Annotated in this window: 54 protein-coding genes, 1 pseudogene and 1 riboswitch (1 of these 56 running past the window's edge); of the genes and pseudogenes, 42 read left to right on the top strand and 13 right to left on the bottom strand. The window is 45.1% G+C overall.

What is annotated here, in order from left to right; all coding sequences use genetic code 11:
- From KQI39_RS09715 to KQI39_RS09705, 3 genes are all read left to right on the top strand, one after another.
- A protein-coding gene (locus KQI39_RS09715) for a Cna B-type domain-containing protein (RefSeq protein ID WP_216418090.1) crosses the window boundary here: on the top strand, positions 1 to 74 show its end. Its footprint begins 7,033 nt before the window's first position; only the last 74 of its 7,107 coding nucleotides appear in the window; its start codon lies off the left edge, out of view; the stop codon is at positions 72 to 74.
- A 64-nt stretch (positions 75 to 138) separates the two neighbouring features.
- Positions 139 to 1,893 carry a hypothetical protein gene (locus tag KQI39_RS09710; protein ID WP_216418088.1) on the top strand — a complete coding sequence of 585 codons (1,755 nt, stop codon included), beginning with the start codon at positions 139 to 141 and terminating at the stop codon, positions 1,891 to 1,893.
- Positions 1,894 to 1,993: 100 nt separating this feature from the next.
- Entirely contained in the window at positions 1,994 to 2,977 is a 984-nt protein-coding gene (locus KQI39_RS09705; protein WP_173761843.1) for an AraC family transcriptional regulator, read from the top strand.
- 17 nt (positions 2,978 to 2,994) lie between these two features.
- Here the strand turns inward: KQI39_RS09705 and KQI39_RS09700 are convergent, their stop codons facing one another.
- Positions 2,995 to 3,672 carry a GTP pyrophosphokinase gene (locus tag KQI39_RS09700; protein WP_215707570.1) on the bottom strand — a complete coding sequence of 226 codons (678 nt, stop codon included), beginning with the start codon at positions 3,670 to 3,672 and terminating at the stop codon, positions 2,995 to 2,997.
- 562 nt (positions 3,673 to 4,234) lie between these two features.
- Here KQI39_RS09700 and trpE point away from each other — a divergent pair.
- From trpE to KQI39_RS09660, 8 genes are all read left to right on the top strand, one after another.
- Positions 4,235 to 5,722: an anthranilate synthase component I gene (gene trpE, locus KQI39_RS09695; RefSeq protein ID WP_216418086.1), complete on the top strand. Its 1,488-nt coding sequence runs from the start codon at positions 4,235 to 4,237 to the stop codon at positions 5,720 to 5,722.
- Entirely contained in the window at positions 5,719 to 6,297 is a 579-nt protein-coding gene (locus KQI39_RS09690; RefSeq protein WP_173761846.1) for an anthranilate synthase component II, read from the top strand. Before trpE ends, KQI39_RS09690 begins: the two co-directional genes overlap by 4 nt.
- Before the next feature lie 13 nt (positions 6,298 to 6,310).
- Positions 6,311 to 7,324 (top strand): anthranilate phosphoribosyltransferase, encoded by a 1,014-nt coding sequence (gene trpD / locus KQI39_RS09685; protein ID WP_174095564.1) that lies wholly within the window; start codon positions 6,311 to 6,313, stop codon positions 7,322 to 7,324.
- Positions 7,321 to 8,115 (top strand): indole-3-glycerol phosphate synthase TrpC, encoded by a 795-nt coding sequence (trpC, locus tag KQI39_RS09680; RefSeq protein ID WP_216418084.1) that lies wholly within the window; start codon positions 7,321 to 7,323, stop codon positions 8,113 to 8,115. Before trpD ends, trpC begins: the two co-directional genes overlap by 4 nt.
- A complete protein-coding gene (locus KQI39_RS09675) occupies positions 8,112 to 8,804 on the top strand; it encodes a phosphoribosylanthranilate isomerase (RefSeq protein WP_216418082.1) in 693 nt (230 codons plus the stop codon). Before trpC ends, KQI39_RS09675 begins: the two co-directional genes overlap by 4 nt.
- Position 8,805: 1 nt before the next feature.
- Positions 8,806 to 9,990 carry a tryptophan synthase subunit beta gene (gene trpB, locus KQI39_RS09670; RefSeq protein WP_148444925.1) on the top strand — a complete coding sequence of 395 codons (1,185 nt, stop codon included), beginning with the start codon at positions 8,806 to 8,808 and terminating at the stop codon, positions 9,988 to 9,990.
- On the top strand, positions 9,983 to 10,753 hold the full coding sequence (trpA, locus tag KQI39_RS09665) for a tryptophan synthase subunit alpha (RefSeq protein ID WP_216418080.1): 771 nt from the start codon (positions 9,983 to 9,985) through the stop codon (positions 10,751 to 10,753). Before trpB ends, trpA begins: the two co-directional genes overlap by 8 nt.
- Before the next feature lie 199 nt (positions 10,754 to 10,952).
- Complete coding sequence (locus tag KQI39_RS09660) at positions 10,953 to 13,040, top strand: hypothetical protein (RefSeq protein WP_216418078.1); 2,088 nt, start codon at positions 10,953 to 10,955, stop codon at positions 13,038 to 13,040.
- A 94-nt stretch (positions 13,041 to 13,134) separates the two neighbouring features.
- Here KQI39_RS09660 and KQI39_RS09655 read toward each other — a convergent pair whose 3' ends face one another.
- On the bottom strand, positions 13,135 to 13,980 hold the full coding sequence (locus tag KQI39_RS09655) for a hypothetical protein (RefSeq protein ID WP_216418076.1): 846 nt from the start codon (positions 13,978 to 13,980) through the stop codon (positions 13,135 to 13,137).
- A gap of 226 nt (positions 13,981 to 14,206) precedes the next feature.
- Between KQI39_RS09655 and KQI39_RS09650 the strand changes: the two genes are divergently transcribed.
- Genes KQI39_RS09650 through KQI39_RS09640 form a run of 3 tightly spaced genes read left to right on the top strand, consistent with a single transcriptional unit; the run spans position 14,207 to position 16,300 of the window.
- A complete protein-coding gene (locus KQI39_RS09650) occupies positions 14,207 to 15,064 on the top strand; it encodes a hypothetical protein (RefSeq protein WP_216418074.1) in 858 nt (285 codons plus the stop codon).
- Positions 15,065 to 15,110: 46 nt separating this feature from the next.
- Entirely contained in the window at positions 15,111 to 15,515 is a 405-nt protein-coding gene (locus KQI39_RS09645; RefSeq protein ID WP_216418072.1) for a hypothetical protein, read from the top strand.
- Positions 15,516 to 15,559: 44 nt separating this feature from the next.
- Entirely contained in the window at positions 15,560 to 16,300 is a 741-nt protein-coding gene (locus tag KQI39_RS09640; protein WP_216418071.1) for a hypothetical protein, read from the top strand.
- Positions 16,301 to 16,416: 116 nt separating this feature from the next.
- Here KQI39_RS09640 and KQI39_RS09635 read toward each other — a convergent pair whose 3' ends face one another.
- Positions 16,417 to 17,796: an aldehyde dehydrogenase gene (locus KQI39_RS09635; protein ID WP_216418069.1), complete on the bottom strand. Its 1,380-nt coding sequence runs from the start codon at positions 17,794 to 17,796 to the stop codon at positions 16,417 to 16,419.
- 37 nt (positions 17,797 to 17,833) lie between these two features.
- Positions 17,834 to 19,048, bottom strand: coding sequence for an iron-containing alcohol dehydrogenase (locus KQI39_RS09630; protein ID WP_216418067.1), 1,215 nt, complete (start codon positions 19,046 to 19,048; stop codon positions 17,834 to 17,836).
- 205 nt (positions 19,049 to 19,253) lie between these two features.
- Here KQI39_RS09630 and KQI39_RS09625 point away from each other — a divergent pair, with 205 nt between their 5' ends.
- Together KQI39_RS09625 and glgP are read left to right on the top strand one after the other, a co-directional pair.
- Complete coding sequence (locus tag KQI39_RS09625) at positions 19,254 to 20,174, top strand: AraC family transcriptional regulator (RefSeq protein ID WP_216418065.1); 921 nt, start codon at positions 19,254 to 19,256, stop codon at positions 20,172 to 20,174.
- Positions 20,175 to 20,312: 138 nt separating this feature from the next.
- On the top strand, positions 20,313 to 22,580 hold the full coding sequence (gene glgP / locus KQI39_RS09620; protein ID WP_216418063.1) for a glycogen/starch/alpha-glucan family phosphorylase: 2,268 nt from the start codon (positions 20,313 to 20,315) through the stop codon (positions 22,578 to 22,580).
- 118 nt (positions 22,581 to 22,698) lie between these two features.
- On the opposite strand, the gene nudC is transcribed toward glgP, so the two are convergent.
- A complete protein-coding gene (gene nudC / locus KQI39_RS09615) occupies positions 22,699 to 23,535 on the bottom strand; it encodes an NAD(+) diphosphatase (RefSeq protein ID WP_173761860.1) in 837 nt (278 codons plus the stop codon).
- A 237-nt stretch (positions 23,536 to 23,772) separates the two neighbouring features.
- On the opposite strand from nudC, the gene KQI39_RS09610 reads away from it, so the two are divergent.
- The 5 genes from KQI39_RS09610 (at position 23,773) to KQI39_RS09590 (ending at position 28,233) form a co-directional block, all read left to right on the top strand.
- A complete protein-coding gene (locus tag KQI39_RS09610) occupies positions 23,773 to 24,498 on the top strand; it encodes a TraX family protein (RefSeq protein ID WP_253293138.1) in 726 nt (241 codons plus the stop codon).
- Between the two features lie 234 nt (positions 24,499 to 24,732).
- Positions 24,733 to 25,971 (top strand): ammonium transporter, encoded by a 1,239-nt coding sequence (locus tag KQI39_RS09605; RefSeq protein WP_216418062.1) that lies wholly within the window; start codon positions 24,733 to 24,735, stop codon positions 25,969 to 25,971.
- 54 nt (positions 25,972 to 26,025) lie between these two features.
- Positions 26,026 to 26,385 (top strand): P-II family nitrogen regulator, encoded by a 360-nt coding sequence (locus KQI39_RS09600; protein WP_015527276.1) that lies wholly within the window; start codon positions 26,026 to 26,028, stop codon positions 26,383 to 26,385.
- Positions 26,386 to 26,590: 205 nt separating this feature from the next.
- Entirely contained in the window at positions 26,591 to 27,403 is an 813-nt protein-coding gene (locus tag KQI39_RS09595) for a GTP pyrophosphokinase (RefSeq protein WP_244092719.1), read from the top strand.
- A 47-nt stretch (positions 27,404 to 27,450) separates the two neighbouring features.
- A complete protein-coding gene (locus tag KQI39_RS09590) occupies positions 27,451 to 28,233 on the top strand; it encodes an HAD-IIA family hydrolase (protein ID WP_216418060.1) in 783 nt (260 codons plus the stop codon).
- A 131-nt stretch (positions 28,234 to 28,364) separates the two neighbouring features.
- On the opposite strand, the gene sdaAA is transcribed toward KQI39_RS09590, so the two are convergent.
- Genes sdaAA through KQI39_RS09575 form a run of 3 tightly spaced genes read right to left on the bottom strand, consistent with a single transcriptional unit; the run spans position 28,365 to position 31,149 of the window.
- Entirely contained in the window at positions 28,365 to 29,234 is an 870-nt protein-coding gene (gene sdaAA / locus KQI39_RS09585; RefSeq protein ID WP_216418058.1) for an L-serine ammonia-lyase, iron-sulfur-dependent, subunit alpha, read from the bottom strand.
- A 20-nt stretch (positions 29,235 to 29,254) separates the two neighbouring features.
- Positions 29,255 to 29,923, bottom strand: a complete 669-nt coding sequence (gene sdaAB, locus KQI39_RS09580) for an L-serine ammonia-lyase, iron-sulfur-dependent subunit beta (protein WP_173761863.1) — start codon at positions 29,921 to 29,923, stop codon at positions 29,255 to 29,257.
- Positions 29,924 to 29,928: 5 nt separating this feature from the next.
- Positions 29,929 to 31,149, bottom strand: a complete 1,221-nt coding sequence (locus KQI39_RS09575) for a dicarboxylate/amino acid:cation symporter (RefSeq protein ID WP_216418056.1) — start codon at positions 31,147 to 31,149, stop codon at positions 29,929 to 29,931.
- Positions 31,150 to 31,336: 187 nt separating this feature from the next.
- On the opposite strand from KQI39_RS09575, the gene KQI39_RS09570 reads away from it, so the two are divergent.
- From KQI39_RS09570 to KQI39_RS09560, 3 genes are all read left to right on the top strand, one after another.
- A complete protein-coding gene (locus tag KQI39_RS09570; RefSeq protein WP_173761865.1) occupies positions 31,337 to 32,209 on the top strand; it encodes a LysR family transcriptional regulator in 873 nt (290 codons plus the stop codon).
- A gap of 66 nt (positions 32,210 to 32,275) precedes the next feature.
- Positions 32,276 to 32,743 (top strand): DUF2284 domain-containing protein, encoded by a 468-nt coding sequence (locus tag KQI39_RS09565; RefSeq protein ID WP_216418054.1) that lies wholly within the window; start codon positions 32,276 to 32,278, stop codon positions 32,741 to 32,743.
- 99 nt (positions 32,744 to 32,842) lie between these two features.
- Positions 32,843 to 33,967 (top strand): DUF362 domain-containing protein, encoded by a 1,125-nt coding sequence (locus KQI39_RS09560; protein WP_216418052.1) that lies wholly within the window; start codon positions 32,843 to 32,845, stop codon positions 33,965 to 33,967.
- 73 nt (positions 33,968 to 34,040) lie between these two features.
- On the opposite strand, the gene pdxT is transcribed toward KQI39_RS09560, so the two are convergent.
- Positions 34,041 to 34,616: a pyridoxal 5'-phosphate synthase glutaminase subunit PdxT gene (gene pdxT / locus KQI39_RS09555; RefSeq protein ID WP_216418050.1), complete on the bottom strand. Its 576-nt coding sequence runs from the start codon at positions 34,614 to 34,616 to the stop codon at positions 34,041 to 34,043.
- Positions 34,616 to 35,497, bottom strand: a complete 882-nt coding sequence (pdxS, locus tag KQI39_RS09550) for a pyridoxal 5'-phosphate synthase lyase subunit PdxS (protein WP_216418048.1) — start codon at positions 35,495 to 35,497, stop codon at positions 34,616 to 34,618. Before pdxS ends, pdxT begins: the two co-directional genes overlap by 1 nt.
- Positions 35,498 to 35,975: 478 nt before the next feature.
- On the opposite strand from pdxS, the gene KQI39_RS09545 reads away from it, so the two are divergent.
- The 8 genes from KQI39_RS09545 to KQI39_RS09510 all read left to right on the top strand — a co-directional run bounded on the left by KQI39_RS09545 (position 35,976) and on the right by KQI39_RS09510 (position 44,342).
- On the top strand, positions 35,976 to 37,250 hold the full coding sequence (locus KQI39_RS09545; protein ID WP_216418046.1) for an MFS transporter: 1,275 nt from the start codon (positions 35,976 to 35,978) through the stop codon (positions 37,248 to 37,250).
- 172 nt (positions 37,251 to 37,422) lie between these two features.
- Positions 37,423 to 38,619 (top strand): PucR family transcriptional regulator, encoded by a 1,197-nt coding sequence (locus KQI39_RS09540; RefSeq protein ID WP_148444900.1) that lies wholly within the window; start codon positions 37,423 to 37,425, stop codon positions 38,617 to 38,619.
- 242 nt (positions 38,620 to 38,861) lie between these two features.
- Positions 38,862 to 39,734 (top strand): transporter substrate-binding domain-containing protein, encoded by an 873-nt coding sequence (locus KQI39_RS09535; RefSeq protein WP_253293137.1) that lies wholly within the window; start codon positions 38,862 to 38,864, stop codon positions 39,732 to 39,734.
- 18 nt (positions 39,735 to 39,752) lie between these two features.
- A complete protein-coding gene (locus KQI39_RS09530; protein WP_253293136.1) occupies positions 39,753 to 40,517 on the top strand; it encodes an amino acid ABC transporter permease in 765 nt (254 codons plus the stop codon).
- A 10-nt stretch (positions 40,518 to 40,527) separates the two neighbouring features.
- On the top strand, positions 40,528 to 41,271 hold the full coding sequence (locus KQI39_RS09525) for an amino acid ABC transporter ATP-binding protein (RefSeq protein WP_276530704.1): 744 nt from the start codon (positions 40,528 to 40,530) through the stop codon (positions 41,269 to 41,271).
- A gap of 13 nt (positions 41,272 to 41,284) precedes the next feature.
- Positions 41,285 to 41,965: a cytidylate kinase-like family protein gene (locus tag KQI39_RS09520; protein ID WP_173761871.1), complete on the top strand. Its 681-nt coding sequence runs from the start codon at positions 41,285 to 41,287 to the stop codon at positions 41,963 to 41,965.
- Positions 41,962 to 43,179 carry an aspartate aminotransferase family protein gene (locus KQI39_RS09515; protein ID WP_216418042.1) on the top strand — a complete coding sequence of 406 codons (1,218 nt, stop codon included), beginning with the start codon at positions 41,962 to 41,964 and terminating at the stop codon, positions 43,177 to 43,179. Before KQI39_RS09520 ends, KQI39_RS09515 begins: the two co-directional genes overlap by 4 nt.
- Before the next feature lie 14 nt (positions 43,180 to 43,193).
- Positions 43,194 to 44,342, top strand: a complete 1,149-nt coding sequence (locus tag KQI39_RS09510) for an iron-containing alcohol dehydrogenase (RefSeq protein ID WP_216418040.1) — start codon at positions 43,194 to 43,196, stop codon at positions 44,340 to 44,342.
- 50 nt (positions 44,343 to 44,392) lie between these two features.
- Here KQI39_RS09510 and KQI39_RS09505 read toward each other — a convergent pair whose 3' ends face one another.
- Positions 44,393 to 45,235, bottom strand: coding sequence for a MerR family transcriptional regulator (locus KQI39_RS09505; RefSeq protein WP_216418038.1), 843 nt, complete (start codon positions 45,233 to 45,235; stop codon positions 44,393 to 44,395).
- A gap of 157 nt (positions 45,236 to 45,392) precedes the next feature.
- On the opposite strand from KQI39_RS09505, the gene KQI39_RS09500 reads away from it, so the two are divergent.
- From KQI39_RS09500 to KQI39_RS09480, 5 genes are all read left to right on the top strand, one after another.
- Positions 45,393 to 46,571 carry a pyridoxal phosphate-dependent aminotransferase gene (locus KQI39_RS09500; RefSeq protein ID WP_216418036.1) on the top strand — a complete coding sequence of 393 codons (1,179 nt, stop codon included), beginning with the start codon at positions 45,393 to 45,395 and terminating at the stop codon, positions 46,569 to 46,571.
- Positions 46,568 to 47,101 carry an iron-containing alcohol dehydrogenase gene (locus tag KQI39_RS09495; RefSeq protein ID WP_216418033.1) on the top strand — a complete coding sequence of 178 codons (534 nt, stop codon included), beginning with the start codon at positions 46,568 to 46,570 and terminating at the stop codon, positions 47,099 to 47,101. The genes KQI39_RS09500 and KQI39_RS09495 overlap by 4 nt, the downstream gene beginning before the upstream one ends.
- A gap of 8 nt (positions 47,102 to 47,109) precedes the next feature.
- On the top strand, positions 47,110 to 47,505 hold the full coding sequence (locus tag KQI39_RS09490) for a hypothetical protein (protein WP_216418031.1): 396 nt from the start codon (positions 47,110 to 47,112) through the stop codon (positions 47,503 to 47,505).
- Positions 47,506 to 47,609: 104 nt separating this feature from the next.
- Positions 47,610 to 49,199, top strand: a complete 1,590-nt coding sequence (locus tag KQI39_RS09485) for an AAA family ATPase (protein ID WP_216418029.1) — start codon at positions 47,610 to 47,612, stop codon at positions 49,197 to 49,199.
- 329 nt (positions 49,200 to 49,528) lie between these two features.
- Positions 49,529 to 50,047 carry a kinase gene (locus KQI39_RS09480; protein ID WP_173763003.1) on the top strand — a complete coding sequence of 173 codons (519 nt, stop codon included), beginning with the start codon at positions 49,529 to 49,531 and terminating at the stop codon, positions 50,045 to 50,047.
- Between the two features lie 22 nt (positions 50,048 to 50,069).
- On the opposite strand, the gene KQI39_RS09475 is transcribed toward KQI39_RS09480, so the two are convergent.
- Both KQI39_RS09475 and KQI39_RS09470 read right to left on the bottom strand, forming a co-directional pair.
- Entirely contained in the window at positions 50,070 to 51,236 is a 1,167-nt protein-coding gene (locus tag KQI39_RS09475) for a sensor histidine kinase (protein WP_216418027.1), read from the bottom strand.
- Positions 51,233 to 51,910: a response regulator transcription factor gene (locus KQI39_RS09470; protein ID WP_114002175.1), complete on the bottom strand. Its 678-nt coding sequence runs from the start codon at positions 51,908 to 51,910 to the stop codon at positions 51,233 to 51,235. Before KQI39_RS09470 ends, KQI39_RS09475 begins: the two co-directional genes overlap by 4 nt.
- A gap of 205 nt (positions 51,911 to 52,115) precedes the next feature.
- On the opposite strand from KQI39_RS09470, the gene KQI39_RS09465 reads away from it, so the two are divergent.
- The 5 genes and pseudogenes from KQI39_RS09465 to KQI39_RS09445 form a co-directional block, all read left to right on the top strand.
- Positions 52,116 to 53,264: a TlpA family protein disulfide reductase gene (locus KQI39_RS09465; RefSeq protein WP_216418025.1), complete on the top strand. Its 1,149-nt coding sequence runs from the start codon at positions 52,116 to 52,118 to the stop codon at positions 53,262 to 53,264.
- 27 nt (positions 53,265 to 53,291) lie between these two features.
- A complete protein-coding gene (locus tag KQI39_RS09460; RefSeq protein WP_173722408.1) occupies positions 53,292 to 53,444 on the top strand; it encodes a CD1871A family CXXC motif-containing protein in 153 nt (50 codons plus the stop codon).
- A gap of 7 nt (positions 53,445 to 53,451) precedes the next feature.
- Positions 53,452 to 54,306 carry a 4Fe-4S binding protein gene (locus tag KQI39_RS09455; RefSeq protein ID WP_216418023.1) on the top strand — a complete coding sequence of 285 codons (855 nt, stop codon included), beginning with the start codon at positions 53,452 to 53,454 and terminating at the stop codon, positions 54,304 to 54,306.
- A 178-nt stretch (positions 54,307 to 54,484) separates the two neighbouring features.
- A riboswitch (ZMP/ZTP riboswitch) is annotated at positions 54,485 to 54,566 on the top strand.
- A 74-nt stretch (positions 54,567 to 54,640) separates the two neighbouring features.
- Positions 54,641 to 56,326, top strand: a complete 1,686-nt coding sequence (locus KQI39_RS09450) for a formate--tetrahydrofolate ligase (RefSeq protein WP_216418021.1) — start codon at positions 54,641 to 54,643, stop codon at positions 56,324 to 56,326.
- Positions 56,327 to 56,485: 159 nt separating this feature from the next.
- A pseudogene (locus KQI39_RS09445) lies at positions 56,486 to 57,559 on the top strand (Y-family DNA polymerase); the annotation flags it as partial.
- Between the last annotated feature and the right edge of the window lie 112 nt (positions 57,560 to 57,671).

Genomic DNA, 57,671 nt, shown 5'->3' with positions numbered 1-57,671 from the left:
GCTACAAAACGACATCTGATGGCAAGACAGTATATTCCGCATGGAGTAAGAGCACTAAAACAAAAATTAAATAAGTAATTATTTATTTTAGCGGATGGAGCGCAAGCGCCATCCGCTAAAGCAAGGAGAGGAGGAGCAATGTTTAAGAAATGGGCTGGCTGGAAGAAAGTTGCTGCCTGCCTGATGGGCGCTGCACTGCTTATGCAGGGCGGAAGCGTTGCCATGGGTGCGACAGAAACAGCTAAATATTCTTCCACAAAAGCAGAAAAGAGCAGTGTAAAGAAAGCCGCTGCGAAAGATGAAAAAGAAGAAGATTCTACAGATGAGGAAGATTCTGCAGAGGATGAGGATTCCACAGAGGATACAGATTCCGCAGATACAGAAGATTCCGCGGACGCAGAAGATTCCACAGAGGATACAGATTCCGCAGATGCAGAAGATTCTACAGAGGATGAAGATTCCACAGATGCAGAGGATTCTACAGAGGATGAAGATTCCACAGATGCAGAGGACTCTACAGAGGATGAAGATTCCACAGATGAGGATCAGAAAGCAGACAGAGTAGAGGATAATGATGCAGATGCACAGGATGCAGAAGGTAAAGAAGCAGATCCGCAGTCTTTAGGTTTAAGCACAACTGGAAGTGTAGATCATATCGATATCGGAGCACTTACATCTGCAACACTGAAAGTTGGTGATAAGACTATCACACAGCCGGTAATTTTGACATTTGAGGATATTGCAAATGCATCCATTTCCGGTGATGCAGGCTTTTCAGCAGACCAGTCTTCCCTCAGCGGAAGTGTTGGTGTCAGCGGAATGGCACAGATCCGTGTTCCTGGAAATTATCCGGTTGGAACTAAGGAAGCACCAGCTGTTTATAGTGTAAGTGTAACTAAGGATGTTACATTTGTTGACCCGGATACAGGCGCAACTTATGTAAGAACTATTACATTCTCTACATCCTTTACATACTGGGATTGGACAAATGACTGTCCGAACCTTGGATTCAGAGTTAACTGGGCAGCAGGATATGTAATTCCTTGCTCAGGTATGGATATTGTACTGGGATGTGGATATGATGAGATTCCGGCTCCGGAGCCAAGTGTGAGCCCAGAGCCAAGCGTAAGTCCTGAGCCAAGTGTGAGTCCAGATCCAAGCGTAAGCCCAGACCCGAGTGTAAGTCCGGATCCAAGCGTAAGCCCAGACCCAAGTGTGAGCCCGGATCCAAGCGTAAGCCCAGACCCGAGTGTAAGCCCGGATCCAAGCGTAAGCCCAGACCCGAGTGTAAGCCCGGATCCAAGCGTAAGCCCAGACCCAAGTGTGAGCCCGGATCCAAGTGTAAGCCCAGACCCAAGTGTAAGCCCGGATCCAAGCGTAAGCCCAGACCCGAGTGTGAGCCCGGATCCAAGTGTAAGCCCAGACCCAAGTGTAAGCCCGGATCCAAGCGTAAGCCCAGACCCGAGTGTGAGCCCGGATCCAAGTGTGAGCCCAGACCCGAGTGTGAGCCCGGACCCAAGTGTGAGCCCGGACCCGAGTGTAAGTCCGGACCCATCTGTAGAGCCGACAGACACACCAGAGCCAACAGATACACCGGTACCAATGAACCCAACAGGAACAGCAACACCAACTCCAACAGGAACAGCAACACCGGTACCTGGAACAACCAATAACGGATCCAATGGCGGTAATGGAACTACCACAAATGGAACAACCAATAACGGAACAACTACAAACACAACTTCCAATAACACAACATCCACATCATCTTCAGATGCGGTAAAGACAGCAGATAATTCTCATATCGCTGGTTATGGAATGCTGGTTGTATTTGCACTGTTAGATGCTGCATTAGCATTCTTTGCACTGCGTTTAAGACGTCGTGACGACTAATTCACAGGCAGGAAGCATATAAGAACTGAATTACAGACAGGAGATTGCATTTTGTGATCTCCTGTTTTGCTATAGAGAAAAGCAGCGATGGAGGTGCGTTATGCAGCAGGCATTACTGGATCAGCTGAGAAAAATAACCGAAGAAGAGCGAAAAATCCTGGATGGGGAAGCGGAGGTAGATAAAGATCTCTATACATCCGGAAGAGATTTTACCGTAGACAGTGGGAAGATGCTGAAAGAAGGCAGACTGATTGCGGTGCGTACCCATACCCGTTTTGTGCATTTCCCGGCGCACAGGCATAATTTTGTGGAAGTGCTGTATGTGTGCGAGGGATCGCTGACCAATATCATCGATGGAAAAAAAGTTGTGGTGAATAAAGGGGAGCTGCTTTTTCTCAACCAGTTTACGAAACATGAGATCCTGAAAGCGGGACAGAATGATATTGCCATCAATTTTATGGTGTTGCCGGAGTTTTTTGATGTGGCCTATTCCATGACAGGGAATGACAACATGCTGGCAGATTTTCTGGTGAATGTATTGCGCCAGGATGAAGAGCGGGGTGAATATCTCCACTTTAAGGTCGCGGAAGTCATGCAGATCCAGAACCTTCTGGAAAATATCATCTATTCTCTTGTAAATGGCGAAGAAAACCGGGAACGGATCAACCAGACCACCATGGGCCTGATCTTTATGTATCTGGTGGAATCCGTACAGTATGTGGAGATGCGCCTTCCCAATCAGTACGAAAATATGATCTCCATGACAACACTGGACTATATTGAGCAGAAGTACCGGACAGCTACCCTTACGGAGCTGTGCACCAGGCTTCATCTGCCTATGCATGTGCTCAGCAAGATGATCAAAAAGACCACAGGATTTAATTTCAAGGAACTTCTTCAGAGAAAACGCCTGAATAAGGCAGTAGAGCTGATGTGTGAGACGGACCTTCCCATCAGTGATATTATTGCAGCTGTAGGGTATGAGAATAACAGTTATTTTCACAGAGTGTTTAAAGAACATTATCATATGACACCGCGGGCGTTCCGGGTAAAGAACAGTGAAAAAGAGCAGGTAAGATTATAATCTTACCTGCTTTAACTTTAGATATCATGGAACCGTCCGATTTTATCTTTGATTCGCTGCATTTCATTATCCATATCAATGACAGCGCGGGCACAGTTCAGAAGCTCGCTGCTGACTTCCTCGTAACCATCCATTTCTTCAATATCCTGTTTATATCGGAGCTGATGTTCCAGTGTAGCCCAGAAATCCATTCCATTGGTACGGATCTGGATCTCCGCGCGCATGGGCGTTTTTCCTTTTGAGAAGAATACCGGGATCTCTACGATCATGTGATAGCTACGGTAACCGTTTGGTTTGGGATTTTTGATGTAGTCTTTTACTTTGATGACGGTGATATCGTCCTGCTTGGCAATAAGGTCTGCAATGGTGTAGATATCATCAATAAAAGCACAGACAACACGGATACCGGCTACGTCATTGAGCTGATCCTGGATATTCTCGGCAGTAAAATCATATCCCAGTTTCTTCAGCTTCTTGTAGATGCTTTCCGGTTTTTTGATCCTGGTCTTGATAAAAGAAATCGGGTTACGCTTATATTCTACGGAGAACTCATCATTGAGAACTTCCAGTTTGGTACGGACCTCACGGACAGTACAGCGGTACATCATCATCAGATCATTAAATTTTGCAGAATTTTTGATAAAAACCTGTGGATCTGGGGTATCCAGCCAGGCGTTTGCATTTTTTTCAGTCATGGTATTTCTTGTAAAACTCCCTTCTTAGGTAGGTTTTGTGATAATCACACTGTCATAATTATAGAATAAAATGACATTTTTTTCAACTTTTGTATTGACATATTAAAAATCCTGTGCTATTTTATATAAAAAATTTAATCGAGTAAACCACTAAACCGTTGAAGCGGAGATAAAGGTATTCATGCGCGCACAGAGAGTCCGGGAGGGTGAGAGCCGGGCCGAGAAGCAGTTTACCAAATGGACCGCAGAGGTCACAGGGAAAGGTGTTATGGATACCGAGTATTCTGTGACGTGAGGGCATACGTCAGTTGCCGGGAATATGCAGGTATTCCGCTAAGTGCACGGATCGAACCGTGAATCAGGGTGGCACCGCGGGTGATTTTGAATTTGACGCTCGTCCCTGGCAGAACCAGATTCTGCCGGAGACGGGCGTTTTTTGAATTCCAATTTTTTCAAAACTGGAATGCATGAACAAGTAGTGAATGTGGATCGCGAATTTTCCGTATCGTACCGTTCCAACGTCTCCGGCACAGGAATGAAAAAAACTCAGGAGGGCCTGTATATGTATCCAACATTAGAAAAACTCAAAAGTATCGCACAGTCAGGCGAATACCGGCGTATCCCCGTATGCCACGAGCTGTATTCCGACCGCTATACACCCGTAGAAGTCATGAGAACCTTACGCACAGCCAGCAGACATTGCTATCTTCTGGAAAGTGCCAGTCAGACAGAGGTTTGGGGACGTTATTCCTTCCTGGGATATGAACCATCCATGGAGATCACCTGTACGGACGGAAAGCTCCAGATAAGAAGAATCCATGAAGACGGAACCGAGGAAAAAACCGTGCAGCAGGTAAAACATCCGGGAGATGCTATCCGGGAGATCCTGAAAGAGTACAAAAGCCCGGTACTGGAAAATATGCCAACATTCACCGGCGGTCTGGTAGGATATTTTTCCTATGATTACATCAAGTACAGTGAGCCGAAGCTGAAGCTTGCCGATGAGACCGTACAGGATTTCCGGGATATGGACCTGATGCTTTTTAACCAGGTAATCGCTTTTGATCATTACAGACAGAAGGTACTTCTGATCACCGGTGTGATGACGGATGACCTGGAAAATTCCTACCGGAAAGCCGAAGAGAAGTTAAAAGAGATGGCAGATCTGATCCGAAACGGAAAACAGGATGAGTTTCCGTCCCTGAAACTGAAATCTTCCATTGAGCCACAGTTCCCAAAAGAAAAATACTGTGAGATGGTAGAAACCGCAAGACATTACATCCGCGAGGGAGATATTTTCCAGGTGGTTCTTTCCAACCCCATGCGGGCAAAAGTTGAAGGAAGCCTGTTTGATACTTATCGCGTTCTCAGAGCTACAAATCCTTCTCCGTATATGTTTTATTTTTCCAGCGATGATATTGAGATCGCAGGAGCATCCCCGGAAACACTGGCCAAGCTTACCGGAACGGAATTGAGCACCTTCCCGTTAGCCGGAACTAGACCAAGAGGCAAGACAAAAGAAGAAGACCTGACATTGGAAAAAGGCCTTCTCTCTGATGAAAAAGAACGTGCCGAGCACAACATGCTTGTAGATCTTGGAAGAAATGATATCGGAAAGATCAGCAAGATCGGAACTGTAAAAGTAGAAAAATATATGTGCATCGAGCGTTTTTCCCATGTTATGCATATCGGTTCCACAGTTACCGGACAGATCCGGGATGACAAAGATGCGGTGGATGCAGTAGATGCCATCCTTCCGGCAGGAACCCTTTCCGGAGCACCGAAGTTCCGTGCCTGCCAGATCATCCAGGAACTGGAACAGAGCAAACGAGGTATTTACGGCGGCGCCATCGGATATCTGGATTTCGCCGGAAACCTGGACACCTGCATTGCCATCCGCCTGGTTTATAAAAAGAACGGCGAGATCTGCATCCGGTCCGGAGCCGGAATCGTGGCAGACAGTGTTCCGGAAAACGAATTCCAGGAATGCTGCAACAAGGCAAGAGCCGTTGTACAGGCAATCGAAACTGCACAGGAGGGACTGGAATGATAGTACTGATCGATAATTATGATAGCTTTTCCTATAATGTTTACCAGCTGATCGGTTCTGTGGAACCGGATATCAAGGTCGTAAGAAATGATGAAGTGACCATCGAAGAGCTGGAGGCCATGAAGCCGGAAGCCCTGATCCTTTCCCCGGGCCCGGGACGTCCGGAAGATGCAGGGATCTGCATTGAATCCATAAAATATTTCAAAGACAAACTGCCGATCCTGGGCATCTGCCTTGGACATCAGTCCATCTGTGAAGCATTTGGAGGAACCGTCTCCTATGCAAAAGAGTTGATGCACGGCAAGCAGAAGGAAATCCATAAAGTTGGTGAGAGTCAGATGTTTGAGGGCCTGCCGGAAACTTTCCTGGCAGCAAGATATCACTCACTGGCAGCAATCCGGGATACATTACCGGAAGAACTGGTTGTCACCGCAGAGTCTGAGGACGGCGAGGTGATGGCACTGGAACATAAAAAATATCCGATTTTCGGATTACAGTTTCATCCGGAATCGGTTATGACACCAGATGGAAAAACGATGATCGAGAATTTTATAAAAGTTGTCAGAGAGAAATAAGGAGGAAACCACAATGATCAAAGAAGCAATCATTAAACTTTCAAAAAAACAGGACCTTACATATGATGAAGCAGAAGCCGTAATGAATGAGATCATGGACGGAGCGGCAACACCGGTACAGATGGCATCCTACCTTACCGCACTTTCCATGAAAGGCGAAACCATTGATGAGATCACAGCATCCGCAGCAGGTATGCGTGCACACTGCATCAAACTTCTCCACGACATGGATGTTCTGGAAATCGTGGGAACCGGCGGTGACGGAGCAAACTCCTTCAATATTTCCACAACTTCTTCTCTTGTAATCGCGGCAGGCGGCGTGCCGGTTGCAAAACACGGAAACCGTGCAGCATCCTCCAAGAGCGGAGCCGCAGATGTTCTGGAAGCCCTTGGCGTAAAGATCACCATCCCACCGGAAAAAAGCGCTGAGATCCTGAAAAAGATCAACATCTGCTTCCTGTTCGCACAGAATTATCACATTGCCATGAAATATGTGGCACCGATCCGAAAAGAGCTGGGAATCCGTACAGTATTCAATATCCTCGGACCATTAAGCAACCCGGCAGGCGCAAACATGGAGCTGATGGGAGTATTCGATCAGTCTCTGGTAGAGCCGCTGGCGCAGGTTATGATGAAACTTGGCGTGAACCGTGGAATGGTTGTTTTTGGACAGGACAGTCTGGATGAGATTTCCATGAGCGCCCCGACTTCCGTATGCGAGATCAAGGACGGATGGTTCCAGTCCTACGAGATCACACCGGAGCAGTTCGGTTACACACGCTGCAGCAAAGAGGAACTTGCAGGTGGCACACCGGAAGAAAACGCAGAGATCACAAAAGCCATTGTAAACGGAACCGAAAAAGGACCGAAGCGTCAGGCTGTATGCATGAATGCAGGTGCCGCACTTTATATCGCAGGAAAAGCAGAGAGCCTGGAAGCCGGCGTGAAGATGGCCGAAAATCTGATCGACAGCGGAGCTGCAGCAGCCAAACTTCGGGAATTTGTGGAGGAGACAAACAAAGAATGAGTGAAAAAAACATTCTGGAAGAAATCGCAGAAAAGACAAGAGAACGTATCCGGAAGGAAAAACTTCAGCTTCCTCTGGAACAGCTGAAAGCTCTGGCAGAAAAAGCACCGCAGCAGCCCTCTTTTCTGGAAGCTCTGAAAAAGCCGGGCATGTCCTACATCTGCGAAGTAAAAAAAGCGTCCCCTTCCAAGGGACTGATCGCACCGGATTTTCCATATGTGGAAATTGCGAAAGAATACGAGGCAGCAGGCGCATCCGCAATCTCCTGTCTTACAGAACCTTTTTATTTCATGGGAAGGGATACTTATCTTCGTGAGATCACAGAAACGGTGGATATCCCGGTTCTCAGAAAGGACTTTACGGTGGATAAGTACATGATCTATCAGGCAAAAGCCTTTGGTGCATCGGCAGTGCTTCTGATCTGTGCCATTCTGGATGATCAGGAACTCCTGGAATACCGGGAGCTGGCAGAATCTCTGGGAATGGATGCACTGGTGGAAGCTCACGATGAGGAAGAAGTGGCAAGAGCACTGAAAGCCGGAGCGAAGATCGTCGGTGTAAATAACCGTGATCTGAAAACCTTTAAAGTTGATATGAATAACAGCATCCGTCTTCGAAACCTGGCACCGGACAATGTGGTATTTGTTTCTGAAAGTGGCATCAAAAATGCCGGAGACATTGCCATCCTGGAAAGAAACCGGGTAGGCGCCGTTCTGATCGGTGAAACCCTGATGCGAAGCCCGGATAAAAAAGCAGCGCTGGAAGAGTTAAATGGCGGAGCACTGAGATGAAGACAGAAGAGAACAATACCATACGACAGGGAAGAGGCTGCGCTGATCGGAAACAGCAGGAGAAACCGGTCAGAACCAGGATCAAGATCTGCGGCCTTACCCGCCTGGAGGACATTCAGGCAGTTAATGAAGCGAAACCAGACTTCTGTGGATTCATTGTAGAATTTCCAAAAAGCAGAAGAAACGTCACAGCAGCTCAGTTACGAACTCTCCGGGAAAAGCTGGATGAGAGTATTTTGCCGGTAGGCGTATTCGTCAATGCACCGGTGGAACTTCCCGCACAGCTTTTAAATGAAGGAACCATTGCCCTGGCACAGCTTCACGGACAGGAAGACGAAGCGTATATCAGACAGCTTAAGACTATGACAGACCAGCTTCTGATAAAAGCTTTTTCCATAAAAACAGAAGAAGATGTAAAGAGTGCGATCCGCTCGGAAGCAGATTACATTCTTCTGGATCAGGGAGCCGGAGGCACCGGAGAGACCTTTGACTGGAATCTGGTACCGGCCATAAAGCGTCCCTGGTTTCTGGCCGGAGGCCTGGGATGTGACAATCTGGAAACAGCTATAAAAATGCTTCATCCCTGGGCAGCAGACTTAAGCAGCAGCGTAGAAACCGACGGTCACAAAGACCCGGATAAAATAGCAAAAGCGGTACAGACCGTGAGGAACATAAAGGAGGATTTTTAATATGTCAAAAGGAAGATTCGGCATCCACGGCGGACAGTACATCCCGGAAACACTGATGAACGCCGTTTTGGAGCTTGAGGAAGCATACAACCATTACAAAAACGATCCGGAATTTAACCGGGAGCTCACAGAGCTTCTCAATGAATATGCAGGAAGACCGTCTCGTCTTTACTATGCGGCACACATGACCGAGGATCTTGGCGGAGCCAAAATCTATCTGAAACGTGAGGATCTGAACCACACAGGCGCACACAAGATCAACAATGTATTAGGTCAGGTGCTTCTGGCAAAAAAAATGGGCAAGACCCGTGTCATTGCAGAGACCGGCGCAGGTCAGCACGGCGTGGCAACTGCAACCGCAGCAGCACTGATGGGCATGGAGTGTGAGGTTTTCATGGGAAAAGAAGACACCGAGCGTCAGGCCCTGAATGTATACAAAATGCGTCTCCTCGGTGCAAAAGTCCATGCAGTTACAAGCGGAACCGCAACTTTAAAAGACGCCGTTTCCGAGACCATGCGTGAGTGGACAAACCGTATTGCAGATACCCACTATGTACTGGGATCTGTTATGGGACCACACCCGTTCCCAACTATCGTCCGTGATTTCCAGGCAGTCATTTCCAAGGAGATCAAAGAACAGATGCTGGAAAAAGAAGGCAGGCTTCCGGATGTTGTCCTGGCCTGCGTAGGCGGCGGCTCCAACGCCATCGGAACTTTCTACAATTTCATTGAGGACAAAGATGTCCGCCTGATCGGCTGTGAGGCCGCAGGCCGTGGTGTCAATACCGCAGAGACTGCAGCAACCATCGCAACCGGCCGTCTTGGAATTTTCCATGGCATGAAATCCTATTTCTGCCAGGATGAATACGGACAGATCGCACCGGTATACTCCATCTCCGCAGGTCTGGATTACCCGGGGGTAGGACCGGAGCATGCACACCTTTACGATATCGGAAGAGCAGAATATGTGCCGGTAACTGATGACGAGGCAGTAGATGCATTTGAGTATCTTTCCAGAACAGAAGGAATTATTCCGGCAATTGAAAGTGCTCATGCAGTAGCCTATGCGAAAAAGATCGCACCAACACTTGGAAAAGACAAGATCATGGTAGTTACCATTTCAGGACGTGGAGATAAAGACTGTGCGGCAATCGCCCGTTACAGAGGGGAGGATATTCATGAGTAGAATCACAGAAGCATTTGCAAACGGAAAGGCATTCATTCCTTTTTTAACCTGCGGAGATCCGTCACTGGAGGTTACCGAGCAGCTGGTATACGCAATGGAAGAAGCAGGGGCAGACCTGATCGAACTTGGAATCCCGTTTTCAGATCCTACTGCAGAGGGACCGGTGATTCAGGCAGCCAACATCCGGGCACTGTCCGGTGGCGTTACCACAGATAAAGTTTTTGCAATGGTAGAAAAAATACGTAAAAACACAACAATTCCAATGGTATTTATGACCTATGCCAACGTAGTATTTTCCTACGGAACCGAGCGCTTTATCAAAAAAGCAGCAGAAGTTGGAATGGACGGATTGATTCTTCCGGACGTTCCCTTCGAGGAAAAAGAAGAGTTCGACGTTGTCTGCAAACAGTACGGCCTGGATCTGATTTCCCTGATTGCACCGACTTCCCATGAGCGGATCGCCATGATCGCAAAAGAGGCAGAAGGGTTTGTATACTGCGTATCATCCATGGGTGTTACCGGAATGCGTACCAACATCACAACGGATATCGGAGCCATGGTAAAACTGGTAAAATCCCAGAAAGATATTCCATGTGCGGTAGGATTCGGAATCTCTACCCCGGAGCAGGCAAAAAAAATGGCCGATCAGTCTGACGGAGCCATTGTTGGTTCGGCCATCGTAAAACTCTGCGGAACATACGGCAAAGATTGTGTGCCGAAGGTAAAGGCGTATGTGAAAGAGATGAAGGATGCATTAAGATAATTTATCTGTTACGGACACATATATAGTTGAAGAAAAAATCTGTTTTACTGAGAGATCATGTAGAACAGATTTTTTTGTATTCAGGATTGTAGAGGAAAATTATAAGATATCTTGCTGAGTGCACAAAGAATCTTGTGAATATTTGACAATGATGGTATAATTTGCACAAGACATATCTGAAAAAAGGAGGATTTTGCGAATGAAGAAGAAAAGATTAAAACAGTTTGCTTCTGTAGTGCTGACACTTACGCTTGCTGTTCAGCCTGTTATTGCCGGCGCGCAGGAGCTGGATGTTCCGGCAGAAAATTTCGACAGTGCGGAAGTTTTTGCAGATGCGAAAGAGGAAGAAACAGAACCGGCTGCTACAGAAACGGAAAACGACAGCGAAGAGGAAAATTTGGAAATTGTGGGAGAACAGCCAGATCTGGAAAATCCGGAGAGTGAAGTGGAAGAGATAGACATTACCGATGATTTTTCAGATTCGGAAACGGATGAGATGCAGCGGGAATCTTCACAGCAGATTGAACTGGAAGAGCAGGAATTTACAACGGATGCGGCAGGAACCAGTATATCCGGGAATAACACGACAGCAGATACAGCATCGGTTATCAGTGTGAATGCAACCTATACAGATTATATAAAAAGTTATGATGATGTCAGCTGGTATAAATTCCGGATATCGAATCCAGGATATATTTCATTTAAATTTACCCATGATTATGTGGATTCTTCAGGAAATTACTGGGAGGCATATCTTTATGACATGGATAAATCCTGTTTAAACAGTTATGATTACCGTGGCACAGAGACATCGGTCACAGGAGGAAACATCGGCGTTCCGGCAGGTACTTATTATATAAAAGTAAAAAAAGGCGGAAGTGGATATAAAGACGTTAATTATAACATAAAAGTAAATTATACTTCATCCAGTATCTGGGAAAAAGAGTTCAACGATACCTATTCTTCACCAAATGTTATGACTCTGGATACCAATAAAACATATTACGGAAGCATAATGAAATATTCGGATGTAGACTGGTATAAATTTAAAATATCAAGTCCGGGATATATTTCACTGAAATTTGGCCATGATTATGTGGAAGAATCGGGAAATTACTGGGAAGCATACTTGTATAACCCGGAAATGAACTGTCTGAATTACTATTATTATCAGGGAAATAACACTTCAGCTACCGGGGAAAATATTGGTGTTCCGGCAGGTACTTATTATATAAAAGTACAAAAAGGTGGAAGTGGGTATAAAGAAGTAAACTATAATGTGAAAATAAACTATACTGCATCAGGTGTCTGGGAAAAAGAGTTTAATGATGACTACAATTCCGCAAATACGATCAGCATCAATAAAACATATTATGGAAGCATAATGAAATATTCGGATGTGGACTGGTATAAATTTAAAGTATCAAAAACAGATTCTGTTTCATTAAAATTTACTCATAAATATATGGAATCAAATGGATACTACTGGTGTGTCGATCTGTACAATTCAAGTTTTTCGAAGCTGAAGACTTATGATTTGAGAGGAACTGATTCCTCGAAAACCATGCCAAAGATCCGTCTTTCATCAGGAACCTATTATCTGAAGGTAGCGAAAGACGGAAGTGGTTATTCTAGTGTAGATTACACAATTAAAATAAATCCGTCTCATACGCATGCTTATAAAAATGTTATTACAAAAGCAACTCCGAAAGCCAACGGAAAGATCGTAAAGACTTGTTCCTGCGGCGCCACTAACGGAACGACAGTTCTTTATGCGGCGAACAAAATTTCACTGTCTCCGTCAAGTTGTACATACAATGGAAAAGTACGAAAACCATCTGTAGTTGTAAAGGGAAGCAATGGTGCGGCAATCAATTCCTCTTATTACACGGTAAGTTACCCATCCGGCAGAAAAAATGTCGGAAGTTATGGGATAAAAGTAACTTTTAAAGGCAGCTACTATCAGGGATCTGTTACCAAAACGTTTGTAATTAAACCGGCTGCAACATCCATTGCAGCAATTGCATTTGTATCAAAAGGATTTCGGGTAAGATGGAAAGAACAGTCTGTACAAACAACAGGATATCAGATTCAGTATTCAAGAAATTCCAATTTTTCCAATGGAACAACTGTATCTGTCAAAAATAACAAGAAGACAGTAGAAACTTGTAAGCGGCTGACTGGCAGCAAAAAGTATTACGTCCGGGTCAGAACATATAAGGAACTTAATGGAAAAACATACTATTCTGCATGGTCTGCGGCTAAGACTGTTACGACTAAGAAGTAGAAGGGAACATTATTTATAAATGAAAAGAATGCTGTTCTATCATCAAATGAAATGATGGGACGGCATTCTTTTTGTTTTCTCATATACTCATATATTATTTGTTTTCCAAATTCCGGATCATAAGGTTAATGATCGCAACAGATTCTTCCGGTGTGTAATAAACATCCGGGTCCATATTTGTCAGGAAATCCTGAAAAATCTGAAGGATAAACGGTTCAGTGATCGCAAAGCATATATGCTCTCCGGCATTTGTCTGATAGGTAAGAGAACACGTATTTCCACAAAGAGCCATTCGAAGATTTTCAGACAGATGATTCAGAGGTTTTTTCAGGATCCGATAAATACCATTCTGACAACACTGCGCTATTTCATGAAGAATACGGATACGTTGTTTCACAGTCAGAGGATGGTAAAACGTGGAGGGGATTTCTTCGAATAATCCATCCTGCAGAAAGCGTGTTATACCATATTCTGTAAAGTATATGATAAATTTTTCATCTTTGATCCGTTGCATATTATCGATAAATAAAGTATCCGCCATAGAGATAACAGCATCTGCTCCGGGAATATTGTAATTAAAGATCTCTTCCAGCAGATCTCTTCGCAGAAATGGTAAAATACATGCCTCAGGTTGAATGAAAATTGATACATCGGCAGAAGCCCTTGTGTTTGCAACAAACTGGAAAAGGGACGGAAGATCATCTGCAACGATGGGAAAAGTCTGGGATACAGGCTGGCAGAGATCCTGATGGGAGTGGAAAAGATTCCACAATGCCTGTAAAATTTCCGAATCCTGATATAAAATGCCCATCTGATAATCGGAAGAACACGTAATTGCATATTCCGAAGTCAGAATCATATAAGGCAGGGAAGAGAGGTTTTTGAAATGCGAAATCTCGTTTGTGTAAAAGCAATGGATACGGTAATCCAGTTTATTCATAGAATGAAAAACTTTGTTTCAGGTGTATTTACATGTCTCTCAAAAAAAGCGGCACTGCTGCTTTGCGTAGTCCGTGTTACGGTGGTACTTGTCAGTGCGATCATTTTTGTAACCGCAAAAACAGCATTCGCTTATAAAAAAAAGTAAAACCCGGCTCTTCCGCCCCATCTGTTAAGCTATAGACACTTCAAAAAACACCAACACGATTAAGAGAGGGAGGAAACAAATGAACAGAAAAGCACTTTTATTATATTTAAGGGATTTAAGGGATTTGGAATTCGCAAGAAGAAAAATTGCGGCGATATATGAAAAAGAAGAATACAAAACAAAAAGAACTCTGGAACAGCTGGGAACCGCGAACCTCAGAGGCGGTGAAAAAACGGATGTGGGATCTTTTGTTAAAGTCCTGATTGCAGCGGGAGTACTTGGAGTTGGAGCTTATTTTTTTCAGTGGTGCGGAAGAATAGACGATAATTTCTTTCTGAATATGGTGTCAAAATTATTATGGGGTATATGTATTTTTTCAGTGGCGGTAGGGATTATCGCATTTATAAAAGATATATCCGCTACAAGTGCAATAAAAAACAGTAACAATGCAGAGAGAAGGAGAGTAAATAATAATCAGGGAACAATCCAGAATATTCAGAAAAACTGGAAATTAAGACAGATATATCTGCAAAAAGAATATGACAAAGTATTAAAACTCCAGAAAGAATATTACAATATGAATATTCTTGCAATGCAGTACAGAAATTTACCGGCGCTGATTTACATATATCAGTACATGTCAACTTCAAAAGCTAGCCTGGAAGTTGTGTTACTGCACACTCATATGGAAGATGGAATTCGCCGGATTGAAAGTAAACTGAACGAAATAATCGCACAGAACGAACAGATCATTTTCGCACAGCATATTGCAGAGTCACAGAATGAAAAGATAATCGCACAGAATGAAAATATGCTAAATTCACTGAGTGAGATAGAAAAAAATACCGGCGATGCCGCATACTATTCCAGAATGGCAGAAAATTATGGAAGAACAGTTGCATATTTTGAAACTGCAAGGTATCTGGAAGGCAGATAGAAAATGGATGTTTTGTGAAAATACTTATAATCAGGAGAAGAGAGATATGAAGAAAACACAGATTTTTGCGGGAATTTTATGTTTGGGTATTACAGCGACACTGATGACAGGATGTGGAAAAAGCGAGACTGTTGTTTCGGATAAGGAAGATGACTGCATAGTTGTTGAACTTCCAGATGATTATGGAGTCAGAGATATTTTTAACATCGTATCCAGTACGGAGATTTCTGTGAGTGCGATCGGTGATCCGACAGTGGCACAGTTTTATATGATTGGAAAACTGGAAGATGGGGGTAGTGTAGTATGGAGGTCTAAGGAAGAACAGACTTTCGTGTACACGGAAAAAGAAGTGAAAGGTGTGGAAGTCAGCCATTATGGCAATGAGCTGAGAGATAAAACTCCGATATCTCTGGAGGAATTTGATGAGATATGTGAGAGTAAAGAAGGATGAAGATCAAAAAACACTAACATGATTAGGAAAGGGAGGAAACACAAATGTTTATTATAGTGGATTTGGGAGCACTTATAATATTTCTGGCAATATTGGGAATTGGCTTGGGGTATACGATCATCAGTAATATAGGACCTATATTATTTATGATTACGGCCATAATCGCATTTTTTGGTGGAGGCTACATATTTTTTTCCGGATTTACGAAGAAAACAATATCACACAAAATAGCAACCTGTGTAAAAGGTTTAATGATCATGACCATTTTTATGTATGTATTACTTATGATTGATTCTGCGGCCTGGGGAGATAATCTCTCAAAAGGAAGTTATATAGTAATAGGACATTTTGATTTTCTGATGAAAAATATATTTTTTACATCATTAATTGTTGGTCTTGTTTTGATTGAGGTTGCGTTAATACCTGGACAGATAAAAGTACTAGCAGATATTACAAGCAAAAAGGGAGAAGCAATTTTGAATATCATTTCAATTTTTCTGGTAATTGCAATCTATGTTGCTACATTTCAGATTACCGTAAAAGACAATTTTAATAACAACATAGGATTTTTTGCGGAGTTAAATAATCCAAAATACGAAGTAATGCAGAATGTTGATATAAGAAATGATGATCTTCTCTTTGTAAAAACAGGAAGTTTTAAAGTCGGCACAAAATTATATAGTCATGGTAGCAGCATGGAGTACAAAGATACTGAATATGTAGAAGTTACAGATGGAAAACAATTGGGTTATGTACGGGCCGAGGCTTTGAAAACGTTATATTAAAAAAGTAAAAGCCGGTTCATTTCTCTCAGCGGGTAATCTGTAGTTACTTCAGAAAATACTAAAAGGCGGGAGGAAAAAAAGAGGACGATGCAGATATCATCGTCCTCTGTCTGTATCTACCGCATAAACATCCTCACCATCTTCTCATAAACCTTCCGATACTTCTGATACCGCATGGGAAGATCAATCCAGGTTTTCTTGTCCACAATACTCTTATAATGCGAAAATGTCCGGAAGCCGTCGATGCCGTGGTAGGAGCCCATGCCGCTTTCGCCGAAGCCGCCGAAGCCCATATTGCTGGTGGCCAGATGGATGAGGACATCGTTGATGCAGCCTCCGCCGAAACCGCACCGGGAAGTTACTTCCCGGGCGGTTTTTTCGTCGCTGGTGAAGAGGTAGAGGGCCAGTGGATGAGCCATGGAGTTGATCTTTGCTACGGCACTTCCGAGAGAGTCGTAGGTGAGGATCGGAAGTACCGGGCCGAAGATCTCCTGCTGCATGACCGGATCGTCGAAGGTTACGTTATCAAGAACCGTGGGTTCGATCTGAAGTGTTTCACGGCTGGAACCGCCGCCACAGACGGTTTTGGCAGGATCGATCAGGCTGTTGATACGGTCGAAATGTTTTTCGTTGATGATTTTTCCGTAATCCCGGTTTTTCAGAGGTTCTTTGCCATACTGGCGGCTGATCTGGCGGCGGAGTTCTGCTACCAGGGCGTCTTTGATCTCAGGGTCGCAGTAAATATAGTCCGGAGCCACGCAGGTCTGTCCGCAGTTTAAGAATTTACCGAATACGATACGTTTGGCTGCAAGACGGAGATTGGCGGTTTTATCCACGATGCAGGGGCTTTTTCCTCCAAGCTCCAGTGTGACCGGGGTGAGGTATTCCGATGCTTTCCGCATGACTTCCTTTCCTACAGCCTGGCTTCCGGTGAAAAAGATGTAATCGAAGTGCAGACTGAGAAGATGGGTATTTTCCGCGCGGCCGCCGGTAACAACCGATACATATTTAGGGTCAAAACACTCATGGATCAGAAGGCGGATCACTTCGCTGGTTGCTGGAGAGTAAGCGCTTGGTTTCAGGATGGCGGTGTTTCCGGCTGCAATGGCATCCACCAGTGGTTCTATGGTGAGAAGGAACGGATAGTTCCATGGACTCATGATGAGAACCACTCCGTATGGAGATGGCTTGCGGAAACTGCGGGAATGGAACTGTGCCAGCGGAGTGGGAACAGTTTCTTCTTTTGTGTAGGAGCGGATATGTTTCAGCATATGTGTGATCTCGGAGAGCACCAGTCCAGTCTCGCACATATAGCTCTCGAAATTGCTTTTTCCCAGGTCTTTTCGGAGAGCCGCATGGATTTGTGCTTCGTGTTTCTGGATGGAGGCATGGAGGCGTTTCAGGGCGCTGATACGAAAATCGAGATTTAAAGTTGCACCGGAATAGAAGTACTGGCGCTGTTTTTCCAGAAGCTGGGTGATCTGTTCTTTTTCCATGGAATGATAGTCCTTTCTTATAAAATAGGATGCATGATCAGCGGTTACCAGCCGGCGGCATCAGTCTGTAATACAAAGTTTCCAGTTCGCTGGCATCCATCAGCACAGGAACAGGGTACAGAGGATTGGCCTCTTTGTCTGCATAATGGGAAAGCTCCGGGATATCGGTTTCCTGGATTTCCGGAATATAATCTCCAATGCCGAAACGCTTTTTCATGTCTTTTACCGCGTCAATGAACATCCGGGCAGCAGTTTTATCATCCTCCTGTTTGTCGCAGAGCCCTGCGGCCAGAGAAAGGTTACGGAGTTTATGGGTGATGCTGTCACCGTAGGTTTCCAGAACCATAGGCAGGATCACGGCATTGGCAAGTCCATGAGGAACGTTATATTTTCCACCGAGGGAATGGGCAACTGCGTGGACATATCCCACATAGGATTTTGTGAAAGCGCAGCCTGCAAAATAGGAAGCGCGGAGCATATTTCGTCTTGCCTCAATATTATTGCCGTCTGTGTAGGCGGTATCCAGATTTTCAAAGATCAGCTGGACTGCATCCAGGGCGTTTTTCCGTGTGCCTGGTGTGGTGGAATTTCCAATGTAGGCTTCCACTGCATGGGTTAAGGCGTCCATTCCGGTAGTGGCGGTGATAAACGGCGGAAGGCTTAAGGTAACCTTCGGATCAAGAACTGCATACCGTGGGATCAGCGGAAAATCGTTGATGGCGTATTTATGGCGTGTTTTTGCATCGGTGATCACTGCTGCAAGTGTGGTCTCACTTCCGGTTCCTGCAGTTGTGGGGATGGCGATGAGAAGAGGAAGCTTTTTGTGGACCTTCAGGATTCCCTTCATCTGTGCCAGAGACTGGTGCGGTTTGGCAATGCGGGCTGCGGTAGCTTTTGCACAGTCCATGCTGGAACCGCCGCCGAAACCGATAATTGCCTGGCAGTCATTGTCCAGATACATATGAAGGGCTTCGTCTACATTGACGGTTGTGGGATTGGCTACGGTTTTGTCGTAGATCTGGTAGGAAATGCAGTTTCGTCTCAGAGTCTGCTCCAGGCGTTCGGTAAGGCCAAGACTTCGGATGCCTGCGTCTGTGATAATAAGCACGTTGTTATAACCTCTTTTTTCCAGAACTTCCGGGATACCTCTGACGCTTCCGATGATCTTCGGATTGCGGTAAGGCAGCAGAGGAAGGGCGAATTTAAAGACATTCTGAAAAATACGGCAGTAAGCTTTTTTTAATGGATTCATGGTGTTTATCGTTCCTTTTATAATCAAATTATTTTATTCTAAATATTATATATAGCAGTTGGGAGGGGAAAAGTCAAGATTGAGGTTGATAGCTGCCGCTTTTGTCAGTCATAAAAAGGAAAAGGAGAAAATATAATATTGTCATGGCTGGAAATATCCGTTAGACTAAGAGCAGTCGAACAAAACTTGACTCACGGAGGAAACCATGCCAGGAACAGATATATCCGAAAAAAATCCTCTTCACGTATCCGAAGTGGATGATAATTTAAAAGAATTAAGCCCCCACGGCTCCTTTGAGCTGCCGGTGGAGACGTACACGGGGGACTGTGAGATCTTCCATGCGCTGTATGACCACTGGCACAGTGAGATGGAGATCATGTATATTGAGAAAGGCAGCGGTTTTGCCAGACTGAACCGGGAGAGTATCCGGTTGAAAAAGGGAGATATCCTGATCGTAAACTGCGGGGTTCTTCACAGTATGCGGACAGATTTAAACAATCCTCTCTATTATAAAAGTGTGGTGTTTGGCCTGGGATTTTTGGCCGGGCAGCCGGGAGATATCTGCCAGGAATGTGTGGTCTCCCCTCTGATGGAAAACAGGGCAGAATTCTGTCATCATATAGAAGAAGGCGATTCCGGGTATGAGAAGCTTAAAGAGATTTTTATGGAGATCCATACCTGCCATACAGAGAAGAAACCGTACTTTTATGTGAAGCTCAAAATGCTGTTCTTTGATTTCTTTTATGAGATGCTGACAAAGCACTATATCATTCCGGTAAGCACAGAGCAGAATAAAAGCCTTGCGGCAGTGAAGGAAGTTCTGGATCATATCAGCCTTCATTACCAGGAAAACCTTACAGTTTCGGAACTTTCCGGGCTGTCCAATTACAGTGAATATTATTTTATGAAGCTTTTCCGCCAGTATACGGGAAAAACTCTGGTGGAATATATCAATGATTTCCGTATGGAGAAGGCGAAATATCTTCTTACCCATTCGGACGCACCGGTGACGGAGATCGCCATGAACGTGGGATTTAACAGTACAAGCTATTTTATCAAGAAATTTCAGCAGGCCAATGAGGTTTCTCCACATAGGTACAGAAAGAGCATGCGGCAGTCAGTCTGACAAATATTTTGTATATCATGACAGGATTGTTATATTTTTGCATTGCATCACATGATATCCTAATATCATCAAAAACAAAGCAAACAACCTTGTAAAAACACATTTCATCCCATAAAGATCCATGAAAGGAGATCAAAAATGGAAACATTAAGCAAAGTATTCGAAGACAAATATAACAAAAATGTAAAAGACTGTACAAACGAGGAAATCTATCACGGACTTCTCTCCTGGACAAAGGAGCAGCTGAAAGGCCGCGGATATCAGGAAGGAAAAAAGAAGATTTATTATATTTCCGCAGAGTTCCTTATTGGTAAACTTCTCTCCAACAACCTGATCAATCTCGGTGTTTATGACGAAGTTTCCAAATATCTCAAAGAAAACGGAAAAGAGCTTTCCATGATCGAGGAGATCGAGCCGGAGCCATCTCTTGGAAACGGCGGCCTTGGCCGTCTGGCAGCCTGCTTCCTGGATTCCATCGCAACTCTGGGACTTCCGGGAGAGGGAATTGGACTTAATTATCACCTTGGACTTTTCAAACAGGAGTTCAAAGATCATCTTCAGTTTGAGACACCGAACCCTTGGATCCAGCCGGAGAGTTGGCTTACAGATGCAGGCGTTTCCTATTACGTGCCGTTTAAGGGCTTTATGCTGAAATCCACACTGTATGATATTGATGTTGCAGGCTATGAGAACAAAGCGATCAAGCTTCGCCTTTTTGATATTGATATTGCAGATGAGAGCATTGTAGGCGAGGGAATCTCTTTTAATAAGAAGGATCTGCTCCACAACCTGACACTGTTCCTTTATCCGGATGACAGCGATGATGCAGGAAGAAAGCTTCGTATCTATCAGCAGTACTTCATGGTAAGCAATGCGGCACAGCTGATCCTGGATGAGGCAACAGCAAAAGGCTGCAATCTTCATGACCTTGCCGATTACGCAGTGATCCAGATCAACGATACACATCCGAGTATGGTAATTCCGGAGCTTATCCGTCTCCTCACAGAGCGTGGAATCGAGTTCGAGGAGGCATGCGAGATCGTATCTCATGTATGCGCTTATACCAACCATACCATCCTTGCAGAGGCACTTGAGAAATGGCCAATCTCCTATCTTGAGGAGGTTGTTCCGCATCTGATGCCGATCATCCGCAAACTGGACGAGCGTATCAAAGCAAAATATCCGCAGGAAAATCTTGCCATCATCGACAAGAACGACCTGGTCCACATGGCACATATGGACATCCACTACGGATTTTCCATCAACGGTGTTGCATCCCTTCATACCGATATCCTGAAGGAGACAGAGCTTCATCAGTTCTATGAGATCTATCCGGAGAAATTCAATAACAAGACAAACGGAATCACCTTCCGCAGATGGCTCCTTCACTGCAACCATCCGCTGACAGAGTACATCACCTCCATGATCGGTGACGGCTTCCGCAAGGATTCCTTTGAGCTTGACAAGATGCTTGGCTTCAAGGGAAATCAGGACGTTCTTGCAAATATCCTTAAGATCAAGCAGGATGCAAAGAAGAGATGTGCGGAGTTTATCAAAGCTAATACAGGTGAGGAGATCAACACACACAGTGTTTATGATATCCAGATCAAACGTCTTCATGAGTACAAACGTCAGCAGCTGAACGCACTTTATATCATCGACCGTTACCTGAAGATCAAGGCAGGTGAGAAGCCGCAGCGCCCGGTAACCTTTATCTTTGGTGCAAAGGCAGCTCCTGCATACGTTATCGCAAAGGATATTATCCACCTGCTCCTCTGCTTACAGGAGCTTATCAACAATGATCCGGAGGTTTCCCCGTACATGAAGGTTGTTATGGTGGAAAACTACAACGTAAGTGCAGCAGAGAAGCTGATCCCTGCCTGCGATATCTCCGAGCAGATATCTCTTGCTTCCAAAGAGGCCAGCGGAACAGGAAATATGAAGTTCATGCTCAATGGTGCTGTAACACTGGGAACCATGGATGGTGCAAATGTGGAGATCAGCCAGCTGGTAGGTAAGGATAACATCTATATCTTTGGTGAGTCCAGTGAGCAGGTTATCGAACACTATGAAAAGGCTGACTACTGCTCCAGAGATTTCTATGAGAAAGACGAGCGCATTCGTCGTGCAGTAGACTTTATCGTAGGAAACGAGCTTCTTTCCATTGGAAGTGAGGAGCATTTAAGAAGATTGCATCATGAGATCGTAAGCAAAGACTGGTTCATGACTCTTCTTGACTTCGAGGATTATGCGAAGGTGAAAGATCAGGCATTGTCCGATTATGAGGACAGAACCGCATGGGCAGAAAAAATGCTTGTAAACATCGGAAAAGCAGGATACTTCTCTTCAGACAGAACGATTGAGGAGTACAACAGAGATATCTGGCATCTGACAGCTGAGAAATAAAACGGTCTCAGCCAGGGTGTTCCGGCGTGTATGTGAAATAGAAAAATAGAGAAACACCGGCATTCAGCGTAAGTTGCTGAATGACCGGTGTTTTTTATGAAAGCAGATAAGGGCTGCTTCAGGCTTTTCCATGCTTAAACGCCATCATCATTTCCTTGGTAAGGCTGATATTGTCGCCCTCATCAGGAATATCTTCCCGGTTAAACCAGGAGGCCATGGAAAGTTCGTTGTGGTCTACAGTGAGAGTATCGTCACCGTCCAGATCGCAGTAGAAGCCGAACAGAAGAGTTCCGGAGAAGGACCATGGCTGGCTCTTGTAGTAACGGAGATTTTTGACTTTTACGCCGATTTCTTCCATAACTTCACGGTGAACGGTCTCCTCGATGGTCTCACCAATCTCTGCAAAGCCTGCGATCATGGCGTAGCGGGTGTGGTTGCGGCCTTCATATTTGGAAAGGATTAGCTTGTCACCATTGGTAACACCCACGATTACAGCCGGGGAAAGTACCGGATATTCTCCGTTTCCGCAGGCTGGGCAGATCATCTTACGCTCTGCCTTATCATGTACCATCGGTTTGCCGCAACAGCCGCAGAAACGGCGTTTGCTGTACCACTGGAAAAGCTGGTATCCGGTGATTCCCGCAAATGCCAGATACTGTGGTTCAGCTGTACGGAGTACGCGGGTGATCTCAAACTGATAATCCGGCAGAAGACTGGTATCCAGATCCGGGATCAGGTAAAAATGTTCCTCGTCAACAGAGAAGAGATAGATATAATTTTCATACAGATTCCCGACTTTTCCCTCCAGCTCACCAAAGCTTGGAAGAGTCATGGTCTCGCCGTCTTTTTTCATAAGGATCTTACCCTCTTCATAGGCGAGGATGTGGCTTGATTTATCCGGAGCCACAGGTTTGTATTCGTTGTGATAGGTATGCGGTGCGATATCCTGGATCATGATCGATAATTCCTTTCCGAAGTTATTGTTTTTCAGTGTTTTCTGATAAGTTTTGCCGTATAAAATACAGCACGCTTTCTACAGTATAAGCTTACCGATGAAAAAAGGCAACCTTCCTTTTCTTAAGAGAAAAATCTGATAAAGTTTATGAAAATTGTGTAAATCCCATTGCCTGAGATCAAGAGAGAAGTGTAAGATAAGAGTATTACATAACGCACAGAAGGAGAACCTAACATTATGCCAACAACAGAAAAGCCGGGCCTGACCCGGGATGCCATTAAGTATCTGGCGATTTTTACCATGCTTTTGAACCATATTGCCAAAGTACTTCTGCCGGAAAAAACAATTCTCTGGGAAGTACTGGTGGATATTGGTTATTTTACAGCCATCACCATGTGTTATTTCCTTGTGGAAGGTTTCTATTATACCCATTCCAGAAGAAAATATGGCGAAAGACTTCTGATCTTTGCCGGAATCTCTCAGGTTCCCTATATGATGGCTTTCGGATTTTCCCAGCTGAATATGATTTTTACATTGTTTATCTGTTTTATGATCCTGGTGATTCAGGAAAAAATGATGGCAAGTCCATGGAGAGTTCCGCTATTGATCCTGCTTCTTTTACTGTCCGTTTTTTCGGACTGGGCGATTCTGGCGCCGGTTTTTACCATCTGGTTTTACGCAGGCTGGGGGAACCGGAAAAAGATGATAACCGCTTATGGAGTCGGTGCGATTCTTTTTGTGCTGTTTAATTACGGCTCCTATGCAGAAAAAATGGCGTCTGGCCCGGCGATGGTCCATGCATTGCTGTCTGCAGTTGGAATTGTAGTGTCGGGAATTATTATCCTGAACTTCTATAATGGAAAAAAATCCGAGAAAGCACCGAAGTTTTCCAAGTGGTTTTTCTATATTTTTTATCCGGCCCATCTGCTGATCTTAAGTATAGTCCGGATTATGGTACAGTAAGAAATAAGATAAAATTTTCTCAACATTTATAACCGGATAGATTGCCGAAAATAAACGCCATATCCACATAAAACATAGTAATTCTGTAAGAAAACAGAAAAATAACGGAAAAACTCTTGAAAACCGAAAAATTATCTGCTATGCTAACTGACATGACAAAGGCGTCTGGAAATTAAGTTTCCAGGCGCTTTTTGCGTTGCAGAAATAAGTGAGGGAATCGAGGAGGAAAGGATTATGAATGCAGGAGATACTGGCTTTATGCTGATCTGTACAGCCTTTGTGTTCTTTATGACACCTGGGCTTGCGTTTTTCTACGGAGGACTGGTCCGCAGAAAAAATGTGGTAAATACCATGATGGCCTGTGGGGCGATCATGGGACTGTCTGTTGTTATGTGGACATTGTTTGGATATTCGCTGGCATTTGGTGGAAACCATGGCGGGATCATCGGAGATCTGAGATGGTTTGCGCTGAACGGTGTAGGCTGGGAGCCGGGACCTTATGCGGATACGATCCCACATCTGGTATTTGTGGCGTTCCAGATGATGTTTGCCATGATCACACCGGCGCTGATCACCGGTGCCGTAGTTGGAAGAATGCGTTTTAAGGCACTGTTTTTCTTTGTTGCGATCTGGTCTTTGATTGTGTATTATCCGATGGCACATATGGTCTGGGGAGACGGCGGATTTTTGGCAGCCATCGGTTCTGTGGATTTTGCAGGTGGAAACGTGGTACATATCAGTTCTGGTGTCAGTGCGCTGGTTCTTGCCATTTATCTGGGACAGAGACGTGGCTATGCAAAAGCAACCTATCGTACACACAACATTCCATTTGTATTTCTCGGAGCAGCCATGTTGTGGTTTGGCTGGTTTGGATTTAATGCAGGAAGTGCCCTGAAAGCAGACGGTCTTGCAGCGCATGCTTTTATGACCAGCAGTATTTCTTCTGCCTGTGCACTTCTGACCTGGATGCTGATTGAGGTGATCCGTGAGGGAAAACCGACGCTGGTGGGTGCCTCCACAGGTCTTGTAATTGGTCTGGTAGCGATCACACCGGGGGCTGGTTTTGGACCGGTGTGGGCATCCTTTATCATTGGAATCCTGGTAAGCCCGATCTGTTACTTTACGGTGATCCTTCTGAAACAGAAACTGAAGATTGACGATGCGCTGGATGCTTTTGGCTGCCATGGTATCGGTGGTATCTGGGGCGGAATCGCCACAGGACTTTTCGGAAAATCTTCTGTTAATTCCGTTGCAAAATGGGATGGCCTGGTGTTTGGCGATTACCGGCTGTTTCTGGCACAGGTCTTAAGTATTGTGATTACCATTGCGGTTGCTATTGTGGGAACTCTGATCTGTATCGGAATCGTGCGGATCTTTACACCCCTTCGTGTAGATCCGAAGGAAGAACTGGTTGGTCTGGATGCAACCCAGCATGGCGAGAATGCATATCCGTCATTCAATGGATTTGACTGATCATAAGAAAAGAATTTTTTATGGCAATGGTCGTGCGAAAATGGAGGAAATCGTATGCTTATAAAAATAGAAGCAATTGTAAGAGAAGAAAAAATGGAAGATGTCAAAGCCGCATTAAATGAGATCCAGGTAAACGGTTTTACCGTGACCCAGATCATGGGATGTGGAACCCAGCGTGGTTACACAGAATATGTCCGTGGTTCCAAGATCGATGTATTTCTGAAACCGAAGATCAAATTTGAGATCGTGGTATCTTCAGAGGACTGGGAGATCAAAGTCATTGATGCCGTGCAGAAAGCCGCCTTTACCGGCGATCCCGGCGATGGAAAGATATTCAGCTATGAGATCCGAAACGCCGTCCGCATCCGTACCGGCGAGACCGGATACGATGCGCTGCAGTCGGAATTCCTGTAAATTGTTTCATTAATATGTAAATGATGTGTGAAAGAGTCCTTCGGGAAGTCACAGGGATATCAGGAGATATGACCTTGAGACTTTTCGGAGGACTTTTTTACCACAGATTTAACAATAGCCTTACGCTGATTTGATGAAAAATATCATGTGGCCGGTATAATATATAAGATGTACACGAAAACTGAAAATAACAGATAAGGCAAAAATGACAAAAAAGAAATCAAAGAAAAAAATAAGTAAAAAACAGAAATCCATGAAAGAAGGATTCACACAGGCCAAAGAGGCGCAGAAGAAGGAAAATCCCAAAAAGGATGATCCGGCTCAGAAATCAGAGCAGAGCAAAGTTATGGATTCAACGGAACTGGAAAATCAGAAGCTGGCAGCAGAAAAAACAGCAGCTATCGCAAGCTACATCAAAGATCCGGACTACCGTCTCCGCTGCAAGGCAGCTATTGATATCCTTATGGCAAAACTGAAGATGATCAATGCGGAACTTTCCGGGCAGAAAAAACGTACCGTGATCAGTCAGATTACCAGCCGGATCAAAAGCGCGGAGAGCATCTACGCAAAACTTCTGAAAAAAGGACTGGAACCGGATTTCGAGACAGCCAGGAAAAATCTGAAAGATCTCATCGGCATCCGTGTGGTCTGTCCTTTTGAGGATGAACTTTACCAGGTGGCAGAATTTCTGGAGATGCAGAAAGATATCGAGATTGTCCGGATCAAGGATTATATCAGAAATCCAAAGAAAAACGGCTACAAAAGTCTGCATCTCATCATAAAAGTTCCCATCTATTCTGCAGAAGGCGAGCAGAAAGAACTGGTGGAAATACAGCTTCGGACCATTGCAATGGATTACTGGTCTGTGTTAGAATATGAATTGTATTATAAAAAAAGAGACAATGCTGAAATTGAAGCAGAATTAAAAAAATATGCAGAAGAAATTGCAAATCTGGATTACAGAATGCTGAAATTACGAAATAAGATCGAGAAGATCGTATACAAAGAAACGAATTAATCAGCGGATTCAGATTGCGAATATCCGCATCAGACAGGGAGGAATTTATGGAAACATTAAGATCCAAAAAAGGATTTATCTGCGATATGGATGGTGTGATCTACCACGGAAACAAACTTCTTGACGGAGTAAAGGAATTCGTGGAATGGCTTCAGAGAGAAGATAAGAGCTTTCTGTTCCTTACCAACGCAAGCAGCCGTTCCCCGAGAGAACTTCATGAGAAGCTTCTCCGTATGGGACTGGATGTTGGAGAAGAACATTTTTATACCAGTGCACTTGCAACTGCCAAGTTCCTGCAGAGCCAGGCTCCGGGATGCAGCGCTTATGTAATCGGAGATCATGGCCTTTACAATGCTCTGTATGATGCAGGGATCACCATCGATGATGTTTCCCCGGACTATGTAGTTGTAGGTGAGACGACCACATACGGATATGAGCATATCTTACGTGCCATGAACCTGGTAAACAAAGGTGCCAAGCTCATTGCAACCAACACAGACATTACAGGTCCTATCGAAGGCGGAATCGCACCGGCCTGCCGTGCATTTGTGGCACCTATCGAGGCAACCACAGGCAAACAGGCATACTATGTCGGCAAGCCAAACCCTCTGATGATGCGTACCGGACTTCGTATTTTGGGCGTACATTCCAATGAAGCCGTAATGATCGGTGACCGTATGGATACCGATGTGATTGCCGGTATTGAGACAGGCCTTGACACAGTTCTTGTACTTTCCGGTGTATCCACAAGAGAAACCGTAGACAAATTCCCGTACAGACCGCGCCTGATCCTCAACGGGGTAGGAGACATCCCGACGCTGGAGAAATAAAAGATGTTTACGCATGAGATTATAAGCTAAACTTTATAAGAATAGAAAACGGAGAATTCCCGAAAGAAAAGTTCAGGAATTCTCCGTTTTTATTCATAGTTATAATGACGAACAGCTTATGAAAAACAGCATCAGCTGCAAAGATGACATCTCTCACATGCAGACGGTGTGGCCGCGCAGCCGCCAAGAGCAGTCTCACGAAGCTCGGCAGGAAGTTTTTTGCCCACGGTATACATGGTATCGATCATCTCATCCAGTGGGATGAACTGGGTGATACCTGCCAGAGACATTTCCGCCGCGATAAGGGCATTGGAAACACCGGCTGCGTTACGGTTCTGACACGGATATTCCACCAGGCCGCCTACCGGATCACATACCAGGCCCAGCATGTTCATGAGAACCGTGGAAGCCGCATAAGTACACTGTAGAGGCGTACCGCCAAGAAGTTCTACAGCAGCAGAAGCAGCCATTGCGGAAGCAATTCCAACCTCAGCCTGGCATCCGCCTACGGCACCGGCAACGGTTGCGTTACGCATGGCAAGATAGCCGATGGCACCTGCATTAAAAAGTGCCTGGCGGATCTTTTCATCAGAAAATCCGTAAACTTCCTGAAGGGCAAGTATCAGTCCGGGAACGATCCCTGCACTGCCGGCAGTAGGAGAAGCAACGATAAGGCCCATGGAAGCATTGGTTTCCAGAGTAGCCATAGCGAAAGTGATACTTTTTGAGAGGACATTGCCGCAGAGACTTTTTCCCTGGAACTGGAATTCGTAGAGTTTCCGGGATTCACCACCGATGAGGCCGCCCATAGACTTTACCGGATTTTTGATCGGGGAAAAAGCAGCGTCCTTCATGATCTCCAGAACCCGGTCCATGCGCTGATCCACGATTTTGGCAGTGGTCTCGCCGAGGAGGATCTCACGCTGGCGCATGACCTCGGAAATTGGAAGATTTTTTTCCTGGCAGAGAGCAAGGAGTTCTTTTGCATTTTTAAAATCCATGAAATGTTTCCTCCTTTTCCCTACATCTGAACAACCATGACGTCATGGATGTTGGTGTTCTGGTGAATGCTTTCTACGATATCTTCCGGAAGATGGCCGTCAGATTCCACGATGGTATAGGCCGTGGTTCCCTTGGATTCCCGGAAAAGGCGCATGAAAGCAATGTTAATGTTACGTTCACTTAAGCATCTGGTGATGTAAGCCACAACACCAGGGGTATCCTGATGGATCACGATGATGGCGCTGTATTCGCCGGTGAAATCCACTTTTACGTGGTTGATCTCCACAATGCGGACTTTGCCGCCGCCAAGGGATTCGCCACGGACCGTCATTTCCTGTCCCTGGTCATTGACCATATGGATATCTACTGTGTTGGGATGCACATCCGTTTCCACTTCATTGGGGGTAAAGGAAAAGTCGATTCCCTTATCCGTGGCAATGTCAAAAGAATTCCGGATACGCATATCATCGGTGGAAAAGCCCATGATCCCGCCAAGGAGGGCACGGTCTGTACCGTGTCCTTTATATGTTCTGGCGAAGGATCCGTAAAGGGTGAACTCCACTTTTTTCAGGGGCGGCGTGATCATCTTCTGGGCAAGAAAAGCGATCCGCGCCGCACCTGCGGTATGAGAACTGGAAGGGCCGATCATATTCGGACCCATAACGTCAAATACACTGATAAAAGACATTTTGCTTAGATCTCCTGTGGTGTTTTTACAATAAATTTCTTATAGATCGTATCAACGATCACGCCGATGGCATTGTCACCGGATACGTTGCAGGCAGTTCCGAAGGAATCCTGTGTAATGTAAAGGGCAACCATAATAGCGCAGATAGCGCCGTCCGGATCACCGGCTTCGGCTCCGAATACCATGTAAAGAAACGGAAGGGCAGTCATGATGGAACCACCTGGAGCACCAGGGGAAGCAACCATGGCAACACCGAGAGTCATGATAAATGGAACTACAGTTCCGAGGCTGATAGGCAGCTGGTTCATAAGACAGACAGCTGTTGCGCAGGCTGTGATGGTGATCATGGAACCTGCCATGTGGATGTTTGCACAGAGAGGAACTACGAAGTTACGGATCTGCTCACATACACCGTCATTTTTTGCACATTCCAGGTTAACCGGAATTGTAGCTGCGGAAGACTGGGTTCCAAGGGCGGTGGTATATCCCGGAATCTGATTTTTGATCAGGGTAAAAGGATTCTTCTTGCTTACAGTACCTGCGATCAAGAACTGGATCGTAATGCAGATCAGATGCATGATGATTACAACAAGGAACACTTTCCAGAGGATGCTTAAGATAGCAAATGTTTTTCCGGAAATAGTCATATCTGTGAAAGTACCGCAGATGTAAAGCGGAAGCAGCGGGATGATAATGGTATGAAGGACTTTGTCAATGATCTTGGAAAAGTCGCTCATTCCGTTATAAAGGCTGTTTCCCATCTCTTTTCCACGCATGGAAGAGAGACAGAGGCCCATCACAAAGGCAAGGGCAACTGCGGAAAGGGTATCCATGACAGGACTCAGGGTAATGCTGAAATATGGTGTCAGGGATGCGTCAGCAGTAGCCGCGATCTGATCCAGTGCACCTTCACTCATAAAGTGCGGGAACAGGTTGGATGACACCAGATAGGATGCGGAACCTGCGATCAGAGTGGAGCCATATGCCAGAGCCACTGTGATCAGAAGAAGCTTGCCTGCACCCTGTGAAAGATCTGCAATACCCATGGTCACATAGGCAAGGATCATCAGCGGGATGACAAATTTTAAAAAGGTACTGAAAAATCCGGAAAGGGTTACAACAAAGCGACAGAAGCCTTCCGGAAGGAACTGGCCGAACAGGATACCTACAATGATGGCAATGATCAGCTTCGGAACCAGTCCGATCTTGATTTTTTTCTTTTCCATTTGGATTCTTTCCTCCTAAGTATGAAAATATGTGGTTGCCTGGCAAATTCCAAAAGTTTTGGTGAATTTGCACAAAAATACGATTGACGTCTTCGTGATTGTATTGTAACATTGATATAATAATAAGGCAAATTCACAGATTTCATCATCACGATGAAAAATTTTCATAGAAAAAGGGAGAAAAATCATGGAAATCCGTCAGTTGGAGACGTTTGTACATGTGGCACAACTTCAGAGCTTTTCAAGGGCAGCAGAAGTTCTGGGATACTCCCAGTCAGCCATCACAGTCCAGATCCGTCTCCTGGAAAATGAACTGGAAACCCGGCTTTTTGACAGAACCGGAAAGCGCGTGCTGCTTACTCCGTCCGGAAAAGAATTTCTGGAACATGCAAGCCGGATCTTATATGATGTAAATAAAGCAAAAAAATCAATGAATGATGATGCGGAACTGAAAAATCCACTGCATATCGGAACGATAGAATCCCTCTGTACAGCCAAGCTTCCTTCAGTCTTAGGTAAGTTCCGCGAGTTTCACCCAAAAGTCAGTCTGCAGGTGACCATCGACACACCGGAGCAGCTGATCCGGATGATGGAGCATAACGGTCTGGACTTAATCTACATACTGGATACCCCGAGGTGGGATCAGAACTGGGTGAAAGTTATGGAGAAGGCGGAGCCGGTAGTGTTTGTGGCATCCGCGGATTCAGAGTTTGCGGGAAAGACGTTAAAGATGGAAGATATCCTGGAAGAGCCTTTTTTCCTTACAGAAAAGAACGCCAATTATCGCCAGGCCCTGGATCAGCAGCTGGCTCTTAAGAAGCAGGCACTGTCCCCGGTGCTGGAGATCAGTGACACCGCCTTTATCATCCGCATGCTGGAAAAAAATCACGGACTTTCTTTCTTGCCATACCTGGCTGTGGAGCGGGATATCCGGAAAGGACGGATCGCCCTTTTACATGTGGAAGACGTGGAGATATCCATGTACCGGCAGATCTTTTACCATAAGAATAAGTTTAAGACGAGAGAGATGGAGGAGTTTATCCGTCTGGCAGCAGAGTGAAAGTCTGCGCTTGTAAATACAAATAAAATGTGGCACTATAAAGGAAAAAACACAGGAGAGAGAAAAATGGATCTTATTGAAGAAGCAAAGAAGCTTGGCTTTTCCGATGCTGCGGTCATGAAAACCGATAAGCTGGTGTTTGTGCCGGAATATCGTGTTTTCTGTGAAGAAAATGCCTGTGGCAATTATGATAAAAATCCTGCATGTCCACCGGAAAGCGGGACTGTGGAAGAAATGAAGGAACGTGCCCTGGATTATGAGAACACCCTGGTACTCCAGACGACGCAGGACAGACTCATGGATTACAGAAAAGCCAAGCTTGTACATAATAAGCTGACAGAGCAGCTCGCAGAGAAGATGAAAGAGTGCGGAAAAACAGATATTCTGATCATGAGCGCCGGACCATACAAGCATAATTCCTGTATGTCTGCCTACTGTGTGGATGCGCAGAAGATGGCAGATGCTGTGGGAATGCAGTGCTGGACCAATGATGGAAAGTTCCGGTATTTTTCGCAGATCCTTTTTCGAGAGTAGCGTAGCGCATTTTTTATACATTTTTTGTATAAAAACTGGACATATTGTCAGAAAAAGGGTAAATTTATTTTGAAATGATCAAACAGGAGGGAAACCAGAATGGAGAAATCAACAGTTTATTTCACTGATTTTCGTTGTCCGGTGGGAACCAGCCAGCTGGACAAACTGAAAAAACTCTGCGTTGCAGCAGGAATCAAAGACATTGACATGGACGGAAAATTCGTAGCCATCAAGATGCATTTCGGAGAGCTTGGAAATATGGCATTCCTTCGTCCGAACTATGCAAAGGTAGTCGCAGATCTCTGTAAGGAGCAGGGCGGAATGCCGTTCCTGACAGACTGTAATACTCTTTATCCGGGAAGCAGAAAGAATGCACTGGAGCATCTGGACTGTGCAAATCTTAATGGATTTAACACGATCACTACCGGATGTCAGATCATTATTGGAGATGGTCTTCGCGGAACCGACGAGGTGGAAGTTCCGGTAGTAAACGGAGAGTACTGTAAGACAGCCCGGATCGGACATGCCATTATGGATGCGGACATTTTTATCAGTCTCAGCCATTTCAAGGGACATGAGGCAACCGGTTTTGGTGGTGCCCTGAAAAATATTGGTATGGGCTGCGGAAGCCGTGCCGGAAAAATGCAGCAGCATGCCAGCGGAAAACCGGCCATCAACGATGAAGTCTGTCGTGGCTGCCGTCGCTGTGCAAAAGAGTGCGGAAGTGATGCGATTACTTATATAAACAAAAAAGCAGTTATTGATTATGATAAGTGTAAAGGCTGTGGTCGCTGTATCGGTGCCTGCAGTTTTGATGCGGTATACAATCCCAATAACAGTGCGAATGAACTCCTTGACCGCAAGATGGCAGAGTATGCACAGGCTGTCTGTCATGGACGTCCTCATTTCCATATTGCACTGGTACAGGATATCAGCCCCAACTGTGACTGCCACGGAGAGAATGATGCACCGATCCTTCCGGATATCGGAATGTTCGCAAGCTTTGATCCGGTTGCACTGGATCAGGCCTGTGCGGATGCCTGTCTGAAGGCAACACCGATCGCTAACAGCCAGCTTGGAGAGCATCTGGCAGAGCCGGGCTGGCACTGTCATCATGACCATTTCAAGGATTCCAATCCGAATATTGAGTGGAAGGCAACTCTGGATCAGGCAGAAAAGATTGGCCTTGGAACCAGGGAGTATGAGCTGAAGACAATTAAATAAGCGGGAAAATAAATCTCAGAAAATATCAGAAGATCCGGGAACACAGAGCAGTATGGACTGTGTTCCCGGATTTTCAGTTGCAGGAATTCCGGACGATCTCCAGAAATTTTTCATGGATCCGGGTGTCTTCATCCAGTTCCGGATGAAAGGCGAAAGCCAGCTGATTTTTGTACTGCACGCCGACGATCCGGTCTTCTACAGAAGCCAGAATCTTTGTATCTTTATAGACGTCAGATACATAAGGCGCACGGATAAAAGTCATGGGAACTTTGCCCAAAGATCCAACAGTTTCTTCCGTGTGGAAACTTCCCAGCTGTCTTCCATAGGCATTCCGGCGGACGCACATGGGAATGGTGCCGAAATGACAGCTGTCCTGTCCTTCGATTTCCGACGCCAGAAGGATCAGTCCGGCACAGGTAGCCAGGACGGGCATTCCGTTTTCAATTCTTTTTTTCAGGGGTTCAAACATCTCAAGTTCTTTTAAAAGTTTACTCTGAACGGTGCTTTCCCCGCCCGGGAGGATCAGAGCGTCAAAAGGCTGCTCAAGATCGTTGGCCTGGCGCAGCTCGATATGAGAAACGCCAAGGCGGTCAAGGACCTTTTCATGTTCTGCAAAAGCACCCTGTAAAGCCAGTACTGCAATTGTCATTATTTGCCTCTTTCTGCCATCAGTAAGGCGATTTCCTGTTCATTGATCCCGACCATGGCTTCGCCAAGATCTCTGGAAAGCTCTGCGATCAGTCTGGCATCGGTGTAGTTGGTAACTGCTTTTACGATGGAAGCAGCTCTTTTTTCCGGATTGCCGGATTTGAAGATACCGGAACCGACGAAGACACCTTCTGCGCCAAGCTGCATCATAAGAGCGGCATCAGCAGGAGTGGCAACGCCGCCGGCAGCGAAGTTTACAACCGGAAGCCTGCCGTTATCATGCACATAAGATACCAGCTCATAAGGAACCTGGAGTGTTTTTGCGGCTTCGAAGAGTTCGTCTTCACGCATGCTGGTAAGTTTTGCGATCTCGCTGTTCATTTTTCGCATATGGCGGACTGCCTGAACGATATCACCGGTTCCTGGTTCACCTTTTGTACGGATCATGGAAGCACCTTCATTGATACGGCGGAGTGCTTCGCCAAGATCTTTGGCACCGCATACAAAAGGAACCTTAAAGTCTCTTTTGTTGATATGATAGACATCATCCGCAGGAGAAAGCACTTCACTTTCATCAATATAGTCGATCTCAATGGCTTCCAGCACCCGGGCCTCCACAAAATGTCCGATCCTGCATTTGGCCATAACAGGAATGGAAACCGCATTCTGGATTCCCTCAATCATCTTTGGGTCACTCATTCGGGAAACACCACCTGCCGCACGGATGTCTGCAGGGATACGCTCCAGCGCCATAACCGCACAGGCACCGGCAGCCTCTGCGATCTTAGCCTGCTCCGGGGTGGTGACATCCATGATCACACCGCCCTTTAACATCTGTGCCAGTTCTTTGTTCAGTTTATATCTTTCGTTTGTTGTAGACATGATCTTTATCCTCCCTGATCTTTGGTTTCGTGTTTGATTTCTGATGGTTCCAGATTATAAACCGGACTTGTACATTTAAAAATATCCAAAAATAATAATTTTTAAAGGGAAAGTTTCGAGGCTGTGAACAGATAAAGCGGAAAAGAAATAAGAAGAACGGAAAAGCACGCCTGCTTGAAATGCGTGCTTTTTTGCACCGAAAAAAGAAACATAACGTGTACAGATTATAAAAAATAAGGATTCCAGAGAAAAACAATTGCGTGCACATGCGTGTCTAAAGTAGCGCCATTGTGAATAATATACAAAGAAATAAAGGGATGATTTAGACAAAAATGAGAAAAACAGAAAAGATATAAATTTATATTGCATAATCAAATAGCGTGTGATAACATACATACAACAAAATAAACACGCATTTAGCACGCAAAATAAAAAACGGCACGCAAACAGGCCGGAAAGTTTTTCAGGGGAGGAAATTATGACAGGAGCATTGCAGCTGAATTTAACAGGAACACAGAAAAAACAGCGTCTGCTGACTATGATATTCGGAGCTTTCGCGATCTTTTTTACCGGATATCCGCATGTATGGTCCATTTACCAGCCTTATGTGATGGAGCAGGCAGAGTGGAGTCAGGGACAGGCATCCATGTGCTTTTACCTGGCACTGAGCACCTTTGTATTTGGAAACATCGTAGGCGGAAGGATGCAGAACCACTTTAAGGAAAAAACGATCGTATGGATCGGCGGAGGAATCTTTGCGGCAGGAATTCTGGCATCTGCTTTCCTGATCGTGCCCACACCGGTTCCTATGTATCTTACCTATGGCGTGATGCAGGGATTTGGTCAGGGAATGATCTATACGGTGATCCTGGCAACAGTACAGAGATGGTTTCCGGACCGCACCGGATTTGCTTCCGGTGTTGTGGTAACTGCCAACGGACTTTGCGGATTTTTCCTGGCGCCGCTGAGCCGAAAACTGCTGGAAGCGGAAGGCGTGCAGAAAACCCTTCTGATCGTTGGCGTGGCCATCACGGTTTCCTGGATCCTGTGCGGCATCTTTTTTCAGGCACCGGAAAAGAGCCTGATAAACGCAGGCGGCTCTGGGGTAAAGGCAGGGACACCGGAGGTGAAACAATACACATCCGGAGAGATGATGCGTACAAAGAATTTTTATCTTCTCCTTGCGACCATGTTCTTTGGACTGACCTCTTATTTTATGGTTTCACCAGTATCCCAGACCTATCAGATTGATCTCGGGATTCCGTCCGCAGTGGCAGTCAGCGCCGTTATGCTGGGTTCCATTGTCAATGCAGGAGCAAGACTGGTACTTCCCACACTGGCAGATAAAGTGGGAAGGATCGTCTGCATCAAAGGAGTACTGATTGTGGCAGTGATCGCTATGGGAGTTCTTTTTTCATCCAGATCTCTGGCAGTAACCGTTGCCGTTGTTCTGATGTACGGCTGCTACGGCGGTATCATGGGAAGTTTCCCGTCTCTGACAAGTTCCATTTTCGGAATGAAGCACACAGGGGAAAATTATGGATTTGTCATGTTTGGTATCGTATTCGCAACCTTTGGCGCACCGGCAATTTCCGGCCTGGTAAGAGGCAATGGTTATGGAATGAACGTGGTATTTGGAATCGGAGCTGTTTTTGCGGTGATCGCATTTGTATGCCTGACTTTGCTTGGACGAAACCTTGTAAAAGAGCGTGCTGAAAAATCTGTCAGCACAAAGATTGGTACAGCGTTATAAGTTGCCGGAATCTGATATTTCTGCTAGGATAATTGTCAGGATGAGAAAATTGGAACGGATAGATCACGATGTGACTGCGTTCATGAGCATATAGAAGCGGGGAATAAGGTTTACTTTCCGGTATTTATGAAGGAGAGCGTGTGAAATATTGCAAAGATAAAGGAGAATGCATATGATCACCTGTCAGGATATACTGGAACTGCAGCTGGACGGAGTGGAACTGATCGCCGGGGAAAAGGGTCTTACAAGACCTGTCACATGGACCTATATGGTGCAGACCCGGCCGTTTGCGGAGCATATGAACCAGGGAAATTTTGCCCTGTGCGTGGTAGATTATGTCCGGTTTGATCTTGCGGAAGCGCAGAAAGCCATGGAAGAACTGTATGGACTTGGAATTTCCGGATTTGGGATTTCCATCACCGATGACCGGGAACCTGTTCCAAAAGAAATGATCGACAAAGCCAATGAGCTGAAACTTCCGCTGTTTTACATCCGGTGGGAAGGGGCCTCATTTGTGGATATTGCCCAGAGTGTGGGAAAGATCATTCTGGAATATGAAATGCAGAATAAGCGGATGGGAGATTATCTGTATAATCTTCTGTTTGGCTATGATATCAATGACCGTTATATCGAGAAGATCTCCCAGCAGTTCGGGATCAATTTCACCACACCCTGCAGAGTTGGGATTATTGTGGCTGACCGGAAGTATGGCATCAATCTGGAACAGGATGAACATATCTATGAATATTATGCCAATTATCTGAACCAGGAAGTTATGGAAATGGAAGGAAAGCCCATGTTCCTCAGGTTTCTTAACAAGTTTGTTCTTCTTTTTGAGGCAAAAAAGGACAAAAGTATCGAGCATGAGCTGGAGAAAGTCCTGCAGAAGATCGATGCCAGCCCCCAGTTTCACGGAACCATCCGGAGCACCTGTATCCTGGGCGGGATCTACACCAATCCGGCAGATTTCGGTACCAGCTATCAGGAGGCAAAACGGCTGATCCCCAAAAAAGACATGCTTCCAAATCCCAAACACAAGAAAGTTTTAAGTGCCACAGCCATGGGGATTTACCAGTATCTGTTCAATAACGATAACCATGATGAGATACTGAATTACTGTAATGAAAGGCTTGGAAAACTGGAAGAATACGACCACGCCAACGGAACGTTTCTCCTGGATACCCTGCTTGCCTATTACATGAACGGATTCAGCGTGGGAAAAACAGCCCAGGAACTTTTTATCCACAGAAATTCCCTGCAGTACCGGCTGAACAAGATCCAGGAACTGGTGGATTTTGAGCTGGATGACTACATGGAATATCTGGATGTGGTGAACTGCATCCTGATCAAACGGCTGATGTTTTCCTGATGGTCAGGTTCATGCGAATACAGTATCAGGCATCTGCACTGTGCAAAATGAACAGTTAATTTGTGCAAAATGAAAGTTGACGAAAAAATTCTCCTGAGTATAATGGAGTTCATCAAAACAACAAAGGCGTTGAAGGAAATGAAAAATTTCTTTCAGCGCCCTTTTTGTTTTCAGGCGAAAACGTTCAGGTCGACCAGGTAAATATGTTTTGTGCCAGCTATGTAGAAGAGGAGGAAACGAATATGAAAAAAAATCTTTTAGGCAAAATGATGATCACAGGTATTATTTCCGCAGCAATGTTAGCATCTACAGCGGCTTCCACATGGGCAGCAGATAAATCTGATGAGGATGTGTTACGAGTAGGTATGGAATGTGCATATGCACCGTTTAACTGGACCCAGGATACCGACACAACCCCGGACGGAAGCAAGGCAGAACCTATTTACGGCAGTGATTATTACGCATATGGCTACGATGTGGCAGTAGCCCAGAAGCTTGCAGATCAGCTTGGAATGAAGCTGGAGATCCACAAGGTGGAGTGGTCTTCCATCGGAATCTCCATGGATGCCGGAGATTATGACTGTATCATCGCAGGTATGGGAAAAACGGCAGAACGTGAACAGGCATATGCCTTTACCGAACCATATTATTACAGAGATAACTGCATTGTGGTAAAAGCAGGTGGGGATTACGACGGTGTAAAAGGACTTTCTGATCTTGCAGGAACCGGATGCAAAGTTACCACACAGCTTGGAACCGGATGGGTACCGCTTCTGGATCAGATCGACGGTGCAGAGCAGTCCGGAAACTATGAGACAACATCCGAGTGCTTTATGGCAATCTCCAACGGAGTTGCAGATGTCTGCGTTGTAGATGTTCCTACAGCAGAATCAGCAGCATTGACAAACAAGGATCTGAAGATCATCAACCTGGATGAGAAGGATACCTTTAAAGATGATGATGAAATGGTCAATGTCTGCATTGCAACAAGAAAAGATGACACAGAGCTGAGAGATAAGCTGCAGGGTGCCATGGATGACATCGGCTGGAACGATAAAGAGAAAATGGATGAGCTGATGGATACTGTTCTGACACAGCAGCCGGCAGCGAACTAGTCCAAGTGAGGTGGAGATATGTTAGGCTTTTCAATTACAGATCCGTCCAATTCCCTGGAATGGATGATCTTTCTGGCAAAAAAATATTCCAGCATGTTTCTGGAAGGAACCTGGCTGACTCTCTATATAGCAGTGGCAGGAACCATTCTTGGTTTCCTGCTGGGCTATATCATCGGAATTATCCAGGATATCCGGATCAATGAAGGCGACAGTGTTCTGAAAAAAGCAATTTTAAAGATTTTAAAAGCCATCTGCAGGATCTATGTGGAAATTTTCAGGGACACTCCGATGATCGTTCAGGCGATGGTTCTGTATTATGGTATCCGACAGGCAAATGTCAATATCACACCATTGTTTGCAGGTGTTATGGTAACGGTATTGAACACCGGAGCTTACATGGCAGAGACTGTCAGAGCCGGCATCGGTTCCATTGATATGGGGCAGAGGGAAGGCGCCTGGGCCATGGGAATGTCACCTATGAAGACCATGATCTACGTGGTACTTCCACAGGCTTTCAAAAATATCATCCCGGAGATGGCAAATACATTTCTTACAAATCTGAAAATGACTTCCGTTCTGAATGTTATCGCAGTTCAGGAGCTGTTTATGGCAGCAAAGACTGTAGGCGGAAATTATTATAAATATTTTGAGTCCTATCTTGTTATTGCAGTGATCTATTTTGTACTCTGCTTTGTATTCAACCGTCTGTTTACATTCCTTGAAAAGAAGATGAAGAAAACAGAGAACTACGCACTGGCAGTGGAATATATGGAAAATCCGTAAGGAGGGAAAAATAATGGGTGATGCAATCATATCCGTTGAGGAATTAAGTAAAGCATTCGGGCAGCATGAGGTACTGCGAAAAATCGATTTCAACGTGGAGCCGGGCGAGATCATCTGTATCGTTGGTTCCTCCGGTTCCGGAAAATCCACTCTGCTTCGCTGTATCAACAAGCTGGAAACCCAGACCAGCGGAAAGATCCGCTATCATGGAAAAGAGATCGGAGCAGTACAGAAGGAGATCAATGATTACCGGTCAAAGGTCGGCATGGTATTCCAGTCCTTTAATCTCTTTAACAATATGACAGTTCTCCAGAACTGTATGCTCTGTACAAGAAAAGTCCTTCATCTGTCAAAGGAAGAAGCCTTTGACCGGGCGATCACACATCTGAAGCAGGTAGGAATGGCACCGTTTATCAATGCAAATCCCACACAGCTTTCCGGTGGACAGAAGCAGAGGGTTGCCATTGCAAGATCGCTCTGCATGAATCCGGAGGTACTGCTTTTTGATGAACCTACATCAGCACTGGACCCGGAGATGGTAGGAGAGGTTTTAAATGTTATGAAGGAGCTGGCGACCACAGGCCTTACCATGATCATTGTGACTCATGAGATGGCGTTTGCCAGAGATGTTTCCACCAGGACGATTTTTATGGATCAGGGTTACATTGTGGAGGATGCACCTCCTGCAGAGCTGTTTAAAAATCCTAAAAATGCCCGTACCAGAGAATTTTTGAGCCGTTATCTGGCAGGATAGGAAGGAGTATAAAATGGAAAATTTTATTGTAACCTTTGCCAGAGGTTTTGGAACCGGCGGAAAGGAAATCGCTTCCATGCTGGCAAAAGACCTTGGGATCCACTGTTATGAAAACCGTATCCTGACACTGGCAAGCCAGATGAGCGGACTGGATGAAAAGCTCTTCCTGGATATCAATGAGCGTATCCGGAATAACGGAGGCTTTACAGGATTCCTTAAAGGGCTGCCCAGATCCAGACAGTACATTGCAAGAAATGAAAAATTTGTTTCCGACGACCGGTTGTTTGAGTATCAGTCACAGATTATCCGGAACCTGGCAGATCAGGAATCCTGTGTGATCGTTGGAAAATGTGCGGACTATGTTCTGAAGGGCAGAAAAAATGTGGTCAGCATCTATATCGAAGCTCCACGTGCCTTCTGTCTGGCCCGTACCATGCAGCGGATGAAAGTATCTGCGGATGTGGCAGCAGCCACCATCGAGAATACAGATAAGTACAGAGCGGACTATTATAAATATTATACAAAAGGAAATTACTGGACCAATCCCGTCAATTACGATATGACGCTGAACAGCGAAAAAGTCGGAATTGCAGGATGCGTAAAGATGATCGAAGAATATCTGGTAATGAAAGACCTGATCACACGGGATCAGATCTTATCAGAAAAAATGGTAAAAGGGGAGGAAACGAAATGAAGCTGGAAGAAACAGGACTGACATTTGAGGATATCAAGGAAAAAGTAAACAAATACATGATCGAGACTTATGAGAGAATGGATTTTCTGGCAGAAAGTGCAAAAGATCAGTATATCTACAATGAAAAAGGAGAAAAATATCTGGATTTTTATGCAGGTATCGCAGTAAACTCCGCAGGAAGCTGCAATGAGAAGGTAGTAAAAGCGGTTGTAGACCAGGCGCAGACACTGATGCATACCTTCAACTATCCGTACACCATTCCCCAGGCTATTCTTGCTGAAAAGGTCTGCACAACCATCGGAATGGATAAGATCTTTTTCCAGAATTCCGGTACAGAGGCAAACGAGGCCATGATCAAAATGGCAAGAAAATACGGAATCGAAAAATATGGTCCGAACCGTTATCATATCGTAACTGCAAAAATGGGATTCCATGGAAGAACCTTTGGCGCCATGTCCGCCACCGGACAGCCGGGAAACGGATGCCAGGTTGGCTTTGGTCCCATGACCTACGGATTTTCCTACGCACCGTACAATGATCTTGAGGCTTTTAAAGACGCCTGCACGGAAAATACCATTGCCATTATGATAGAGCCTGTACAGGGCGAGGGCGGTGTCCATCCGGCAACCATGGAATTTATGAAGGGACTCCGGGAATTTTGTGATGAGAATGATATGCTTCTTCTTATTGATGAGGTCCAGACGGGCTGGTGCAGAACCGGTAAGGTGATGAGCTATATGCATTACGGGATCAAACCGGATATCGTGTCCATGGCCAAAGCCCTCGGTGGTGGCATGCCGATCGGTGCGATCTGTGCCACAGAGGAAGTGGCAAAAGCGTTCACGCCTGGTTCTCATGGAACAACTTTTGGCGGGCATCCGGTTTCCTGTGCTGCAGCTCTTGCAGAGGTTGGAGAACTTCTTGACAGAGATCTGGCCGGCAATGCGGCAAAAATGGGCGCCTATTTTATGGAAAAACTTGCAAAGATCCCTCATGTAAAAGAGGTTCGTGGTCAGGGCCTTCTGGTAGGTGTGGAATTTGATGATACCATTTCCGGTGTGGATGTAAAACACGGATGCCTGGACAGACACCTTCTGATCACAGCAATTGGGGCACACACCATCCGTATGGTACCGCCGCTTATCATTACGGAGGAAGACTGCGATCAGGCGGCAGCGATCATCGAAGAAACGGTAAAAGCACTTTCGAAATAAGCGGAGGAGACAGCATGAAAAGATTTACATTTTCCGTACCGCAGAATATTCTTTTTGGTGAAGGTGTATTAAAAGAGCTTCCCGGGGCAGCCGGGAAGCTTGGTGGAAAACATGGATTTATCATTTCAGGTCCCACACTGAACAGACTTGGTGTAGTCGGGCAGTGTGAAAAAATCCTGACACAGGCAGGCATCGCAGTCAGTACTTTCTGCGACACGGAAGGAAATCCATCTGTAGAGACTGTGGAACGGGCAGCGGAAGCATTTAAGGTAAGCGGGGCAGATTTTATTGTTGCACTTGGAGGCGGTTCTCCCATGGATGTGGCAAAAGCCGTAGGTGTTGTGGCAAAATATGGCGGAAGTATCACAGAATATGAAGGCGCAGACAAGGTTCCGGGTGAGATCATTCCACTGATCGCCATTCCCACAACAGCAGGAACCGGTTCGGAAGTTACAGCTTTTTCCGTGATCACAGATCATAAGAGAAATTACAAACTTACGGTATTTTCTTATAAACTGATCCCTGCTTATGCGCTTCTGGATCCGTTGCTCCTTACATCTGCACCGTCTTCGGTAGCGGCAGCCTGTGGGATTGATGCTTTGATCCACGCGGAGGAATCTTATGTTTCCCTGGATGCATCCCCGTTTTCCGAGGCCATGAGTGAAAAAGCCATGGAACTGATCGGTCGGAGCATCCGCAGTTACGTGGCAGACCGCAGCAATCTTGAGGCAGCTTTCGATATGCTGGCAGGTTCCCTGTTTGCAGGAATTGCTTTTTCCTGGGCAAGGCTTGGAAATATCCATGCAATGAGCCATCCGGTCAGCGCTTTTTACAATGTGCCCCATGGGGTTGCAAATGGAATCCTTTTTCCATATATCGTGAAATATAACGAAGAGGCAGCATTTCAAAAATATCAAAAGATCTATCATTACATTTCCCCGGAAAAGAAAAATGCATCTGAGTTTTCGAAGGGAATGCTGGAGCAGGCAGTACGTGAGCTGAACACACAGGTTGGGATTCCGGCAAAATTATCTGACGCAGGGGTTACGGATGAGCATTTTTCCCAGATGACAGACGATGCCATGAAAAGCGGAAACATTGCGGTGAATCCGTGGAAAACCGGGTGGGAGGATATTCTGGCGCTGTATAAAGAGGCGTTGTAAGTGTAAATATTTGAGGTGTCTAAGTATCTGACCTGTCACATGGCAGATACTCAGAAAATCTGTACCGAAATCTTGGTAAGATATTCCTCCGAGGAATCAGCGGCCAGCTCATCGATGATCGCTTCTTTATAGGAATACTGCCCGGTACGAAAGTCATTTTCATCGATCCACTGAAACAGCTTCCTGTAAGTTTCCTCCGAATCATAGTAATCCCCCTTCAGATAAGCCACCGCATAAGTGCCGGCAGGCTTGATATGGAAGGGGAAATCTTCCGGGCGGTCAATGACTTTGGTGAAAAAATATGCATAGGTATCCAGATGCCTCTGGCGCAGTTCCGAGACATCCAGCATGGCGCCATAAGGATGGCCGGCATTCAGGTTGTTTTTGCTGCAGTAGCCGATGTGGCTGCAGAGGGTGTGGATGATGGCCTCGTGGTCATTGGTGTTTAATGGATCACTTAGGATCATATATTCTTCCGGTGTATATTCCTGGAAAATATGTTCCGTGCTGCTCCCGGCCTGGTTGCTTTCCAGCTTTTCCTGGAGAGAAACAAGAGCAAGCTTCGTTTCGATAACCTGACGTGTTTTTCGGATTCGTTCTTCTTCTTTTAAAACTTCTTCCCGTTGTTCGAGAAGGAGTTTTTTTAATGCCTGGGGATTGCGGTGGTTTAAGAAGGCCCCGATTTCCCTGAGGGGCATGCCAAGTTTACTTAAACAGTTAATGGTAAAAAATACATCAAACTGGCTTTCGCTGTAATAACGGTAGCCACGGTCATCGGTATAGGCAGGTTTAAACAGCCCGATCTCATCGTAATGGATCAGTGTGCGCTTGTTTGTGCCGCAGAGACGTGCAAAATCTCCGGTTTTTATGCATGGATCATTAAATTTTTGCATAAATATACAATTCCTCCTTGACTATAACGTAACGGTATACTTTATTATATAGCTGTTTTGAGAGGAACGCAACGGACAGAGTGGACGGACTTAAATGGAACCAGTTTGTCCTGAAAAATAAGAGATACCTGCACAAGAATAAAAAGGAGAGAAAACCATGCCAAAATTAAGTGACCGCGTTAATACATTTACAGATTCCGTGATCCGCCGTATGACCAGGATCAGCGATGAGTACGGAGCTATCAATCTGTCTCAGGGATTCCCGGATTTTGATCCGCCGAAAGCAATCCTGGATGCACTTGCAAAAACAGCCTACGAGGGACCGCACCAGTACTCCATAACCTTCGGAGCAGAAAACTTCCGTGAAGCTCTTGCCAGAAAGCAGGGAAAAGCCATCGGAAGAGAGATCAATCCGGAGACTGAGATCGTAGTAACCTGCGGCGGAACCGAGGCTATGATGAGTGCCATGATGACCATCTGCAATCTAGGAGATAAAGTTATGGTATTTTCCCCGTTCTATGAGAACTACGGAGCTGATGCCATCCTTTCCGGAGCAGAGCCGATCTACATTCCGCTGGTACCGCCGACTTATGAATTTGATATCAATCTGGTGGAGGAAGGATTCAAAGCCGGAGCAAAAGCCATCATCGTCTGCAATCCGTCTAACCCATGCGGAAAAGTTTTCACAAGAGAAGAGCTGACAGCCATCGGTGAGCTTGCTGTGAAATACGACGGCTTTGTTGTGACAGATGAGGTATATGAGCATATGGTCTATGCTCCAAATGAACATGTATGCATGGCATCCCTTCCGGGAATGTACGAGCACACCATCACCTGTAACTCCCTCTCCAAAACCTACTCCATCACCGGCTGGCGTCTTGGATATCTTATCGGACCGGAGGAAGTGATCGAGGGAGCAAAAAAAGTTCATGATTTCCTGACCGTAGGAGCAGCAGCACCACTTCAGGAGGCAGCAGTTGTGGGACTGAATTTCCCGGAATCCTACTATGAAGACCTTCTTGCTTTATATACAAAGAAAAGAGAACATTTCCTGAACGGCCTGGATGAGATCGGCCTGAAGCACAATGTTCCACAGGGAACTTATTTCGTCATGATCGACATTCAGGAATTCCTGGATCTTCCTCAGTTTGCCGGTTATACAGACCTGGAATTCTGCGAGTGGATGATCAAAAACATCGGGGTTGCGGCAGTACCGGGATCAAGCTTTTTCCGCGAGGATGTCAACAACCTGATCCGTCTCCATTTTGCACGTGAGGAGAAAACCATCGATGAGGCACTTTCCCGCCTGAAGAAAATGAAGGAGCTGTTAAAATGACATACTCAGTGAATTTCGCAAATTATACCATCGGTGAGGATGCGTATCAGAATGTCAGAGAAGTGTGCCGCCATTATGGGAAAAAAGCTCTGCTGATCAGTGGAGAAATGGCACTGAAAGCAGGAAAAGAGAAGATTGTCCAGGCGCTTTCAGATCTGTCAGGGACAGATTCAGATAGCCAGGCAGCATCAACATCAGCGGTGACCAGGGGAAAAAAGTATGCAGAAGATTCTGAAATTGAGATCGTAGACACGGTTCTTTTCGGCACAGACTGCATGTACGCAAGAATGGAAGAGCTGGCAGAGCACGCAAAAAAATGCGGCGCAGATATGATCTTCGGCATGGGCGGCGGAAAAGCTCTGGATACAGCCAAGGGAACAGCCGAGAAAGCCGGTCTTCCGGTATTTACCTTCCCGACTATCGCGGCCACCTGCGCGGCAACTACCGCGCTTTCCGTTGTGTATAAAGAAGACGGAAACTTTGACAGCTTTTACTTCTACGACAAATTGGTTCCGCATTCGGTATTCTGATGTTTCTGGTGCCAATCCCTCAGGGAGAATCCTTTACTACATTGTTGGATTTCCTGAAAAGCTGGATCAAAGGTCTGTTCGGAGGAAGTTTAAGCTACATTATCGTAGTTATCCTGATCGTATCTGCAATCATGAGTACCTATGATTACTTTGCAAAACCGGAGTGGATCCGTAAGAATCATTATCTGACACGAGCGTTTACCACCACACCGCTGTATCTGGTATCCAAGATCATCGGAGCTGTTTTTGCAGTGATGGTTGTATTTAATATCGGACCGGAAGTGATCATTTCCGCTGATACCGGAGCAACCATCGTAGATCTCTGTGGTACACTGTTCTGTATCGTAGTTGCATTCAGTTTTATTGAGGAGATCAAGGCCTTTGAGGGGGGGAAGAAGAACTGAGAGGGAATCAGCTGGATTTACAGAAAAATGGTTTCATGGTATCATAGTTTCAGAAAGAAACGGATACTGTGAAGCTATTTTTTATTAAGAGGGAGAGAAACAAAATGGGAAGTTATCTGAATCCAGGCGGCGGAATGTTTAGAGCATGTCTGCGATCAAAAATCTATGTGGATAAAAGCGGGTTGATCGCAAAAACAAATGAAGTACTTGGAACAGAGCAGCGTTTTGTTTGCGTGAGCAGACCGCGACGTTTCGGAAAATCCATGGCTGCTAATATGTTGGCTGCATACTATGGCCGAGGTGAAGATAGTACAGAACTGTTTTCTGATCTCAGGATCCATACAGATAAAAGCTTCCGGGAAAATCTGAACCAGTATGATGTGATCCGGATCAACATGCAGGAATTTTTAAGTGCTGCACCGGACATGGACGAGATGCTGAAGCTTCTTCAGAAACGTATTCTCAGGGAGCTGAAGATACAGTATCCGGATTATATTGACAGTGATTATCTGGTCTTTGCCATGCAGGATGTTTTTGCATATACCAGACATCCTTTCGTGATCCTGATCGATGAATGGGATTGTATATTCCGTGAATTTAAACAGAATATGGAAGCACAGAAAAAATATCTGGATTTTCTGCGTGTATGGCTGAAGGATCAGGAATATGTGGCATTAGCCTATATGACCGGAATCCTCCCGGTGAAAAAATATGGTTCACATTCTGCATTAAATATGTTTACGGAATATTCCATGATCAATCCAAGAGAAATGGCTGAGTTTTTCGGATTTACGGAAGATGAGGTAAAAGACCTCTGCAGTCAGTATAAACGGAATTTTCAGGAGGCACAGGCATGGTATGATGGCTATGAGCTGGTAGCCATAGAGGATGGAAGAAAGAAGACGTATTCCATGTACAGCCCGAAATCTGTGGTGGATGCCATGTTAAGTGGAATTTTTGACAATTACTGGAATCAGACAGAAACCTATGAAGCCCTGAAAGTTTATATCCGTATGAATTATGATGGCCTGAAAGATGCAGTGATAAGAATGTTGGCAGGCGATAAGGTTCAGATCAATACAGGAACTTTTTCCAACGATATGACAACGTTTCAGGGAAAGGATGATGTATTGACACTTCTGGTGCATCTGGGGTACTTAAGTTATCACTGGCCGGATAAGACGGTGACGATTCCAAATAAAGAGGTATCCCAGGAATATATAAATGCCATCAGCACAATGGACTGGAAAGAAGTGATACAGTCCGTTGAGACATCCAGAAAACTTCTGGAAGCATTGTGGAATCTGGATGGAGAAGCGGTGGCGAGGGGAATCAATCAGGCTCACAGAGAAATTTCGGTTCTTCAGTATAATGACGAGAATTCTTTAAGCTGTACCATCAATCTGGCGTTTTATTTTGCCAGAGAGTATTATACAATTATCCGGGAACTGCCAACAGGAAAAGGATTTGCAGACATCTGCTTTATCCCAAGAAAGTTATACGCAGACAAACCGGCAGCAGTCATTGAACTGAAATGGGACAAAGATGCTTATGGAGCCATATCACAAATTAAAGAAAAGCAATATGTAGATGCCCTGAAAGACTATCATGGAAATCTCCTGCTTGCAGGAATCAATTACGATAGAAAAACAAAGCAGCATACCTGTATAATTGAGCGGTATCATAAAGAATAAAATATACACAAATGGGAAAAAGCCTCCCCTGGATACGGAAATCTATCCGCGTTCAGGGGATTTTTTATGATGCAAAAATTATATTATAAACATAAAGATTTATACAACGAACATGTACGGATAAAATATACGATGCTATTGTATAGACAGTAACCAGTCTTGCAGAAACAGAGCAAAATACAGAGAAAGAAGAATGCCTATGGAGAGCATAGAGGTTAAATAAAATGATCATAGCACTGGGAATATTGTCAGTTGGAATAAAAAGCTGTAAAATAGACTGGACGGTCATAAAAATTCTGTATTTTGTATTGAAAGGGAAAAAGCAGCACATGGGAAAATTAATCATTCTCAGAGGAAACTCAGGAAGTGGAAAAACAACCGTAGCGAAGGCATTACAGAAAAAGCTAGGACGTAATACAATGCTGATATCACAGGATGAGGTCAGAAGAAATATGCTGTGGGTTGATGATGGCATAGATACAAAGGCTTTGCCGCTTATGGCAGAACTTTTACGATACGGAAGGGAACACAGCGAATTTTCTATCCTGGAAGGGATCATGTATGATGAATGGTATCGTTCGTTGTTTGAACTGGCAAATGAATTATATGGTTCAAATGTATACGCATATTATTTTGATCTGTCGTTTGAAGAAACCGTGAGACGACATAATACAAGAAACAGAGAATTTGGTGAAAAAGATATGCGCAGATGGTGGAGAGAAAAAGATTTTTCTTCAGTTCTCAGGGAACAGGCTATTACCTGCGAAATGGATACAGACAGTATTGTTGAAAAAATATACTCGGATTTGAACGCAGATCGCAAAGCGATTGCGTTCATGAGCATATAAAGTAAATGTAATACAAACATATTCAGACTGGCAGTATGATTGCGATCATGCTGCCTTTTTTGCTGCTTTCCAGTACTTTTACCTGTCCGTTATGCTGTCTGACAATTTCACTGACAAGTGCAAGCCCCAGGCCGGCACCTCCCATAGCGCGGCTTCTTGATTTGTCCACACGGAAGAACGGGGTGAAGATTTTTTCCTGATATTCAGGAGGAATGCCGATTCCGGTATCGGAGACTTCAAGAAAGACGTAATTGACAGACGTGGATGTATCTGTTATTTCTTCGGAAAGATGGATATTTACGGTTACTTTTCCACCGGAGTGATTGTATTTGATCGCATTTTCCACAAGATTGTACACAGCGCGATACAGCAGCAGGTAGCTTCCGGTAATGATGCAGTCTCCCTCCTGCTGGATCAGTTCAACTTCTTTCTGTTCCGCTACAGAAGCCAGGTCACAGAAAACCTCATCCGTCAGTGCTGCCAGAGAGATCCGCTCGGAACGTTCAACAGTCTGTACACCGGTCATATCCAGGAGGATTTCAGCCAGATGGGAAAGTCGCCCGGTCTGTTCCTGGAGCATGGAAAAAATCTCCTGATAATCTTGTAAAGCAGGTGCTTCCCTGCGGGCAAAAACCTCCAGATTTGTCTGGATAACGGCAAGAGGAGTCCTCAGCTCATGTGCGGCATTGGCAGAAAACTGCTTCTGGGCAGTAAAGGCCTCATCCAGGCGTGCGAGCATTTTGTTAAATGAAATTGTCAGGCGGGAAATCTCGTCATTGGTAGCAGGAACTTCAAGAGCCTCTGAAAGGTTCTGGACCTCTATTTTGTTCACCTCCTGGCTGAGTCTGCGCAGGGGAAGTAATGCCTGACGGCTGATAAAATAAGTGCAGATACTGCTGAGAAGGATGATGATCCCTGTTACCATAAGTCCTTTGGTGAGAAAAAGTTTTTTGGTTAGCTGCAGCTGATCGGAAAGCTCCGGAAATAAGACGGAGGGATTCATATTAAAGGTGATGGGAGCAGAATCTGTGTTATCGATCCGTATCATGTAATCTCCCAGATCCTCCATTCCGGCAACTGCAGACTGGCTGATAAAAAAATACATCAGAATGCAGGTGACTGTCATAAGCAGCGCGGTGATCAGTGTCAGACGCCATTGAAGAGATAGCTTTCCGGTTATTTTTTTCATTGTACATCCTCCGTTAAAATGTAACCCTGGCCGATCTTATTCTGTATCGGATCAAAGCCGAGAGCAGTGCGCAGCTTTTTTCGAAGAGAAGAAATGTGGACACGAATGGAATTGCTGAGACTGTTGACGCTTCCGTCCCAGATATGCTCGATCATTTCTTCCGGGCTTATGATACGGTTCTGATGAAGAAGGAAATATTCCAGAAGAGAGCTTTCCTTTCGGGTCAGAGAAAGGGGAAGTCCATCGACACTGGCCTTTCTTGTACGGGTATCAAAGCTGATACGTCCGCATTGCAGACATACGTCCTGCTGGATAAATTTCCTTCGTGTCAGACTTCGGATCCGTGCCTCCAGCTCTTCAAAATGAAAAGGCTTTGTGAGATAGTCATTGGCACCGAGATCAAGCCCTTCAACCTTGTCCTGGATCTGTCCTCTGGCAGAGAGGATCAAAACGGGAGTGGAAGTATCGGATTCCCGAAACTGGCGCAGGATTTCCAGCCCATCAACGCCTGGAAGGTTCAGATCAAGAAGGATGAGATCATAATTTTCCACCAGACATAATTCCAGTCCTTCATCCCCGTCAAAACATGTGTCCGCTTCATAGCCATCCATGCGAAGCCCCTCCGCAATAGACTGGCAGAGCTGCTTTTCATCTTCGATTATCAATATATGCATAGTAAATTCTCCTAAAAAACAGTTGATTTTGCTTTGTTATCTATCATATCATGTATAGCATAAAATTCCTGTAAATTTTTTTATTTCTTAACAGAGATTTTATACAGGGGATGATATAGTAAGGCTACAGAGAACAAAATTAACATATAAAATATACGCCGGTTCCGGGTATGGGCCGGTGATATCAGAAGGGAGAATATAAACAATGAAATTAAGAACACAGAAAATAACAGCACTTATGGCAGCAGCGGTATTAGGAATATCTGCATTTGGAAGCGTGCCGGTAACAGCGGCAGAAAGCACGGAAACAGCAGATATCGGAGAGGCAATGGCTGTGGATGGAGAGGCAGTTTCATCAGATCTGGTAGCAGGTACATTTAAGCCTTCCGACGTAACCTGCAAGGCACAGGATTCTTATGAATATCCGTTTCTGGGACTGAAGCTTTCGCTTTCGAAGGAGCTGTTAAAGCAGATCAAGGACCAGAGCATTGCAATGCTTACCACAGAAGATTTTGAGAATCAGACCAATGCAGTGACATATGCCTATGTAAGCTGGAGCAAAATGACAGAGGAACAGAAAAACGCCGAAATACAGAAGATGGGAACCGGGTATGACGACTGGGTGGCAGGTCTGGACAGAATTGGTACAATTGGCGTTTATGACGAAGCTTCACAGAAAAAGCTGGATGAGATCACTGGCTGTACAGAGCATAAAGAGCTTGGAAGCAGCAGTGACGGGAAATACAAATATTATCTGAGCACCAACAAAGATGCGGATGAAAAGCTGACAAAGGAGCTGGAAAAGATCAAAACCGACATTACGGAAATGACACCGTATCAGAATATTTCCGTGTTTGACCAGCCACAGGATACCAGCGTCAACCCGGAGGATGTAAAATCTGTAGGAAAATTTGAAACAACAGGAATAGATGGAAAAACATATACAGAAAAAGTATTCAGTGACTATGACCTGACGCTGGTAAATGTTTTTACAACCTGGTGCTCACCATGCGTAAAAGAGATTCCGGAACTTCAGGAGCTCTATAAAGAAATGAAGGATAAAGGCGTCGGAGTAGCAGGCGTAGTGCTTGATACCACAGATGAAAAGGGAAATCAGGACGAGGAGGCAGTAAAAAAAGCAGGCATTCTTCAGGAAAAAACAAAAGCAGAGTATCCGTTCCTGATACCGGATACTACTATGATGAACGGCCGTCTGCAGGGGATTTCCGCATTTCCTGAAACATTTTTTGTTGACAAAGATGGAAACATTGTAGGCGATACCTATACAGGAAGCCATACACTGGACGAATGGAAGGAAATCGTGGAAAAAGAGCTTAAAAACGTTTCAAAGTAAGAGATGATCATTACGGAGAGTGAAAAAATGATTCGGAAAATAACAGAATCCAGATGGATCGGACCTGCTCTGGCGGTTTTGGGAATTTTACTGATGATACTGGGAATCTACAGAGGTGAGGTATCTGTAGTTTTTACAAAAGCGATCAACATCTGTATGGAGTGTATTGGCATTGGATAATAAGAAGATGAAAATAAATGAATGGCCGCGGCATGGGATCCAGGCATTGTGGGCGGCCCTTACAAACAGTCACATATCAGGCTTTGTGACTGGAAAGATCTATACCGGAAAACTGAAAAATGTCTGTGTTCCGGGGCTGAACTGTTATTCCTGTCCCGGAGCAAGAGGGGCCTGTCCCATTGGTTCCCTTCAGGCTGTGATCGGAAGCTGGAACTTCAAGATGGCATATTATGTAGCTGGATTTCTGATCTTTGTGGGAGCGCTGCTTGGAAGACTGGTGTGCGGATTTCTCTGCCCCTTTGGACTGATCCAGGATCTGTTGAACAAGATTCCTTTTCCAAAGAAGATCCGGACATTTCGGGGAGACAAGCTTTTGAGAAAACTGAAATATGTGATCTTTCTTGTATTTGTGATCATACTTCCAATGTTTGTAGTAGATATCATGGGCCAGGGAGCACCATATTTCTGCAAGCTGATCTGCCCGGCAGGAACGCTGGAGGGAGGTATCCCGCTGGTGCTGCTGAACAAATCCATGCGAAGTGCAGTAGGCTGGCTGTACATGTGGAAAAATACGATCCTTGTGATCACCATTATCTTATCAATTATGATATACCGGCCATTCTGTAAGTATATCTGCCCGCTGGGAGCTTTTTATTCGGTATTTAATAAAGTTTCCGTTTTTCGTTACAGAGTAGATAAAGAAAAATGTGTTCACTGCGGAAAATGCAGAAATATCTGCCAGATGGAGGTCGATCCGACAGAAGATCCAAACAGTACGGAGTGCATCCGATGTGGAAGATGTAAAAAGATATGTCCGACACAGGCGATCCGGTGTGGTTTTGCAGGCAAAGATCAGACATGAATTACGTTAATTGACGAAAAACAGCGTTTTCCTTATAACATTCAGTATCTGATGAATAGTGTGAAAAACTGGAATGATTCAGAAAATTAGATTTAACTCACTTTAAAAGTGGAAAAATAATTTGATAATTTCTTGACAAATACTAATAAATATGTTAGTATTCAATCATCAAATTAATAAAGTCTTCGGTGACTGACGGAGTTGTGGGATAACCACGAGGGAGCCGGAGATTCGATGAGTCGACCGTCTGGGCAGTATTTGAAAAACTTCAGATACTGCTCTTTTTTATGGGATAAAAAGATCCGGACGGTTGCTGCGGAGAAAGGAGAACATTATGGGATTCAAAAGTGACATCGAGATCGCACAGGAGTGCACAATGGAGCCAATTACCAAGATTGCGGAGAAAGCAGGTATTGATGACAAGTATCTGGAGCAGTACGGTAAATATAAAGCAAAGATCGACTATAATCTTCTGAAAGAAACAGACAAAAAAGACGGAAAGCTGATCCTTGTAACAGCCATCAACCCGACACCGGCAGGTGAGGGAAAAACGACTACAACCGTAGGTCTTGCAGATGGAATGCAGAGACTTGGAAAAAATGTTATGGTAGCTCTTCGTGAGCCATCCCTTGGACCGGTATTCGGTGTCAAAGGTGGTGCAGCAGGCGGCGGCTATGCACAGGTAGTTCCGATGGAAGATATCAACCTTCATTTTACCGGTGATTTCCATGCAATCGGTGCGGCAAACAACCTTCTTGCAGCAATGATCGACAACCATATTTTCCAGGGTAATGAACTGAACATCGACCCGAGAAAGATCACCTGGAGACGATGCGTTGACATGAACGACCGTCAGCTTCGTAATGTAGTAGACGGACTTGGCGGAAGAACAAACGGTATGCCGCGTGAAGATGGATATGACATCACTGTAGCATCTGAGATCATGGCAGTTCTCTGTCTGGCAAGTGATATCAAAGATCTGAAAGAGAGACTTTCCAGAATCATCATCGGATATACTTACGGTAAGGTCGCTGAGCAGAAACCGGTAACAGCAGGAGACCTCCACGCAGAGGGTGCTATGACAGCACTTCTGAAGGACGCCCTGAAACCGAACCTTGTACAGACACTGGAGCATGTTCCGGCAATCGTTCATGGCGGACCATTCGCAAATATCGCTCACGGATGTAACTCCGTAACAGCTACAAAGATGGCTATGAAGCTTGCTGATTATGCCATCACAGAGGCTGGCTTCGGTGCTGACCTTGGAGCAGAGAAATTCCTGGATATCAAGTGCCGTATGGCAGGTCTTACACCAAGTGCAGTTGTTATCGTAGCAACCGTACGTGCCCTGAAATACAACGGTGGTGTTGCAAAAGCAGATCTTAACAATGAGAACCTTGAGGCTCTTGAAAAAGGTATCCCGAACCTTCTGAAACATGTAAGCAATATCAAAAATGTATACAAGCTTCCATGTGTGGTAGCTATCAACGCATTCCCGACTGACACCAAGGCAGAGCTTGATTTTGTAGAAGCAAAATGTAAAGAGCTTGGCGTAAACGTAGCACTTTCCGAGGTATGGGCAAAAGGCGGCGAAGGCGGAATCAAGCTTGCTGAGGAAGTTCTCCGTCTTGTTGAAGAGCCGAATGATTTCACATATGCTTATGAACTGGAAGGCTCCATCGAGGACAAGCTGAACCAGATCGTACAGAAGGTTTACGGTGGAAAGAAAGTGGTTCTTACAGCAAATGCCCAGAAGCAGGCGAAACAGCTGGAGGCACTTGGATTTGGCAACTGCCCGATCTGTGTAGCTAAGACCCAGTACAGCTTAACAGACGACCAGACAAAGCTTGGTGCTCCGACAGATTTCGAGGTAACAGTAAGAAATCTTAAGATCTCCGCAGGTGCAGGCTTCATCGTAGCACTCACCGGCGAGATCATGACCATGCCAGGCCTTCCAAAAGTACCGGCAGCAACCAAGATCGACGTAGATGAGAGCGGCAAGATCACAGGACTGTTCTGATATTATAAAGTATAAAAATTTTTTGAGGGGAATTCAGATAGAGACCTCCTCCGGCAATAAAAACCGGAGGAGGTTTTTTATGTAAAAATAAGAAAAAGACCTATAATCGAACAAATTTTCTGGTATAATAAGAAAAGAAAACACTCCGGAGGTGTATCCATGGATAAAAAAGAAGATCATATCTATATAGCCATCGATCTGAAATCATTCTACGCTTCCGTGGAATGTCAGGAGCGGAACTTAAATCCACTTACCACCAATCTTGTTGTGGCAGACAGGGAACGAACCGAAAAAACCATCTGTCTGGCAGTTTCTCCTTCTTTGAAGGCATATGGGATACCGGGAAGGGCAAGGCTTTTTGAAGTGGTCCAGCGTGTAAAAGAAGTGAATCAGGCACGTGTCACAAAAGCACCGGGAAGACGCTTTACCGGAGAATCCTGGTTTTCCGATGAACTGAAAACACATCCGGAACTGGCGGTTTCCTATGTGACAGCACCGCCGAGAATGGCGTTGTACATGGACTACAGCACCCGGATCTATAACGTTTACCTCCGTTATCTGGCACCGGAGGACATGCATGTCTATTCTATAGATGAGGTGTTTATGGACGTCACCCATTATCTTGGAATGTATCAGATGACAGCCAGAGAACTTGCTGCAAAAATGATCTCCGATGTAATGAAAGAGACCGGGATCACGGCAACTGCCGGAATCGGAACCAATCTTTATCTGTGTAAGATTGCCATGGACATCGGGGCCAAACATGTAACACCAGACGAAAATGGTGTGCGTATCGCAGAACTGACGGAGCAGTCCTACCGGGAACTTTTATGGGATCACAGGCCGCTGACAGATTTCTGGCGGGTAGGCACAGGAATCAGGAAGAAGCTGGAAGAAGTAGGACTTTACACGATGGGAGACATTGCCAGATGCTCTTTGGGCGGTGTGCGTGATTACTATAATGAAGATCTTCTTTATAAAATATTCGGCATCAACGCGGAACTTCTGATTGATCATGCATGGGGATACGAACCGGTGACCATGGATCTGATCAAAGCCTACAAACCGGAAACAAACAGCATCGGTTCCGGTCAGGTACTGCACTGTCCCAGTGATTTTGAACAGGCGAAACTGATCGTACGTGAAATGACAGACATGCTGGTTCTTCAGCTTGTGGAAAAAAGGCTGGTAACCAGTCAGATAGTCCTTACCATAGGCTACGATATTGACAATCGTGCGACACGTTCGTAAGTGAAAAGCTTGCGCACAAAGTCGAAGGGCAATTGTAGCCCGAAACTTTGGAGAACTGATATTCCGATGGGTGAAATGAGGGGGTAACGTCCCG

Origin of the sequence: Blautia sp. MSJ-36, from assembly GCF_018917985.1 — a bacterium.
Classification (GTDB): domain Bacteria; phylum Bacillota; class Clostridia; order Lachnospirales; family Lachnospiraceae; genus Blautia_A.
This window is presented reverse-complemented; position numbering and strand designations above follow the sequence as displayed.

Coding starts and splice junctions, on each gene's coding strand:
- KQI39_RS09645 (WP_216418072.1), top strand. CDS start 15,111: ATGAAGAAAACACAGATTTTTGCGGGAATTTTATGTTTGGGTATTACA.
- KQI39_RS09565 (WP_216418054.1), top strand. CDS start 32,276: ATGGATCTTATTGAAGAAGCAAAGAAGCTTGGCTTTTCCGATGCTGCG.
- KQI39_RS09480 (WP_173763003.1), top strand. CDS start 49,529: ATGGGAAAATTAATCATTCTCAGAGGAAACTCAGGAAGTGGAAAAACA.
- KQI39_RS09450 (WP_216418021.1), top strand. CDS start 54,641: ATGGGATTCAAAAGTGACATCGAGATCGCACAGGAGTGCACAATGGAG.
- KQI39_RS09605 (WP_216418062.1), top strand. CDS start 24,733: ATGAATGCAGGAGATACTGGCTTTATGCTGATCTGTACAGCCTTTGTG.
- KQI39_RS09560 (WP_216418052.1), top strand. CDS start 32,843: ATGGAGAAATCAACAGTTTATTTCACTGATTTTCGTTGTCCGGTGGGA.
- KQI39_RS09540 (WP_148444900.1), top strand. CDS start 37,423: ATGATCACCTGTCAGGATATACTGGAACTGCAGCTGGACGGAGTGGAA.
- KQI39_RS09485 (WP_216418029.1), top strand. CDS start 47,610: ATGGGAAGTTATCTGAATCCAGGCGGCGGAATGTTTAGAGCATGTCTG.
- KQI39_RS09705 (WP_173761843.1), top strand. CDS start 1,994: ATGCAGCAGGCATTACTGGATCAGCTGAGAAAAATAACCGAAGAAGAG.
- KQI39_RS09635 (WP_216418069.1), bottom strand. CDS start 17,796: ATGGAAAAAGAACAGATCACCCAGCTTCTGGAAAAACAGCGCCAGTAC.
- KQI39_RS09495 (WP_216418033.1), top strand. CDS start 46,568: ATGACATACTCAGTGAATTTCGCAAATTATACCATCGGTGAGGATGCG.
- KQI39_RS09475 (WP_216418027.1), bottom strand. CDS start 51,236: ATGAAAAAAATAACCGGAAAGCTATCTCTTCAATGGCGTCTGACACTG.
- KQI39_RS09590 (WP_216418060.1), top strand. CDS start 27,451: ATGGAAACATTAAGATCCAAAAAAGGATTTATCTGCGATATGGATGGT.
- KQI39_RS09515 (WP_216418042.1), top strand. CDS start 41,962: ATGAAGCTGGAAGAAACAGGACTGACATTTGAGGATATCAAGGAAAAA.
- pdxS (WP_216418048.1), bottom strand. CDS start 35,497: ATGTCTACAACAAACGAAAGATATAAACTGAACAAAGAACTGGCACAG.
- KQI39_RS09465 (WP_216418025.1), top strand. CDS start 52,116: ATGAAATTAAGAACACAGAAAATAACAGCACTTATGGCAGCAGCGGTA.
- KQI39_RS09455 (WP_216418023.1), top strand. CDS start 53,452: ATGAAAATAAATGAATGGCCGCGGCATGGGATCCAGGCATTGTGGGCG.
- KQI39_RS09535 (WP_253293137.1), top strand. CDS start 38,862: ATGAAAAAAAATCTTTTAGGCAAAATGATGATCACAGGTATTATTTCC.
- KQI39_RS09570 (WP_173761865.1), top strand. CDS start 31,337: ATGGAAATCCGTCAGTTGGAGACGTTTGTACATGTGGCACAACTTCAG.
- KQI39_RS09545 (WP_216418046.1), top strand. CDS start 35,976: ATGACAGGAGCATTGCAGCTGAATTTAACAGGAACACAGAAAAAACAG.
- KQI39_RS09630 (WP_216418067.1), bottom strand. CDS start 19,048: ATGAATCCATTAAAAAAAGCTTACTGCCGTATTTTTCAGAATGTCTTT.
- KQI39_RS09595 (WP_244092719.1), top strand. CDS start 26,591: ATGACAAAAAAGAAATCAAAGAAAAAAATAAGTAAAAAACAGAAATCC.
- KQI39_RS09575 (WP_216418056.1), bottom strand. CDS start 31,149: ATGGAAAAGAAAAAAATCAAGATCGGACTGGTTCCGAAGCTGATCATT.
- KQI39_RS09655 (WP_216418076.1), bottom strand. CDS start 13,980: ATGAATAAACTGGATTACCGTATCCATTGCTTTTACACAAACGAGATT.
- KQI39_RS09700 (WP_215707570.1), bottom strand. CDS start 3,672: ATGACTGAAAAAAATGCAAACGCCTGGCTGGATACCCCAGATCCACAG.
- trpB (WP_148444925.1), top strand. CDS start 8,806: ATGTCAAAAGGAAGATTCGGCATCCACGGCGGACAGTACATCCCGGAA.
- KQI39_RS09510 (WP_216418040.1), top strand. CDS start 43,194: ATGAAAAGATTTACATTTTCCGTACCGCAGAATATTCTTTTTGGTGAA.
- KQI39_RS09600 (WP_015527276.1), top strand. CDS start 26,026: ATGCTTATAAAAATAGAAGCAATTGTAAGAGAAGAAAAAATGGAAGAT.
- KQI39_RS09690 (WP_173761846.1), top strand. CDS start 5,719: ATGATAGTACTGATCGATAATTATGATAGCTTTTCCTATAATGTTTAC.
- KQI39_RS09500 (WP_216418036.1), top strand. CDS start 45,393: ATGCCAAAATTAAGTGACCGCGTTAATACATTTACAGATTCCGTGATC.
- sdaAA (WP_216418058.1), bottom strand. CDS start 29,234: ATGGATTTTAAAAATGCAAAAGAACTCCTTGCTCTCTGCCAGGAAAAA.
- trpE (WP_216418086.1), top strand. CDS start 4,235: ATGTATCCAACATTAGAAAAACTCAAAAGTATCGCACAGTCAGGCGAA.
- nudC (WP_173761860.1), bottom strand. CDS start 23,535: ATGATCCAGGATATCGCACCGCATACCTATCACAACGAATACAAACCT.
- KQI39_RS09460 (WP_173722408.1), top strand. CDS start 53,292: ATGATTCGGAAAATAACAGAATCCAGATGGATCGGACCTGCTCTGGCG.
- KQI39_RS09505 (WP_216418038.1), bottom strand. CDS start 45,235: ATGCAAAAATTTAATGATCCATGCATAAAAACCGGAGATTTTGCACGT.
- trpD (WP_174095564.1), top strand. CDS start 6,311: ATGATCAAAGAAGCAATCATTAAACTTTCAAAAAAACAGGACCTTACA.
- KQI39_RS09710 (WP_216418088.1), top strand. CDS start 139: ATGTTTAAGAAATGGGCTGGCTGGAAGAAAGTTGCTGCCTGCCTGATG.
- trpC (WP_216418084.1), top strand. CDS start 7,321: ATGAGTGAAAAAAACATTCTGGAAGAAATCGCAGAAAAGACAAGAGAA.
- sdaAB (WP_173761863.1), bottom strand. CDS start 29,923: ATGTCTTTTATCAGTGTATTTGACGTTATGGGTCCGAATATGATCGGC.
- pdxT (WP_216418050.1), bottom strand. CDS start 34,616: ATGACAATTGCAGTACTGGCTTTACAGGGTGCTTTTGCAGAACATGAA.
- KQI39_RS09625 (WP_216418065.1), top strand. CDS start 19,254: ATGCCAGGAACAGATATATCCGAAAAAAATCCTCTTCACGTATCCGAA.
- KQI39_RS09675 (WP_216418082.1), top strand. CDS start 8,112: ATGAAGACAGAAGAGAACAATACCATACGACAGGGAAGAGGCTGCGCT.
- trpA (WP_216418080.1), top strand. CDS start 9,983: ATGAGTAGAATCACAGAAGCATTTGCAAACGGAAAGGCATTCATTCCT.
- KQI39_RS09530 (WP_253293136.1), top strand. CDS start 39,753: ATGTTAGGCTTTTCAATTACAGATCCGTCCAATTCCCTGGAATGGATG.
- KQI39_RS09650 (WP_216418074.1), top strand. CDS start 14,207: ATGAACAGAAAAGCACTTTTATTATATTTAAGGGATTTAAGGGATTTG.
- KQI39_RS09610 (WP_253293138.1), top strand. CDS start 23,773: ATGCCAACAACAGAAAAGCCGGGCCTGACCCGGGATGCCATTAAGTAT.
- KQI39_RS09470 (WP_114002175.1), bottom strand. CDS start 51,910: ATGCATATATTGATAATCGAAGATGAAAAGCAGCTCTGCCAGTCTATT.
- KQI39_RS09640 (WP_216418071.1), top strand. CDS start 15,560: ATGTTTATTATAGTGGATTTGGGAGCACTTATAATATTTCTGGCAATA.
- glgP (WP_216418063.1), top strand. CDS start 20,313: ATGGAAACATTAAGCAAAGTATTCGAAGACAAATATAACAAAAATGTA.
- KQI39_RS09660 (WP_216418078.1), top strand. CDS start 10,953: ATGAAGAAGAAAAGATTAAAACAGTTTGCTTCTGTAGTGCTGACACTT.
- KQI39_RS09520 (WP_173761871.1), top strand. CDS start 41,285: ATGGAAAATTTTATTGTAACCTTTGCCAGAGGTTTTGGAACCGGCGGA.